Origin of the sequence: Lederbergia wuyishanensis, from assembly GCF_022900255.1 — a bacterium.
Taxonomy (GTDB): domain Bacteria; phylum Bacillota; class Bacilli; order Bacillales; family Bacillaceae_C; genus Lederbergia; species Lederbergia wuyishanensis.
Genome location: NZ_JALIRM010000001.1, coordinates 288,357 through 346,027 on the forward strand (window position 1 = coordinate 288,357; position 57,671 = coordinate 346,027).

The window sequence follows — 57,671 nt, forward strand, 5'->3', positions numbered from 1 at the left end:
AAATTATGAATTGGCCGTTCTTTTCGACGCCTTGCAAGAAAAAGATGAAGAAGTGAAAGTAAAAACGATGCGCAAATTGGAAAGAATTCGTTCTGAATTAATAAAACTTGAAGCGTTGTGAGTTATAAGATGTTCATGAAAAATTGAAACGGACTCCCATTTGTGCATTTAGTCGGGTGTTCGTTTTTTATTCGTAGAAAACACCAAAAACTTGATAATCAAAATTGTTTTCTCTAAGCTTATGGATAGGTAGAACATAATGGAGGAATCGTAATGGTCAATTGGTCTAGCGTTGATAAAGCGGCTAAGGAATGGCTAAAAGAAGCTGGTAAAAGCATTGTAGCTTCATTTGAAACTGCTTTACAAATAGATACGAAAGCGGATGCAAATGACTTAGTCACTAATATCGATAAAGAAGTTGAACAATATTTCACAAGCCAAATTCGAAAAACATTCCCATCACATAACATATTAGGGGAGGAAGGATTTGGTGATGAAGTTCAAAGTACAGATGGTGTTATTTGGATAATCGATCCGATTGATGGAACGATGAATTTTGTACATCAGCAAAGGAATTTTTTTATTTCAATCGGAATTTTCGAAAATGGGAAAGGAAAACTCGGTTATCTTTATGATGTAGTACATAATGAATTATACTATGCAATTTCAGGTGAGGGTGCGTATTGGGGTGATTTGAAACTCCCAATGCTAGAAAAAGTGGAAGTCAGTGAGGCGGTTATTGGATTAAATGCGATGTTATTAACTTCCAATGACGTGAAAAATCCGTTGATTTCTATAGTAAAGGATGTAAGAGGCACGAGATCTTACGGTTCAGCTGCTTTAGAATTTGCTTATGTTGCAACAGGACGACTTGATGCCTACATAAGCAAGACTCTATCACCTTGGGATTTTGCAGGAGGAAAAATCATCGTTGAAGAAATTGGAGGAGTTGTTACAGATTTTAAGGGCGAACCATTAAATTTATTGAAAAAAGGCTCTGTAATCGTAGCAAAGCCAGGGCTTCATGAAAAGCTTATTAATGAATATTTTCAGGAAAAATAAGTCTCCTAAAACCGCTAAAAAACCTTGTAGAGGTAGGCTTCGCGCCTTGTAAGAAACTCATTTTCAAGACCAGTCTAGAATAGTTTTATTCAAAAATGTCCTTATAAATATGGCGTATAACAAAGTCAGAAATAACTTTGTCTACGCCATAAAGTGAACTAATGATTAGTGAGACAGTTCCAGAAAGTATTAGGTTTTTTGAGTTTTTTATTTGGACAAAGAAAGCTTGTGGTCAAATTCCAGAGGTCATAGCTTCCAAATCTAAAACCCACGCAATGAAAGGGCAAGGAAATCTTTTTATTAGATCCGAAAGTAGAAGTTGCCTTGCGCTCTGTTATAATTTACCCCCATCTCTCATTTTTTTCTTAGTTCTAAATCCAAATCCCATTACAGCTACTAATACAATAAAGCATACAATCATTCCAAAATAACTATCTAACCCTACAGAGATTCCTATTCCCACTATTGAGAATGCTCCGATTGTTGCTAATAATAAAAGATTCCACTTAATTCCGTTCATATTTTTTTCCTCCTTAAAGGTATATTGTACAAAAAAAATTCCATTTCTTCTACTGTATGTGATATAATAGTTCAGTTAAATATAAACTTAAAATGTTTAGCGCAAGTTGCCGTTGACGAACTAAATTCTAGTCCTCTTCTTTCGTGAAAGTAAACAGAGATATGTCTATAAGACAAGTCTTGTTTCCTGTATCGCAAGCTTAGGCCAATAATATAGTTTTAACTTTATAATCCACGTCAATATGTTTTTATCGAAGAAGGACCTGTATCCTGTTGGCCCGAACTTCAATAAGCAGGCACTTGCGCTTTTCTTACTGCAGGAGGAAACACCTTGAAACTTAGAGAAGATATCCGTAATATTGCCATTATCGCACACGTAGACCACGGGAAAACAACATTAGTTGACCAGCTTTTAAAACAGTCAGGAACATTTAGGTCAAACGAACAAGTGGCAGAACGCGCTATGGATTCTAATGACATTGAAAGAGAGCGCGGAATTACGATCCTAGCAAAGAATACTGCCATTCAATATAAAGATACAAAAATAAATATATTGGATACTCCTGGACACGCCGACTTCGGTGGAGAGGTTGAGCGAATTTTAAAAATGGTTGACGGAGTACTTTTGGTTGTTGATGCTTATGAAGGTTGTATGCCACAAACGCGTTTTGTTTTAAAAAAGGCACTTGAACAGAATTTGACACCTATTGTCGTAGTTAATAAAATTGACCGTGATTTCGCTCGTCCAGAGGAAGTGGTTGATGAAGTACTTGAGCTCTTTATAGAATTGGATGCAAATGATGAACAATTGGAGTTCCCTGTCATTTATGCATCTGGTATTAAAGGAACTGCGAGTAGAGAGATTCAACAACAAGAAAATATGGAAGCATTATACGAAACAATTGTTGATTTTATTCCTGCTCCAGTAGATAACAAAGAAGAACCTTTACAATTCCAAGTTTCTCTACTCGATTATAACGATTATGTAGGAAGAATTGGAATTGGAAGAATTTTTAGAGGGACGATGAAAGTCGGTCAGCAAGTCGCTATTCTTAAACAAGATGGTACAACAAAGCAGTTCCGTGTAACTAAAATGTTTGGCTTTTTTGGCTTAAAAAGAGTTGAGATTAATGAAGCTTATGCTGGTGATCTTATTGCTGTTTCCGGAATGGAGAACATTGATGTTGGGGATACAATTTGTCCTATTGAACACCAAGAAGCCCTTCCTTCTTTACGAATAGATGAGCCTACTTTACAGATGACTTTTTTGGTGAATAACAGTCCATTTGCAGGAAGAGAAGGGAAGTATTTAACTTCAAGAAAAGTTGAAGAGCGTCTTCGCAGTCAACTAGAAACAGATGTAAGTCTTCGTGTAGATAATACAGATTCTCCAGATGCATGGATTGTATCAGGTAGAGGAGAGCTTCATCTTTCCATCCTCATTGAAAATATGAGGCGTGAAGGTTATGAATTGCAAGTATCTAAACCGCAAGTTATTGTAAAAGAAATAGATGGTGTTAAATGTGAACCAGTTGAAAGAGTGCAAATAGATATTCCTGAGGAACATACAGGAAGCATTATTGAATCTCTAGGAACCCGTAAAGGCGAAATGCTTGATATGATTAATAATGGTAATGGACAGGTTCGTTTAGTTTTCCATGTACCAGCTCGCGGGTTAATAGGATATACAACAGAATTTATGACTTTAACTAGAGGTTATGGAATATTGAATCATACCTTTGATAGTTATCAACCAATGCAACAAGGAAAAGTTGGAGGCAGAAGACAAGGCGTTCTCGTTTCCATGGAAACAGGAAAAGCGACTACTTATGGGATCTTGCAAGTAGAGGATCGTGGAACGATTTTTGTAGAGCCAGGAACTGAGATTTATGAAGGTATGATAGTAGGTGAACATACGAGAGAGAATGATATAACAGTAAATATTACAAAAACAAAGCATGCAACGAATGTAAGATCGGCAACGAAAGATCAAACAGCTGTTATTAAAAAACCTCGTCTGATGTCTTTAGAAGAAGCTCTTGAATATTTAAATGATGATGAATATTGTGAAGTAACTCCGGAATCAATTCGTCTTCGTAAAAAAATTCTGGATAAAAATGAACGTGAACGTGTAGCTAAGAAGAAAAAATATGCTGAAATGGAACAATAGATGAAACATTAATCTGCTTTATGTTATGCTATACTCGACCCAAAAGTTTTATGGGTCGAGTTTTTTACAGTAGAAAGAGGTATAAGATAAATGAATATATTGAATTTTGATGGATTTGTTCTTGCTCTTACACGTTCTGATTTAAGAGCTATTGATAACTTTTCGCCTACGTTAAAATTTTTTTACCAACTGACAGACAGTGCACAGACTTCTAATTGGCTACTTTGGTTAACAATTACTGGTTTGGCCATCCTCGTTTATAAGTTAGGCTTTGCTAAGAAATTGCCATTATTGAAATCGGCTATTATTTACTTATTTTTAATCGTTGGTTGCTTGTTTCTAACATTTTTAGCTATATTTCTTCCGATAGCAGAAGGACTGATGGTGGCGGCCCTCATCCTTATTATTTATAAAATAAGATTAAACCGTGAAAGAAAATCCGGAGCATTGGAAAGAAACTAATAAAAAACCCAGAATTTCACTAAGAAATCTGGGTTTTTTATATGATAAGAAAGCTTATTTGACTCAGGCTTACCGCTCCAAGCGCCCTGTTCTAAGTCAAATGACCTGAACAATGAAAGGTGATACTCTTTTAACTGTCCTTTCCTCCAAGCGGGCTCCTTAAGCTTTTCTTTATCGTTTAATTAAAAATCATCATCTTGTTTACTGTAGCTGTATAATTGGAATGCCCCACTTGCTAATCTGGCTTCCGTTTTTACCTTGATTCTATCATGACAGCTTTGACACATATATGTGTGAATGGGTCGATTTCTCAACTTTTTTGCTAAAGTGGAGTCATCTTCTAAATCTGAACGTTGGTCACATAAGATACATTGAACTTTCATTTTAACACCTCTGAAGAATCCTACTTTCATTCTTCACAGTATATCATGTAATGAATTGGTAATTCACTATTTTTTTTCATTAGATTGTTCTTGTTGTTCATTTTCCAGTTGACGATCATTTTTACCATTCATTTGATTTCTTGGCTTTTTTACAGCGTTTTCAGGATTTTTTCCCATTTCAGGAGTTGGGGCATCAGGAATAATTCTACCAACAATGTCTGATAATTCATTCATAATTCCTTGTACTGGCTTTCCAGCTGCCATGTCATTTCTAATTTCTCTCAACCTAGCGTTTATATCTGGATCCGCGACAACCAATGCCCCAGCTCCTTGAGGATCATGTTTCAAACTTTCAGCAACTGAATACTTTATTGTCCCTACTTTTGATCTATCCACGTTAGCGTCAACATCTATACCGACAATTGCGATATTACCAAGCACGACGGCTGTTGCTCCATGTACATTTGGGATTCCAGCAGCAAGATTTGCAAGATGATTAGCTCTTTCATCATCTGTATATTGATTATTTTTATTAATGCTTATATGACTATTTTTTACAGAAACACCTTGAGGCATAACTTCTGAGTCTCGATTGAATTGTGATTGTCCATTATTTTGACTACAGGCAGAGGTAATCAGAATGATGAATATAAAAAATATTGCATTACGCATTAATATCCCTCCAAAAATCACTACTTCTTGACTTATTTTGCTTTTTTCTTCTATCTTTATGCAGACTTTCATATATTTCATAAAATAGAATAATCATCTGTAAGGTTATTTCTCCTGACACCGGGCAGTGTCCGTGAACATAAGATATTAAAAAGGAGCAGGAGGCATCAATTTTGACAAAAATTTATGTAATAGACACAAATGTCTTACTACAGGATCCCAATTCCATTTTTTCCTTTGAGGAACATGATGTCATAATCCCAGCCGTTGTTCTTGAAGAGGTCGATTCTAAAAAACGGTACATGAATGAAATTGGTAGAAATGCAAGACATATTGCGAAATTGATTGACAGCTTCAGAGAAAAAGGCAAGCTCCATGAAAAAATTAAGCTTGAGAATGGGGGGACTCTTCGCATAGAACTGAATCACCGTTCCTTTCAGCAACTTCAAGAAATTTTTATTGAAAAAACGAATGACAATCGCATATTAGCGGTTGCTAAAAATATTGCACTTGAAGAAGAAACAAAGGTAGATGGCAAATCGGTGATCCTTGTTAGTAAGGATGCTCTTTTAAGGGTCAAAGCAGATGCGTTGGGCTTACATGCAGAGGACTTCTTGAACGATCGTGTCGTTGAGATAGATGATATATATACGGGTGTAGCAGAGCATTATATTAGTTTGGATAAAATTGGCCGTTTTTACGAAAAGGGAGAAATTTTATTACATGAAAATAAAGATAAGAAGTACTATCCAAATCAATTTCTAATTATAAGGGATGAACTTGGAAGTTCTGCTTCTGGAATTGGAATAATTGATGCTTCTGGTACAGTTATTAAAAAGTTGATAAATCATAATGATTCAATTTGGGGAATTAAGCCACGGAATGCCCAGCAAACAATGGCAATGGAATTACTAGTTCGAAAAGATATTCAACTTGTAACAATGACAGGAAAAGCAGGGACCGGCAAAACCTTGTTGGCTTTGGCTGCAGGATTAATGCAAACCGAAGATATGCGAATATATAAGAAATTGCTCGTTGCTCGCCCTATCGTTCCAGTAGGAAAGGATATAGGATATTTGCCTGGGGAGAAGAAAGAGAAGTTGCGGCCATGGATGCAGCCTATTTACGATAATCTAGAATTTTTATTTAATACAAAAAAACCTGGAGAAATAGATGCTATTTTGGCAGGAATGAGTTCAATTGAAGTAGAGGCGCTTACGTATATAAGGGGGCGGAGTATCCCTGAGCAATTTATAATAATCAACGAGGCACAAAACTTAACAAAGCACGAGGCGAAAACAATATTAACTAGAGTTGGAGAAGGTAGTAAAATAGTTTTTATGGGGGATCCTGAACAAATTGATCATCCATATTTAGATGAATATAATAATGGATTAACATATGTTTTAGAAAGCTTTAAAAACGAAGCATCTGCAGGACATGTAAAGCTAGTAAAAGGTGAGCGTTCAAGTCTCGCACAACTAGCAGCAGATTTACTTTAAATGAAATTAATTTTAACATAAAGGGTAAAATTGGAATTTTAAACTATAACATTCCGAAGATATAAGAATTCGTCCTTCTCAATATAGCTAGTCTAATCTTCTAAGGGGAAAGATCGCTTTTGGATTTATAAAAACTATGAACTTTACAAAAAAACTAAATGAAAAGATCCATCAGTGATGGATCTTTTTGTGTATTATTCAACTCTGAATGATTTTACACGTTTAATTGGATTTTGTCGATTTGAGCCATCTGGATATAAAATATGAACAGGACCATCTTCTTTTAATGGCTTGCCTTCCTTGGAATACTGAAGGATAAGATTGTAGCCTTCATTTAAAGGTATACTAAAATCTTCAGTTTCCGTTTCAACAACAAGGATATTAGCATCCTCTAATGGCTCTGCATTTTTTAAAAATGGTTCAAATTTAATTCCAAATGTACCTGTTAATACCTTTACCTTCTCAAATTGGCGTTCAGATTTCAAAGTTGGAGGAGATACAGCACCTTCCTTGATGACTCGGTCCCAGTGCTTAGAAACAACTGTTAACTCTTCTTCATCTTTCTCCTCGTGTTTTTCTTCCATAAAATATGTATTTAAGTCAATACGCCGATCGTCAAAAATCCAAACGCCGGCATCAAGAGTAATTGGAAATTTTACTTTTCCCTTAATGGACATTATTGTGTTCATTTTATAACCCCTTTCTCATATTCGTAAATTATAACTTGAAACTTTATAAAATAAAAGTTGTACAACTTTCGATATATGCTTAGATGTTATTCAAAAGATAAAATCTATAGTGGAAACATAAGAAATCCTATGGTGGAATCATATACAAAACGTCTCGTTGTACTTGCTTTTTATATATATTAGATGTAGAATTTACAGATAGGATTGTCTGTTTGTTTCAAGAATGGCAACAATTTAAATGACCTTGATAATAATTGGTACATGCGCTGTTCTAATGATAAGGGGGATTAATGTGGTGTCTGAAATTCAAATTGATCATAGGGAAAAAGCCTATGCACTACTTAAGGCGGACGCTGATAAAATTTTGCGTCTCATTCAAGTGCAAATGGACAATTTAACAATGCCGCAATGCCCTTTATACGAGGAAGTGCTGGACACACAAATGTTTGGTTTATCTCGTGAAATAGATTTTGCTGTTCGTCTTGGTCTAGTTGACCAAAAGGATGGAAAAGAGTTAATGGGTTCACTAGAAAGGCAACTTTCTGCTCTCCATGAAGCATCCTTAAAAAAATAAGGGTTGTACGCAGCAACTAAAATGTATAAAAACTCAAACAGTTTTATTAATTGTTTGGGTTTGTTTTATAATCTGATAATTATAAAGTATTTTTGGTTTTTGTAAAAGCACAAAAACCAAAGCAAGCATTAACCTTATAAGGAAATTTTCGAGCCTTATGAATTTGGTAGTTAGTTTTTTTCTTCTGAATGTTTATTTATGAGGATAATATCATTTTCTTATGATTTATTTTTATAAAAATAGCAGCAAAGTATGAGAAAAAAGCTATATTGAAAAACTCAATCATAGATTGGACGAGTTTTATGTTTAAAAAAATCTTAAAATCCTACGACTATTCTATTATTGCCGTATACATATTGCTATGTTTGTTTGGACTTGTAATGGTTTATAGTTCGAGTATGGTAAGAGCAGTCCAGTATTACGAATGGCCAGCTGACATATTTTATCAAAAGCAAAAGATGAATTTAATATTTGGATTTATCGTTTTTTTGGCTTTTGCTATCTTCCCTTATAAAGCATACCGTAATAAAACTTTTCTAATAATCATGACTGGAATGGCAGTGCTAGGATTATTTGCTGTATCGGTTATAGGGCACACTACGAATAACGCACAAAGTTGGATTAATGTAGGTGCTCGAAAAATACAACCATCTGAATTTGTAAAGCTTAGTGTAATCATTTATCTTTCAGCCGTATATGCAAATAAACAACGTTATATTGATAACTTCAATAAAGGTGTTTTTCCACCGATTTTCTTCCTTTTATTTGTTTGTTTTCTAATTAAGATTGAACCAGATAACGGGACAGCCTTTATTACACTCTTAATAGGCATATCCATAATTCTATGTTCTGGAATGAGTTTTAAATCCATATCTAAATTAATAGCCATTTGTATTACTATCGGGTTAATTTTTTCACCATTTATAGTAATGAAATTTGATAAAATCTTTACTGAAGGAAATAAGGGAAGGATTGTTGGATACCTAGACCCCTTTGGGACTTATCAAAATGAAGGGAATCAGTTGGTCAATTCTTATTTGGCCATTGGTTCTGGAGGAATTAAAGGTCTTGGGTTAGGACAAAGTGTACAAAAACTAGGATATTTGCCCGAACCACATACTGATTTTATTATGGCCATCATCGCTGAGGAACTAGGTGTTTTTGGTGTAGCAATTGTATTGTTAGGGATATCATTTCTTGTATTAAGAGGAATTTATATTGGAATTCGAAGTCGAGATCCATTCGGTAGTATGCTTGCGATTGGAATTGCTTCCATGATAGGTATACAATCTTTTATTAATCTTGGTGGGGTATCAGGGCTAATTCCGATAACCGGAGTAACTCTTCCATTTATTAGTTATGGAGGTTCTTCTATTCTCGTTTTATCAATTGCAATGGGAATACTTACAAATGTATCAATGTTTAAAAATTATGAAGAAAAATACGGGAACAGGAATAATCAACCTCAGGAGACCTTAAGGCCCGTTCAATCAACAATTCAACCAAAATATAATATTCGTAACTAAAGAAAAAAACTTGCTTAACTAAATAGTTTAGCAAGTTTTTTTATGTTACTTTTAATGGATTATTGCTTCAGAAGATTTTACCTTAGATCCAGAAGTGTTTTCAATTGCTTCCTCAACAGTTTTATCTTTGTTTCGGGTTAGCAGCATGAGGAAATAGCTAAGTAATCCGAATAAAAACGATATAAATAGTGCGTGTGCAAGTGCAAAATATATATTTAGACTTGTTATCACGACGATAGCTCCAGCTGCGACTTGCAATGTAACAATGACAAATGCAATTATCCAACCCCAATACATGACTTTTTGATGTTTATAGTGTTTGAGAGAAATCAACATGATATAGGCAATCCAGAGAAAAATGAGTCCGGCAGCAAGACGGTGTCCCATTTGTATCCATTGATACATATTATTAGGAAGCGTAAAACTTCCATTTATACACATTGGCCAATCTCTGCATACTAGACTGGCTTCTGTATGCCTCACAAGAGCTCCAGTATAAACAACAGCATAGCTATATATGGTTACGCCAATAATATGTTTTTTCATTCTTTTATCAATGACTAGTTTATTTGTATCGAACTTCTGATCTACCTCAAATATTAGCAGAGTCAATAAGAAAACAGCTGCGAACGATATGAGTGATATTCCAAAATGGAGTGCCAATACAAATTTTGATTGCGGCCATAGTACAGCAGCAGCTCCTATTAAAGCTTGAAGCAATAAGAAAGAAATTGAAAGAATGGCAAGGGTTTTAGTTTCTTTTTTATGTCCGATGACTTTCCATGACCATATTGCTAGGATCAAGACAAAAATTGCAGCACTCCCAGAGACTAGGCGATGGGCTAATTCAATAATAAGTTCAGATGAGATTTCTTTTGGTAACCATTCCCCGTTACATAGTGGCCAAGATCTTCCGCATCCCATTCCTGAATCTGTTTTTGTCACTAAAGCACCACCGAGTAAAACACCTAGCATTACTAATGTTGTAATGACTGAAAACCATTTTAATTTCCGGTGCAAATTTTCACCTTCTAACTTTTATATAATCATTTTTTCAATTAGTATTAGTAATTCCATTACCGATACTACATAAACATGCGCAAAAAAACAACTGACAATATTGTTACAAAGGATTTTTGCGATTTCGATTACTTGATTAACAGAAAGTTATTTGTTAAAAATGGATACATATAAACTACTTGTCAATATATTGTCATTGTTTGGACATACTCTAATTGCTTGGAACGTACAATGTTGAATTGAAATGTGATTTAATATTTAATTGGGATCGTTATTTTTATCATTGCAATTTTTACATTTTTTTTGCCAAAATATGCTACACTATAAAGGTTAGTCATAAGACTTCATACATAATTTAATTAGTGAACAAATACTGAAATTTCTATGAAAAATGGGAAAAGAAATGAAAAATGCATTATAGTTATGTATGAACCAATTATATTTAGGAAAGGAGGAAGAAGAATGAGTAACAGTCGTATTCTGACATCATTGGAAGAAACATCAAGCCCTCCGAAAATTGGCTTGAAAGATTTTACTGCACTTATTAAAATTGGAATTGTCAATTCTAATTTAATTACTACTTTTACTGGTTTGTGGCTTGCATTTTTATTTACTGGGAATCATTTTCTTCAGTCAATTGATATTGTAATATTTACATTGCTAGGCTCGTCACTCATTATTGCTGGCTCATGTGCTTTGAATAACTTCATAGATAGAGATATCGATCCTATCATGAAGCGTACAAAGAATCGTCCTACAGTAACTGGTAAAATAAGTGGTTCAAAAGTTTTGACACTTGGTTTTACATTCGTTGGTTTAGGATTGATTATGTTATTTATGACAAATATTACCACTGGCATCATAGGAATTATTGGTGTGTTCAGCTATGTTGTATTATACAGTCTTTGGTCAAAGCGGTTGTATGTTAGTAATACAGTAATTGGCAGTATATCCGGAGCAGTTCCTCCTTTAATTGGGTGGGCAGCGGTCGATCCGTCCTTACCGCCGTTGGCATGGATGCTATTTCTACTCATGTTTGTATGGCAACCACCACATTTTTATGCACTGGCTATGAGAAGAGTGGATGAATATAGAGCTGCTTCTATCCCAATGCTTCCAGTTGTTAAGGGATTTACCACAACAAAAAAGCATATCATAATCTGGGTAGCAATGTTATTGCCTATTCCTTTTTTCATGCACTCATTGGGAATACCCTTTATTATTCTAGCAACTATACTGAATGTTGGATGGCTTGCAATTGGAATTAATGGGTATAAAAATAGAGATGATAAAAAATGGGCAACTCGCATGTTCGTTTATTCGATAAACTATTTGACGATTCTGTTTACCGCAATGGTTATCTTATCGGTTTTTTAGGGGAATTCTTTCTTTAATAGAAATCCATATAATAAAGATTTGGTCCTGTGACCACAAAGACACTTAATGAAAGAGGGGTTTAAATTAACTATGAAACAATGGCTGCAAAAAGGGCGTCTATTGTCAGTTTTTGCGATATTAGCGCTTGTTCTTTCTGGTTGCGGCAAGCCTTACCTGTCTGCGCTACAACCGGCAGGTGAAGTTGCAAAACAGCAATACGACCTCATCATGTTTAGTTTAGGCATCATGACATTAGTTATTGTTGTAGTGTGTGTCATTTTCGTATTGGTTATCGTTCGCTTTCGCCGCACAAAAGAAAATGAACATAAAATACCAAAACAAGTTGAAGGAAGTCATACACTAGAAATTGTTTGGACAATTATTCCTATCGTTTTATTATTAATTCTAGCTGTTCCAACTGTTGCTGTAACATTTAGCCAAGGTGATGTATCAGCTATGGATGAGAAAGACGAGGATGGAAATCCAACTGCACTAATAGTGAATGTTCGTGCTCATTTATATTGGTGGGAATTTGAATATCCTGGTTTAGGGATTGTAACAAGCCAAGATCTAGTTATACCTACAGAAGAAAGAGTATATTTTAATTTGACTTCTGCAGATATTAAGCACTCATTTTGGATTCCTCCACTAGGCGGAAAGCTTGATACGAATCCTGATAACATTAATAAATTCTTCCTATCAGTAGACCAAGATAAAGCATCTAAAGCTGGTCAAATTTTTTACGGTAAATGTGCTGAGCTTTGTGGACCTTCCCATGCATACATGGATTTCAAAGTTAAGGCTTTACCTAAAAATGAATTTGATCAATGGGTATCTGACATGAAAGATGCTAAAGCACCTACTCCTTCTACAGAAGTAGCTAGAAAAGGTGAAGAAGTTTTCAACAATAGCTGTCTTCAATGTCACGCAATTGATCCAAGCAATGAAGCACCGGCTGCAACAAGAGTAGCTCCAAATCTTGCAAACTTTGCTGAGAGAGAAAAAATTGCTGGTATCTTAGATCATAATGAAGAAGAATTAAAAAGATGGATTAGAGAATCTGATACGATTAAACCAGGTAACAAAATGCCTGTGTTCTCTAAAGATCAGATCAGTGATGATGACTTAAATGCTCTTGCAGCATACTTAATGGAGCTTAAAGTACAAAATAAATAATAGCTCCGAAATGAAGGAGGTTTAAATGTGAGTAGTATTGCTCAAAAAAGAGGCTTCGGTGCTACAGCTTGGGACTTTATGACAACTGTAGACCATAAGAAGATTGCGATATTATATCTTGCCGCAGGTGGTTTCTTCTTCTTACTTGGTGGAATCGAAGCGATGATAATTCGTATTCAATTGTTTGTTCCAGACAGTGGCTTTGTTAGCGCTGGTTTATTTAACGAAATGCTCACTATGCATGGTGTAACAATGATTTTCCTTGCGGCTATGCCAATACTCATAGGTTTTATGAACTTGGTAATGCCATTACAAATAGGCGCTAGGGACGTTGCATTCCCATTCTTGAACTCATTAGGTTTTTGGTTGTTTTTCTTTGGAGGATTGCTTTTAAACCTTTCTTGGTTCTTAGGTGGAGCACCTGACGCTGGTTGGACATCATATGCTTCTTTATCACTTAATTCTCAAACACATGGGATTGATTTCTACGCATTAGGACTTCAAATATCTGGTTTTGGTACGTTAATGGGAGGTATTAACTTCCTTGTAACAATTATTAACATGCGTGCACCAGGTATGACATATATGCGTATGCCGATGTTCTCTTGGACAACTTTTGTTGCATCAGCATTAATCCTTTTTGCATTCCCGCCACTTACAGTTGGCCTATTCCTTCTTACATTCGATAGAATGTTTGGTGCGAATTTCTTTAATGTAGCAATGGGTGGAAATACAATTATCTGGGAACATTTCTTCTGGATTTTTGGTCACCCTGAAGTATATATTCTAATACTTCCAGCATTCGGATTATTCTCGGAGATTTTCTCAACATTCTCAAGAAAGAGACTGTTCGGATACTCTTCAATGGTATTCGCTACTGTATTAATCGGTTTTCTTGGATTCATGGTGTGGGCTCACCACATGTTTACAGTTGGTCTAGGTAATATTGCAAACGCAATTTTTGCTGTAGCTTCATTTGCAATCGGTGTTCCAACTGGAATTAAGATTTTTAACTGGTTGTTTACGATGTGGGGCGGAAATATTAAGTTTACTACTCCTATGCTTTATGCAGCTGCGTTTATCCCATCTTTTGTAATGGGTGGAGTTACAGGTATCATGGTTGCAACAGCACCCGCTGACTACCAATTCCATGATACATATTTCGTTGTTGCTCACTTCCACTATGTAATAGTTGGTGGTGTTGTGCTAGCTATTTTAGCAGCTACTCATTTCTATTGGCCAAAAGCATTCGGTACAATGTTAAATGAGACGCTTGGAAAGATTACATTTGTATTATTCGTCGTTGGTTTCCATTTAACATTCTTTATTCAACATTTCTTAGGGTTAATGGGTATGCCACGTCGTATTGCTACTTATCTTCCTGGCCAAGGCTTAGATACAGGAAACCTTATTAGTTCCGTTGGAGCAATTTTAATGGCTCTAGGAGTTATTGTTCTGTTAATCAATATTGTGATGACTTCTGTTAAAAATGTTAAAGTTGGGAATGATCCATGGGGAGATGGCAGAACATTAGAATGGGCACTTCCTTCTCCACCACCATTTTATAACTTTAAACAACTACCATTTGTACGTGGTATTGACACTTATTGGATTGAAAAGATGGAAGGTCGAGAAGGAATTACACCTGCTGAACCACTAGGAGAAATTCATATGCCGAACGGTTCTATTCTTCCAGTATTTATCTCTTTTGGTTTCTTCGTTGCAGCATTTGGTTGTATTTATAGAACCGAGCAACCATGGGGTCTTGCAGTGTTAATTATTGGTCTTGTCATTGCATTTGGATCTATGTTGCTTAGATCTTTAAAAGATGATCACGGATTCCATATTCCAAAATCGGAATTAATGGATGATAAGGATAAGGGGGTAAGGGCATAATGCATGTTGAAGAACAATTTACACCAAAAACATGGCCTGAGGCACCCGAAAAAGCAACTTTAGAAGGTAAAAATAAATTTTTGGGTTTTTGGTTCTTCCTTGGAGGAGAAACTGTTCTATTTGCTTCCTTCTTTGCAACATATTTAGCTTTGAAGGATAAAGTACCTAAACAAGGTGATCTTGTTTCAACTGATTTGTTTGAATTACCATTAGCGTTTATAATGACTATGGTCCTTCTTACAAGCTCGATTACAAGTGTATATGCGATGTACCATATGAAGAATTATCATTTCAAGAAAATGCAAGCTTGGTTATTAATTACAGTTCTATTAGGTTTAACCTTCCTTGGATTTGAGATATACGAATTTTATCACTATACTCATGGACTAGGATTTGGCTACACTCATAGTGCATTTAGCTCAGCATTTTATACACTTGTAGGATTCCATGGTGGGCACGTAGTTTTCGGACTCGGTTGGATCACTGCGCTAATGGTGCGAAATTCTAAAAGAGGATTAAGCTTATACAATGCACCTAAGTTTTATATTGCCAGCCTTTACTGGCACTTTATCGACGTTGTATGGGTATTTATTTTCACTGTCGTATATTTAATGGGGATGGTGTGATAAAAAATGGAAAACCAACAAATTAATTCTGGTAATGCCAGAGTAGATTATGAATATCGTCGAAGAAGAAATGCAGAGGAAATGCGTCATCAAGTTATTTCTTTTGCGATCTCCATATTTTTGACATTAGTAGCGTTCGGTGCTGTTTTGGCTGGATTTGATAAATGGTTTGTTATTCCATTTATTTTGTTACTTGCTGTAGTACAGGTTATTTTTCAACTTTATTACTTCATGCATATGAGCAATAAAGGACATGAGGCACCACAGCTGTTTATTTATGGGGGAGTAATTGTTGGGTTTGCAACATTATTGTGCTTCCTAACGATTGTATGGATCTAAATAAAAAGCCAGCCATTTTCGGCTGGCTTTTTATTTTTTGTTAGTAATTAATATTTTTGGGAAATTTTATATGTAAAATATCCGTATAGCTCTATCACCTAGCTAGCATTGCTATTCTTCTATAATTAGTTAACTTGAACAATCTCAAATGACGAGCATATAAGTCAAAATAGGGACTTTTTTTCTAAGAATAAGGAGTTATTACCTTGGTCAAGACCTCCCGTTATTATACATTGTTCATGAACTTGTCAATTGGCTGCGTTGAAGTGGGTGATATAAAAAAGGTATAATGGAGATGGGTTTTAATCCAATTCAACGAGGTGAAAGTGGAATGCCTTTAAGTATTTTTGGATTCCGGGCACTATGGAGTCCTTATTTTATTCTATTTATTGTGCTTTTAACTGTTGGATACTTTTATTTAACAGTTAAGCAGAGGCACAAATTTAAAGATAGTGAACCGCTCAAAAAAAGCCAAGCTATTTTATTTGTACTTTCAATGGTTCTACTCTATGCAACAAAGGGCTCTCCAATAGATTTGCTGGCTCATATAATGTTCACATTCCATATGGTACAAATGGCTTTTTTATATTTAGTTATCCCACCGATCTTCATTGCAAGTATTCCAAATTGGGTATGGGAAAAAATTATTGATTTGCCATTTATTAGAAAAGTATTTAAGTTCTTTACGAAGCCATTGATTGCCTTAGTGCTTTTTAATGGATTGTTCTCTGTTTACCATATTCCTATAATTATGGATGCTGTAAAAATGAATATTCTTTTGCATGCTGTATATACTATTATTTTGTTTATTTTTGCGATTTTCTTATGGTGGCCATTAATAAATAAATTACCAGGTCATCATCAACTTCACGGTCTTAAAAAAATTGGCTATATTATAGGTGATGGAGTTTTGTTAACACCTGCATGCGGGCTTATAATTTTCGCACCTGTAGCAATGTACGCAACTTATACTGATGGTGAAATGTGGTTAAAAGCGATGGCTCTTTGTGTGCCAGGAAGCACTTTGTCAGGATTATCAATTAGTGGTCCAGAACTTTTTACAAATATGCCTGCAAGAGAAGACCAACAACTTGGTGGCGTACTAATGAAAATTATTCAGGAAATTGTCTTGGGCTATATGTTAATTAGAATATTTTTTGAATGGTTTAAAAAGGAACAAGAGGATGCAGAGAAAATTAACGAGGCAGTTTTAGGTCAAAATGGACCTCATCCTATTGAATAAAGATACTATCTAATATTTAGATAGTAAATACATAAACTAGGGGATTGATGTAATAATATGATGGTTCCGTTATTGCCGACTATTAGTACTGCATGTATCGTGATTAGTGCAATACTTGTAGCGATTGGTTGGGGAAAAATTAGAAAACGAGATATTGATGGTCATCAAAAAGTGATGACACTTGCTGCAATTTTTGCTTTAATATTTTTTATAATTTATTCTAGTAGAACAGTTTTTGTTGGAAATACATCTTTTGGTGGGCCAGATGAATATAAAATTTTTTATACAGTATTTTTAATTTTTCATGTTACACTTGCTACCATTGGTGCGGTATTAGGAATAATTTCTTTAGTTACTGGATTTAAAGATAAACTATCAATTCATAGGAAACTTGGACCTATCACGAGCATCGTTTGGTTTTGTACAGGCTTTACCGGTGTAATTGTTTATTTATTGCTTTATGTTATTTATAAAGGCGGTACGACTACTTCTCTTATTAAAGCAATATTAGGATTTTAGAGTATAAAAAGGACGCTGTTTTTGAGCGTCCTTTTATATTTGCTTAATAACTTGATTGGTACGGGAAATTTAACATAATTAGATTTTAAAATTTAGTTTTATTAATCCCGCTTCTTTGGCAGATTTAAATACGATAAGTAGAGTTGGACCAATAATTAATCCTAATACACCAAGCAATTTTAAACCGAGGAACATGGAAATTAATGTGGCCAAAGGCGAAAGTCCCATATGTTGCCCCATCACTTTTGGTTCGACTGTTCTTCGGATGATGAGCAATATGACAGCTAATATAGCTAGTTTTGTTCCTAACGCGATATTGCCAGTGAAAAAATGATATAGTGACCATGGAGCTAAAATGACGATTGAACCAATAATAGGTATTAAATCAATGATCCAAATAACAAGTGTCATTATTATTGCAACCTTGGGTGCAATAATTATTAATCCAATAAATGCAGCTAGCATAATTATTAGGCTGACGAGAAACTGCGCCTTAAAAAATCCGAAAATAACAGAAGATAAACGCGAAGACATGAATTTAACCTTTTCGGAGGTTTTTTCAGTCATGTAATTGTAAATACTAGCCCTCAGTCTCGGGAGATCAATCATGAACATAAATAAAGCTATTAAATACACTAGGAAGCTGACTAAATAATTTGGGATATAAGACAGTAATGCACTTATATTTTCAATTTTGACATACTGTTTTAAGCTCAACATAAACGATTCTAAAAAGTTATTTACTTCATCCGTAATAGCTGTTACGATTTCATCCGGAAAATCTTGTGCAGCATTACTGAAATATTCTTCATAATGTTTCCACATAATGCTCAATTCATGAATATAACCCGGCGCATCCTCGACTAATTTGATTCCTTGTGAAATTGCTTTTGTTATGATGAAAAATATGGCAAATGCAAGTAATAGTGTAAAAATGGTAAATACGATAACAATGGATAATTGCCGCTTTAGTCTTAATTTGGATTGTACGAATTTAACAGCAGGTTCTAGCATCAATGCAGTGATTAAGGCAATGATTAAAGGAATGGAAATAGGTAATATGTAATAAAAAAACAACGCTATTAAAATAAGAAGAAAAATGGCTATAAAAATGACTTTTTTTGACAATCCGGACAATATATTACCCCTTCCCGTTACAAGTTCTTCCATTCATTATAAGTGGTAAATGGAAAAATTAACAATAATATAACAAAAAAGAGCACGAATATAAAATTCATGCTCTTATAACCTATATGACATTATTCTGCAAATACCTTTGCTTCTTCATATATTGATGACAACATTTTGTTGCATTGCTTTACAAGGTGTTCTGGGAAGAATTCATCTTCACCATATTCAATGCCATGAGGATAGTAGTACTTTCCTAAGTATGGAGTCATTAATTGAATATAGGCATCATACGATCCTACATCTCCTTCTGTTGCATAACCTTGAATGCGCAAATAGTAGATTCCCTCTTTAATTTGGAATTTATAATCGTATGTAACTCTTTCGTAATCCCATTGGCCAGCTCTAACCATTCCATTATGTTCCATTACTTGGTCCAAGCGATTTAAATCTACTGTTAATGTTTCAATACCTGTATTTTCAAATTTCATTTATTTATTCCCTCCTTAATCGATAAACGACGGTTCTAACTATTTGCTTTTAATTCCTCACGTCTAATAATAGTCGAAAATGAACGATGATGCAACGAAATGGAGTTATTGATTATTACCTTATTTTTATGTTGTTATTAAACGAAAAATATAGTAAATGCATAGATTTTTCTTGATTTGGTGAATATACAAATGGTGCGTTTCACCTAGAAAAAATAACAATTTTACAGGAGGATTTTGAAAAGATGACACAAATTCGAGATATTATGACTAAAGAAGTTCAAACCTGTTCGTTAAATGACAATGTATACGAAGTAGCTGTTAAAATGAAAGAAGACGATGTTGGTGTGATACCGATTGTAAATAATGATAAGCTTGTTGGCGTTATTACGGACCGAGATATTGTTCTTCGTTGTATTGCAGAAAAAAATCCTCCTTCTTCCAAAGTAGAAGAAATTATGAGTAGTCATCTTGTAACGGTAACCCCTGATACAACGACTCAAGAAGCAGCAGGAATCATGGCAAAAGAGCAAATTAGGCGCTTGCCAGTAGTGGAAAATGGAAAATTAGTAGGTATTGTAGCACTGGCTGATTTTGCTGTTAGAGATTTAACGGACAATCAAGCGAAAGTAGCATTATCAGAAATATCTGAGCCTGATGAAAACCAAGCGTATCATTAAGCGTTAAACCCTGAATTTTCAGGGTTTTTTTATGTAATGAATATGGTACGTGATAGATAAAATGTTATAATGATGAAAAGTGGTTATATCCTACAGCATCACCATAATAAACCAACAATGATATTACGAAAGGAGGGAGTGTACTGCGAACATTATTTCGTGCAATGGTTATTTCTGCAATCATATTTTTTATAATGATTTATTTCTATTCTGATTCTGGAACAAATGAACCTCTGAAAGATTACGCTAACCCTCCGAAAGTTGATCATTTAATTAATGATAAAAAAATGGATGATACAAATCGTCCAAAAGAAGGTTTATCTGTTTATATTGGAAAGCCGTCGACGAAATTAATAGATGATTATGGAGAACCTCAAAGAAAAGATCCATCTGTATATGGATATGAATGGTGGATCTATAAAAATTTTACTGGAACTTATATGCAGGTGGGTGTTTATAAAGACTCAGTTGTAACAGTATATGCAATAGGGAATCAGTTAAATGTATCACCTTACTTAATCGGCGAGTCAATTGAAGACATTTATCGTACTACTTATCTTGAAACTGAAATTATGATATCCGAAGATAAAGGTACTTATCGATTTGAGCTTTCAGAAGAAGATTTAAATATACGCCCTCTTGTCCAATTAGGAGATATTTTCGCACAGTTGTCTATCGATAAATATACAGGAACTCTTTCGAGCATTCGATTTTTCGATAAGAAAACATTGATTACCCAGCAGCCATATGAATTGACATATAGAGGAGATTTAATTACTCCATCGGAAATTGATGAAGAACAGTGGAGAGAAATAGAAAAAGGAAGCGAACAGCAAATTTTCGATATTACGAATGTTATTCGAAACCGTTTTGGTTTAGATGAGCTTAAATGGGATGATCAAGTAGCACAAGTTGCGTATGAACATAGCAAGGATATGTTTGAAAATGATTATTTTTCTCATGATTCTCCAACCTTTGGAACACTTTCTGACAGATTGGAAACGAATAATATTGAATATCTTTCGGCTGCCGAAAATATTGCTTCCGATTATATAGATGGTCCAGCTGCAGTTGAAGGATGGTTAAATTCTGAAGGACATCGAAAAGCACTATTAGATGGAAATTATTCCACTCTAGGTGTTGGGGTGTATGAGAAATTTTATACCCAAAATTTCATACAAATTGAGTAATGTAAAGACCTTTATTAGGTCTTTTTCTTATAGATGTAATCACCATTATCACCTATTACCCATAATCTGCATATAAGGATAAATGAAATAAAGAGGTGACATAGATGGCGAGTAAAAGTCTACATCCGTCTGTAGAACAATTTAAGTCTTTTGTAAAAGAACATCCTAAACTTTTACAGTCAGTCAGGAAGCAAGAGTATACATGGCAGGAATTATATGAAGATTGGTTTTTACTCGGAGCGGATGATCCAAAATGGTCAAAGTTTAAGGACAATAATACCGTACAGGCTGTAACTGAAAATAAAACTGAACAAAAAAATTGGGTAAATCATATTACAGGAATGATAAAAAATATGGATGCAAATCAAGTTCAGAATCATATCAATCAATTGAGCCAAGCAATTGGCGCAATTCAAGGTGTGATCAATCAATTTCAAGCTAGTAATCCGCCGCCAATCAATCCACCATCTGCCAACCACAATCCTTTTGCATTTAAAAAAGACTAATAATAATATCTAAATTTAGAAAATGTCAAAAGCCGGCTTTTTTCCGGCAAAAAGGAAGGTTGGCAACTCTTTTTATTAGTATAAAATGATTGTGACTTCGAAATACTTATCTTATTTTTATAATACTACTGTAAAACAACAATGTTTGAGAAGAGCAAAATAAATAAAGGGGTTGAAAGGTAGTGCGACAAGAAGTATTAGAATATATCCAATCAAAAAACGAGTTAAAACAATTTCTTCGGGAACAACCATATTGGTATCGAAAACTTGCAAGGGAACCAGAAACGTTAGAACAGTTTGAAATTGCCTCATTACATTATTTTAAAAGGACTATTCCTCATCAAGTAGAAAAATTCTCAAATGGATTACAAATGGCTTCGTTAATGATGGGAATGTTACAAACATTAAAAGCAAACTAAATCTTTTTCGTATGAACCTCATTCTTTAGTGAAAACTAAGAAAGAGGAGTGATGTAAGTTGAAAAAAATGATGGTTTGCTTATTTCTTTTTGTTCTGATTACTGGATGTAAACATAAACTTCCTGAGCCAGAGTCTTTCGTGGCGAAGGCATCTGACCATATTAAAAGACCACAAATCATGGATGTTCGTTATATTATTGATGGTAGCAACATTAAAATTGAATGCATCGTTTCGGGAGTATCATTTGTTAATAATGACAAACATAATCACGGGAAAATAATAGTTTACTTAGATGGAAAAAAACGTGGAGAATATTCTACCCCAGCATTTATAATAAAAAACGTAAGTTCAGGAACTCATAAGTTAAAAATAGAAGTTGTTAAACCTAATAACGAGTCATACGGTATAAATCACCAATTTATGGTTACAATCAAATAATACATGTCGCACCGATAATAAAAACATGATAAAATAACGATTGGAGGTGGGCTAATGCTTGCTACAATCGAAAGTGTCAAAATAATTGAAAAAGCAGAGTTAATCGCAGAGCTTGTAATTGCTTCAGAAATAGCTGACAAGTACAGAGTTTCTTATCATAAATTAATGAACGACAAAGCAACAAAAAAGAAAATTGTTGAGTTTACCAAGATGAAGGAATTATATGCTGATGTCCAGAGATTTGGCCGTTATCATCCTGACTATAAAGAGATTATGATTAAAACTCGAGAGCTAAAAAGGGAAATGGATCTCGATGAAAACGTAGCGAATTTTCGTAGAGCCGAAATGGAGCTACAAACATTATTGGATGAAATTAGTCTTATCATTGGAAGATCAGTATCTGAACATATTAAAGTGCCGACAGGGAACCCGTTTTTTGATTCGGGATCTTCGTGCGGCGGCGGTTGCGGGAGTGGAGGAGCCTGCGGTTGTTCTGCATAATGATGGAAGATAAAAAGGGGAAAGAATATGTTTAATGGAAGACAGGGATTGATTGTTTGGCTTTTTAGCTTAAAGAATTCAAAGGCACTAAGAAGATTTGGAAATGTTCATTATATTTCGAAAAGAATGAAATACGTAGTGCTTTATTGTGCGCAAGAAGAAGCTGAAACATTAGCTGATAAATTATCTTCGATGCCATTTGTTAAAAAAGTAGAACTCTCCTATAAGCCATTTTTAAAGACTGAGTTCGAAAATGCAAAACCGGATAAAGCAAAGGAATATGATTATCGGCTAGGGATCTAAATATTGACAAAGGCTGCCAAAAACTTATTAGGTAGCCTTTTTATCATGATGCTACATATTAGGAGTTATATCATTGAAAAATGTAATATTCTTTTTTATTACTTTAGTATGCTTAATTGGAGGCTTGCTTCTTTATCAGTGGGTTGGATATTCAACACACAAAGAAGAAGCTGTACAAAATATACAGCAAACGATTCAGATTAAACATACAAAAGACAGATTTCAAATTGAACAAACTATAACAGGTATTGAAGGTAAAAAATATACAATTAAAGTTCCAAAAGGTACAAGAGATATTTATTGTATTAATAATGATAAAAATGAATGCAATGTTTCAGCGGCAAATAAGATTGTTTTAGATGCTGGGTATGTTACGTTTTCTTACGAAATGTCAATTAGTCAAGATGCGAAAAGCCTTTTATTAGAAAATTATAGTTTTAAACTCCAAGATATTGAAATCGCCTCAACAAAAGTGCAAATAAGTGATTCTATATGGAGAAAAGGAAATTGGATCAGTTCATCTGAAAATACCAATATGAGAAAAATGGATTTAGTAGATTATTATGTAATTGAAAATAAAGGAACTGAACCTCTGCTGTATTGGCAAACTGAGCCCCTTAGTCGGATAGAAGTAAATAAGAAACTCATTATCTACGCAAATTCAAAAATTGATTATGACTTATTAAAAAACGAAGAAAAACTACCTATTCAAAACGAAGGCGAAGTTATTCACATTGTGCTGTCAAACATTCATGAAGAAGTGGAGAAAGATAATTTCCTTATATTAAGTGCAAAAAAACAACAACATGAGGTCCGTGAGAGGTTTACAAATGCATTCATTCATTCATTCTTTAAAAATTCTTCTGATTTTGCTTTGGTGACAGATCTAATTTCGTCTATCATCTTAAATAAAGCAATAGGTGATTCAAAATCTAGAAAAATGTATGAAGAATTGACGGACAAGATTACTAGCGAACAGCTAAACAGCTGGAAAGATAAAGTATTTAATTTACCCAGTCATAAAATAAGTCAAAATAAGCTTGATAAATTGTTAGAAGAAGTGACTGGTTTTAAGTCATCATTTTTTACAGAAAATGCTTCAAATGAAGAAACAGTTATCCCTTTATCATTTTTTGATAAGAGAGAATTGAATATCATGGACAAAAAGATAGAAGATGTCAAGATCATTCATGAAAAAGGGAAAATAATGATCGAGTTTGTTCCCTTGTTAAAAGAATTACAATTTGACGTGATGGAAGAGGATAATGATGTATTTAGAGCTGAAAAGGGAGCAATTAAATACAGATTTTATCCAAATAAAAGAATTTTTGAACTAAATGAGCAAAAATATGGTATGTCTCATGCTCCAGTTGTTGATATAGGTGGGCATTCTTTTATTCCAATAAATTTAGTTAATACACTTTTAAATGTAAAAATAACCGAGAGTGAAACAAAAATCGAGATTCGTTAATATATTTAATAAGTGATTTCGTTTCTTATCTACATTTGAAAACAAGCTTTTTAGGTTCCATATTTTCTTAGTAAAATAAAAAAAAACCTGCATCTCCATGCAGGGTCCTTCTATTTCCGAAAAAAACGGATAGAAGGCAAAGGGAGAGGAGAAACCGGAGGAAGAACTTAAGGGGAACGTAAGTCTTCTCCGCGGTTGGCAACAACATCATAGGATGTTGTTAAGGTCATTATCGCCTTATTGGAAATTTTTATACCCTTTTTCGGATAGCAGGAATGTTCATTTTAATTGGAATGCTAAATTGAATTGTGATAGGATGTAAAGGAAAAATCTATTACAAATTGGTGACGATATGAGAGTGATTTCAGGAACATGTAAAGGTCGACCGTTAAAAGCCGTTCGAGGCAATGAAACTAGACCGACTACTGATAAAGTTAAGGAAACGATGTTTAATGTTATTGGCCCATATTTTTCTGGAGGAAAAGGCCTTGATTTATTTGCTGGAAGTGGCGGTCTAGGAATTGAGGCGCTGAGTAGGGGACTGGATCATGTGATTTTTGTTGATAGAGATGCAAATGCAATCCAAACGATCTACCATAACTTAGCGCTTTGCAATATGGAAGAAAAATCAGAAGTTTTTAGAAATAGTGCGGAACGTGCACTTAAAGCAATCTTAAAAAGGAAATTACAATTTGACTTAATTTTTTTAGACCCGCCATATCAGAAACAAAAGTTAGAAGAATTACTGAATTTTATTGAGAGCAAGAATCTTATTGCTCCTAGTGGAATAATCATTTGTGAACATAGTACAGATGTCGAATTACCTCATAAAATAGGTCACTTGGAACAAGCAAAAAAAGGTGACTACGGAAGTATCGGATTAACATTCTTTCATCGTATTGAGAATGAGAAGGGGGTCTAATGATGGCCAATATAGCGGTATGCCCAGGTAGTTTTGACCCAGTAACATTAGGACATCTGGATATAATTCGTCGTGGTGCTAATGTGTTTGATGAAGTTTTTGTTGTTGTGCTTAACAATTCAGCAAAAAAAGCATTATTTACTGTTGAGGAAAGAATGAACTTACTTAAAGAAGTTACGAAAGATATGCCGAATGTAAAAGTCGACTCGTTTGGCGGATTGCTTATTGATTATGCGGAAAGTGTAAATGCGAAAGCGATAATACGGGGGTTGAGGGCAGTATCTGACTTTGAGTATGAAATGCAAATCACGTCAATGAATAGAGTGCTAAATGAAAAAATCGAAACATTTTTTATTATGACGAATAACCAATATTCATTTTTGAGTTCGAGTATTGTAAAAGAAGTAGCCAAATACAATGGCAATATTTCTGAACTTGTTCCAAAAGAAGTGGAATTGGCATTAGTTAAAAAATTTTCTTAGAAAAGGAAAGTGGATTCTACATATTAGCAGAATCCACTTTTTTATAAAATAAATATATATATAGTATAAGCGATAATATAGTAATAAGGGGGCCAACTAATACAAATATTTTCAATGTATTTTCCCACCATAAGTCGTGCTCTTGAAGCATTACGGGTATTGCATTATTTCCTGATACAATATGAAATTTTTCCGAAAAAGGCTTCCATAGCAAAAAGGTGATAACAGCAGCAAGGAAACCATGGAGAATTCTTGCCAAAAAAAACGGTTTAAATTTAATGTCTGTTTCGGCTAAAATGCTTGCGACTTGGGCTTGTACGCTAAAACCGCTAAAACCTAAAATAAAGCTTGTAATGATTGCTTGCTGCATTAAGGTTGCCTCGTTCACCTTACTCGCCATTTGGCTCCCCAATGTTATTTCAAAAACTCCCGCAATAATTGGTACACCTAATTCTTTCGGCAAATGGAACGCGCTTAATACAAATTCTGTCAAACTAGCAAGTACGAGAGTAATATTTAGTTGATAAAGTAATTTATTTAGGACGGAAAATAGAATAATAAACCCGCCGATCATCAACAATGTTTGAACAGAAGAGACGACAGCGTCGCCAAGTAATTTACCTATCGGCTTTTTGTTTTTCAGTCTTGTTTGATGGAGGGCAGATAATGCTTGTGAAATAATCCTCCATGGTGAACGGTATTGTTTGTACCTTACATTTTCTTTTTCTCCATAAAATCTCATGCATATTCCTACTAAAAAATTGCCTAAATAATGAGCAATCGCCAATAGAATTCCTAATCGTGGGTTTAAGAAAAAACCTACAGAAACAGCACCAAAAATAAAAAGCGGGCTAGATGAATTGGTAAAAGAAACTAATCGTTCTGCTTCGGATTTAGACAATTGTTTTTCCTGCCTAAGTCTGGCGCTTAATTTCGCTCCAGCTGGGAAACCAGTCGCCATTCCCATTGCCCAAGCAAAACCACCTACACCCGGAACTCTGAATAGTGGTCTCATAAAAGGTTCTAAGAGTACCCCCATAAATTTTACTACTCCAAACCCGATTAATAACTCCGAAATAACAAAGAAAGGAAACAAAGATGGGAAAACAATTTTCCACCACATATTTAATCCACGTAATGATGCTTCAAAGGATTCTTCGGGGAAAAGAATCATAGAGCATGCCATAATTGTAACTCCAGATGCCAGTAAAATAGTTTTAATTTTTGAAAAATTCAATGACTCTACCCCCTGTCCAACATCCACATAATCAATATACTCATATAATAGTCTTTTAGACCATAAAATGTGGTGGGGAGGAGATATGTGTGATTATGCCGAAAATTGGGCTAGCATTGGGATCTGGTGGAGCAAGAGGTTTCGCACATCTAGGAGTATTAAAAGCGTTAAAGGATCATTCCATACCCATCCATATGATTGCAGGAAGCAGCATGGGAGCCCTTGTTGGCTGTTTCTATGCATTTGGGCATGATTTAGAGCAAATTATTAAACTTTCTATTGCTTTCAAAAGAAAATATTATCTTGACTTTACTGTTCCTAAAATGGGATTTATAACGGGCAACCGAGTGAAAAGCTTAGTTGACTTATTTATGCATGGAAAAAACTTGGAAGATTTGCAAATACCTGTTTGTGTCATTGCAACCGATTTACGAACAGGAGAAAAGATAGAATTTACACATGGACATATTGCTTCTGCTGTAAGGGCAAGCATCGCCATTCCTGGAATATTTATACCTGAAAAACTAAACGGAAGACTTTTAGTGGATGGTGGAGTGGCTGATCGGGTGCCTGTTTCGTCTGTAAAAAAAATGGGGGCAAATCTAGTCATCAGTTCTGATGTTGCAGGTGTTAATACAGATATAGAGATTTCGACTGTTTATGATGTAATTATGCAAAGTATAGATATTTTACAAATGGAAATTGGAAAAGCGCGTGAAATCGAATCAGATATTATGATTCACCCACCAGTGGAGCATTTTAGTGCTCGAGCTTTTAAAAATATAGAAGAAATTATTCTTGCAGGGGAAGAAGAAACGTTAAAAAAAATTCCTGCAATCAAAAGATTAATCCAGGAATTTCAATTAAATAATTATGAAGAAAATTAAGGAGTCTATTACCCCTGCTCATACAAGATAGGTGGCTGTGCAAATTCTAGTTTGAGTAATGCTGAACGTTCTGGTTCAGGCAAAGCAAGTGCGTATATATCTGATGCTTTCAAATCAAGCAAAAGCATGTCATTTTGAAATCCGGATATTTTTGAAATGAGCGGAACTTGAAGCTCTTTTTTTATTGAATTTAAGTATTTCCTGCCTTTTTCGCTCATTCCAAGCAATCGAATATATTGTGGATTGTTATCCAATGAAAGAATCGTCTGTTTTTTAGTATTTGTTAGAATGTGTACACATGTTCTTTGTAATCTAGTCCAAGTATATCTTTTAGTTTTAATTGATTTCATGAATTCTTCAAAACTATTGGAGGAACGACTCGCTTTGATTAAGCGATTCTCTAAACCTTCGTTCACATCATAAATTTCTTCTAAATCTTCTTTTGTCATGGAGAAGATTTTATATTGAAGAAAAGTCCAGTATTGCTCCCACGAATGGAATTGTCCAAATCTAGCATGATAATTAAGTAATTCGTTATAAGTACTTATTGGAAGATACTTACGGATTTCTCGCAGATCATGATGTAAATGAATGGATTTTCGAATAGATGTTGCACTTGCGATAGAAGTACTACTTAAAGATTTATCATGGTGTTCAGCGTTTTTTCTTCTTACTGTATGAAAAGATATGCTTGAATTAATTTTAGTACCTGCTGACATATAATGAAAGCCAAGAATATTATTCGGTTTTGTCAAATCAACTAAATTTCCATACGGTTTTAATTCTTTAAATGCAGCAGATAAAGCGGAGGGATAGCTTATCCCTTGTTTGACGAATTTCCGAATATAGTGATTATATTCGTCTCTATTATGATTAATAAAATGGACAGTCTCATAAAATTGATCAATGTTCCCAGATTCACTCCCGAAACAAATGTTTTTGCAACCGACAGCATCTAATAATAAAACCGCTCCATATGCAAATATTTCGGCATTTTGAACTGCATAAGCATAAGGTAATTCAATCACAATATCTACTCCGGCTTGTAATGCCATTTTTGTACGTGTCCATTTGTTTACTAGAGCAGGTTCACCTCTTTGTAGAAAGTTTCCGCTCATTACCGCAATGGCGATATCAGACTGGGCCAATTTTTTAGCTGATTGAAATTGAAATTCGTGCCCATTATGAAATGGATTATATTCAGCAACAATCCCTACACTATTCATTTGTCAATCCTCCAATGGCTAAGATAACTAGTAGTTAATTTATTCACATCATACTGGAAAAAACATTGTTTGAAAATAGCATGCATAAGAAAAGTTCAAAGCCATTGCTATACTCGTCAAGCTAGAAATCGAGTAGAAAAAGTCTTAATATTAAATTTTTTAGACTAAAAGTTCTCGAGGGGCTCTCCTAAAAAAATTCCAAAAATTTATACCTATATAAATATAATACTTACTAAAAAAACATGAGGGCATAATAAGCCCTCACGTTATAATTTACTCCCGATGGCCATGATGGTGACCATGATGCCCATGATGACCGTGATGCCCATGATGACCATGATGGTGGCCGTGATTCCAATGATGCCCATAATGACCATGATAGCCTGAATGATATCCAGGTGTAAAACCGACATTAATAGGATAACCTGGATAACCATAGTTTGGATATCCGGGATAAACTGGATAGCCTACGGGGCTTGGCATTACAATAGGGAATTGCCTTGAATTCGTCATATCATTTCACCCCCAAACGCGATGACTATAAATTAGTTTATGCAGACAAATGGTGTAGGTATAGATACCCGCCCGAATAAAAAACTGATGAGAAATTAGATAAAAAGAATATGTAAGGTGTAAAATAGAATAGAGAAGTATTTATTTCTCGTGTACATAATTTATTGACAAACATATAAGTGAAAGCTATAATTACTTTTGTTGCCTAGAGGTGATCGTGATGAAATGGACAGTTTTACAATTACAAAAATTTCGTGATGTGGAACTTGAAATAGATCAGATGGTTGATGTCTCTACGGATCTCAAACAAAGAGATCCAGAAATTAGAAGTGCATCTCCAATACATGTTACAGGTACAGCACGGATTGATTCTCAGAAAGCTGTGTTTCATCTTCATTTGACAGGAAATTTAGTATTACCATGTTCCCGTACGCTTGTGGATGTTACATTTCCAATTAATATTCAATCAACTGAGACTTTTTTAATAAAACCAGTGGAATATTCTTCTAGTGAGGATGAGGAGGTTCATGAGCCGATTGAAGGTGTTGTGGATTTAATTCCTGTTATTGAAGAGTTAATATTATTGGAAGTTCCCATGCAAGTCATTTCCGAAGATGCAAAAAATACGGAAACACTTCAAACTGGCAAGGATTGGGAAGTTATGACAGAGGATCAATTTAAACTTGAACAGCAAAGATCTACGAAAATAGACCCTCGTCTAGCGGGTCTCGCAGCATTATTGAAAGATAAAAAAGAGTAGCAACAGATTTTGAACAAAAAGTATTGTGTAATTTTTAGTCGCGAGCAATAAATCGAGACCTTTTTAAGGAGGTGGGAAGAATGGCAGTACCAGCTAGAAGAACTTCTAAAAAAGTAAAAAGACAAAGACGCACACATTTTAAACTTCAGGTCCCAGGAATGGTTTCTTGCCCTAACTGTGGCGAAATGAAACTTGCACACCGTGTATGTAAAGAGTGTGGAACATATAAAGGCAAAGAAGTAGTAAGTAACTAAAAAATATCTTAAAAAAGCGTGAAGGGATATCATCTCGTCACGCTTTTTACTATTTCTTTTAATTTTGAATCAAAGCGTGTGCCAAAAGGAGTTATTAATATATATTTTTACTAGAGCTGGATTCTATCTATCCCAACATCTGCATATACTTAGAAAAAAATAGGGGTGATAAAATGACAGCTGCACGGCAGGATGCTTGGACTTCTGATGAGGATTTAGTGCTTGCGGAATTGGTGCTTGCCTACATAAGGGATGGCAGCACACAACTCCAAGCTTTCGAGGAAGCGGGGAGAAGATTAAAAAGAACAGCAGCGGCATGCGGTTTCCGATGGAATTCTAACATTCGAAAAAAATATAAAGAAGGAATAGAATTAGCTAAGAAACAAAGGAATGCAAGTAAAAGAGAGAAAAATACTGAGATAAAAGCATTTGAAGAACAAGATGCTAATATCGGGAACATAAGCAAGAATGATTCCATAATTCTTTCAGATGCCATCAGTTTTTTTCAAAAGCTTGAGAACGAACTTGCTACCATTGAAAAATATAAACAAGAAAATGATCAACTAAAAAATATGATGATGGCGCACAAAGCTGAAAAGGAAGCAGTTGTTAGGGAAAAGGATGAATTGACAAAAGAGTATAATCAATTAAAGGATGAATATCGTTCCCTTATAACTCTTTTGGATAAGGCTAGGAAAATGGCAGGGGAATTGTCTGAAGCTGAAAAAGTAAGTACACTTTTTTAAGTTAAGTTATTTTCTTAAAGAGTTATTCGAAGAAACAAGTATCAAGATTTCACTATCTAAAAAGGTATGTAGCTAAATCTCTTTTTTAGGTAGAATATTATTAATTTAACCAAACTTTTTTTAATAAAAAAATACAAATAATATAGGAATAATATTTATATTAAGATATTGTATTTAGAGACTTGGGAAAGATATTTTTATATTTTATTAGTTCATACAAAAGAGCCGTGTACTTCACGGCTCTTTAACTTTCGGTGATTTTATAGGTTTTCTATATGTCCATCATTTGGGTTAGGAAGTAATGGCTTTCTGGCAAAGCACATAATTCCGCCAATTAAGTACAGCAATGCTGGTAAAAATCCGAAACCAAATGAAATGACTCCTACTACTACGGCTCCAATAATAAACATAAGTCCCGCAAGCTTAGGTTTTTTATTCCCTTTAATTGCGATAACTCCAATAATACCTAGAATTACGCCTAGAATTGCTGCGATTATTAATGCCCAGCCTCCACCAGAGAGAAAACCAAGAGCCATCTCGATATCTTCCGGATTAACTGAAGGATCATTTAATGATTCATCGATAACGATTGATTTTATTTCGTCTGACCTGCTAACCCACATTAAAAACATTCCTACTAGAGCAGTCAGTGCACTTAAAATGATCCCAATAATACCTAATGTAATTTCTCCTGTCCGTTTCAAATAATAACCTCCTGAAGTAAAAATAATAACTGCCACATATTATTATACGGGATAAAAGCTCAATAGTTTCAATTTTTATCAGTTATTTTAATAGGATAAAAGTTCTATTTTAATGCTTTTGCTCAGATACTCCCGAAGGATACCAAACAAGGGGATTCTCTCCTAGATCACGTTCCATATCATATTTTACTGGCTCAAATCCCATTTTTTCAAAAAAAGTACGAGAATTCATACGAGGATTAGTTTTTAAAGGCATATTATAGCTTTTTGCGTAATCAATGAGTTTTTTTCCATAATTTTTATTTTGATATCCCGGTAATACTTCTAGTTTCCATATTTCTAAATAATCTTGTGGGGGATCAAAATATTGATCGTAGCGAGAATCTCTTCGATAAAGACTCATTCGAGCTACGAGCTTATCACCGAAATAAATTCCGTAAAATGGTGAATGTGAATCGTCTTCAATCAAATTTGCTTGCAAATCCTCAAGCATAGATAATTCCTGGGCGCCATATTCTTTAAACTTTTTAAATTCTTCCAATGTTTTGTAGTTAATTCTTAACTTTTCAACTTTGGCAGTCATTATGAACTCCCCCAAACGTATTATTTAATGAACTCTTAAATCAACCTATATTGATAGAAAAAATCCTATAATCATGATGAATTACTTTAATTAATATTATATATCAAAGATCAAAAACATTCAGTGATTGTAAACTAAGGGACCAAATTAAAAGAGGAGGGTTATTAATGAAAACAATCGAATCACCTATTACTGGGATAGTATTGAGAGTCGATTCAACTGTAGGTGAGGAAATATTAGCAGGTGAGGTCGTTATTGTCCTAGAATCCATGAAAATGGAAATTCCCATTGAAATGATGGAACGAGGAAAAATATTAGAAATAAAAGTAAATCCGGATGATTTTATTAATGAGGGGGATGTGCTTCTAATTTACGAAACGTAATAAACAAGGAGGTCATTTAATTGACTGCTCACTTTGAAAATTTACAAGAGAGACGCAGGATAATTTATAAAGGCGGCAAAGAAAAATATCACGAAAAGTTGAAACTTCAAAACAAATTATTTGTAAGAGATCGCCTTTCCCTCCTTTTTGACGGTGGAGTGTATGAGGAGGAAGGCACTTTTGCCAATTTTTTTTCTAAGGATCTCCCTGCAGATGGTGTTGTAACTGCTATTGGAAAAATAAATGAACAAACTGTTTGTGTTATGGCAAATGATTCTACAGTAAAGGCAGGTTCGTGGGGAGAGAGAACAGTAGAAAAAATCATCCGTATTCAAGAAACAGCCGAGAAATTAAAAGTTCCTCTTCTTTATTTGGTTGATTCTGCAGGTGCCAGAATTACTGATCAACTTGAAATGTTTCCGAATCGTCGTGGTGCAGGGAGGATTTTTCATAACCAAGTGAAATTATCAGGGATGATTCCTCAGGTCTGTATATTATTTGGTCCATCCGCAGCTGGTGGAGCGTATATTCCAGCCTTTTGTGATTGTGTCATTATGGTAGAACATAATGCCTCCATGTATTTAGGTTCACCTCGAATGGCTGAAAAGGTAATTGGTGAAAAGGTTACCCTTGAAGAAATGGGTGGAGCACGAATGCATTGTTCTGTAAGTGGCTGTGGTGATATATTGGTAAAAACTGAAGTGGAAGCCATTGAAACAGCTAAAACATATCTATCGTACTTCCCTGCAAATTATCAAGAAAAAACAAAAAAAGCGGAATCTAAAAATCCCAAAATTGACAAATCGCTGGAAGATATCATTCCATTAAATCAAAATATCCCATTTGATATGTATGAAGGTATTGAAACGTTAATTGATGAAGGTAGTTTTTTTGAAATAAAGAAGTTGTTTGCACCGGAACTTATTACAGGATTTGCACTACTTGATGGGAGAGTAATAGGGATCATCGCAAATCAACCAAAAATAAAAGGAGGGGTGCTTTTTATTGACTCTTCTGATAAAGGGGCAAGGTTTATTCAGCTGTGTGACGCTTTTCATATTCCTTTGCTTTTCTTAGCTGATGTACCAGGATTTATGATTGGATCAAAAGTGGAACGTGCTGGAATCATTAGGCATGGGGCTAAGTTAATAGCCGCAATGAGTTCTGCAACAGTCCCGAAAATTTCGGTAATCGTAAGGAAGGCATATGGAGCTGGACTTTATGCCATGGCTGGTCCAGCTTTTGAGCCAGATTGCTGCCTTGCATTGCCAACCGCGCAAATTGCAGTAATGGGTCCTGAAGCAGCAGTTAATGCAGTATATTCCAATAAGATTCATGAAATCGAGGACTCCGCTGAACGTAAAAATTTTATAAAAGCTAAGCAGGAGGAGTATAAGGAACATATTGATATATATAAACTCGCTTCTGATTTAATCATTGATGAAATTGTAGGCGCAAATGAATTAAGGAACACCCTTATATCGAGATTTGCTTTATATGAAACAAAGGAAACAACTGAAGTTAAACGTAAACGTCCAGTTTTACCTGTCTGATTATTTTAAATTCCCAGATTGCGATATCTTTGCTACAATAGTCCTATACACATAGATATTAGGTGATAATGTGAAAATTGGTATTATTGGCGGGGGAGCTGTAGGGCTTCTGTTTGGGGCTTATCTTAGTTATTATCATGATGTATCCATTTTTACTAAAACAAATAAACAGGCACAATTGTTAACTAAACATGGGGTAACAATATTACGTGAAAATACTAAAAATACATGTACTGTAATTGGATTTAACGAATATGAAAATATTGAATGTCAAGATTTTATTATTGTAGCCGTTAAGCAATATGATCTCGATTCCTTGATTGAGGTTTTTAATAATATTCCTATTACGACGCCCATTCTCTTTATCCAAAACGGCATGGGGCATTTACAGCTACTTGATGCCTTGCCCCATTCTTTTATATTAGTTGGTACTGTTGAGCACGGAGTAATTAGGATTGATTATGAAACGATCAATCATACCGGTATTGGAAAAACGAATATTGCAGTTTATCGTGGAAAGTCCGAATTTGAAAAATTCCCTTCAATAAATGATTCTTTTTTTCCAATACAATTCCAAACAAACTTTAAAAATATGCTTCATTCGAAACTGATTGCCAATGCTTTGATCAATCCTTTAACGGCTATTTATCAAGTCCCGAATGGTAAACTAATCGAAAATCCTTATTACTATGAAACTTTTTTAATGTTGTTTAATGAAATCTTGCCTCTATTTCCCGAAATGGATGAAAAAGCTACATTAAAAGAGGTTGCATCAATTTGCAAAAAAACAAAATATAATACATCTTCAATGTTAAAAGACATAAAGGAAGGAAGAAGGACGGAGATAGATGCAATTTTAGGATACATAATTGAACAAGGAAATAAAAATGGACAGGCTCTACCCTTCACAGAAATAATATTCAACATGGTAAGAGGGAAGGAATTAGAAGGGGGATTTAATAAATAATGTTGTTTTTTCTTACCTCATTGGCTGCAATTTTCATTATTTTACCTGTACTTTTCTACGCTTTAGTATTTTATAGCACGAAATATTGGAGTAAAAACAACCGAAAAGCTAAAAGTGTAGCTATTAATATAACGACTTTCATATTAATTTTTTCGGTACATTATTTAATATTAACAATTTGGTCTAAATCTTTGCTATGGATGATTATTCTTTTCATATTATTGACTGCAATCGTATTTACATTTGTTTACTGGAAAACGAAAGAAGAGATTCATTACAGAAAAGTATTTCAAGGCTTTTGGAGATTAAACTTTCTATTGTTTTCCGCTATTTACATATGTTTGTTAATATACGGTGCTGCTTCACGTGCAGTTGAAGCAATAATGTTTGGATGACTCGATAGTACATCTTGTCTATATTTTTGAATTAAGCCATTTGCTATCCGCTCGAGGTGCAATCTTTGAGAGGGCAAAACTCAACTGCATTTTGCTTCTTAGAACATTTGCTTGTCGGTGATTACGGGCACCTTGCTTTTTTCTTAAAACAACATAATATCTTTTATAAAAATATTTTGGTATACTTACGCATAGGAAAATGCAGAAAGGAAGTACGACGTATGGATTTTGAAAGCATCGTCATTCCAGCTACGAACGACTTTGCTTCTCTTTATATAGAACAAAAAGAACCTGTTAAAGGTTTTTTTCATTACGATATAACGGAGAACACTGTTTATGAAAAGAGATACAACGATCTCATGTCTAGAAATATTGATCGTGCTGGGATCACTAGAGTAATTGAAAATTATATGATGAAATTTCCTCAATCGGAAAAAACGAAACGTTCCTTAGAAAAGTTACGTAACGAACAGTCTGTAGTTGTGATTGGTGGCCAACAGGCAGGTTTATTAACTGGCCCGCTTTATACAATACATAAAATCATTTCAATTATCAAACTTGCAGAAGAACAAGAAAGCAAACTAAATAAACCAGTTGTACCTGTTTTTTGGATAGCTGGAGAAGATCATGATTTTCTTGAAATAAACCATGTTTATGTAGAAGCAGGAAAGTCGTTACAGAAGATTTCTTATAAAACCAATAATGATGAAAAGAAAATGACATCTGATATTCATTATAATAAAGATGACATGTTTCAATATGTCAATACAGTTTTTATGCATTTTGGTGAAAAAGAACATACAAAGAAAATATTAACTTCCCTTCAAGCCGGTATAATGCAATACAATTCTATTACTGATCTTTTTTCTTATATCGTCATGTCCCTTTTTAAAGATTACGGCCTACTCATTATAGATTCCGCTGATCCCGGATTAAGGCAAATGGAAGAGCCTTTCTTTTCGCAATTAATAGATCAAAATGTAGAAATTACTCAAGCGGTTTTATCCCAGCAGAATGAGATTGGTTCTCACGGATTTAATAAAGCGATTGAAATGGATAATAACGCGGCTAACCTATTTGTTTATGTAAATAATGAACGTATTTTGTTAGATTATCTTGCGGAACGTGATCTATTTTATTCGAAAAAAGCTCAAGTTGAATGGGAAAGAGAGAACTTACATGAATTATTAAGGCAAAATCCAGAACAGTTCAGCAACAATGTAGTTACAAGACCCTTAATGCAAGAGTGGCTTTTCCCTACACTAGCTTTCATAGCTGGACCAGGTGAAATCGCTTACTGGGGCGAATTAAAACAAGCTTTTGATTTTTTAGGACATAATATGCCACCAATTATTCCTAGGATGAATATGACTTTTCTTGAGGCTGCAGTTGAGAGGGATATATACGATTTAGAATTATCAATCGAAGTAATTCTTAAAAATGGAGTTACAAAAAATAGGGAATTATTCTTGGAAAGTGTTGCCGATGAAGAATTGGAAAGTATTCTTGAGCAGGCAAAAACGTATCTGGAAAAACAGTACAATTCTATTTTCAAAAGATTAGAAGAGAGTGACCGAGGATTATTGCCACTTGCTAAAAAAAATCTTTCAATACATTTAAAACAACTTGATTTTATGGAGAAAAAATCCAACGAATCTCTTGAAATAAGACATCAAACCATATTGGATAAATACACAAGAATCGAAAGACATTTAAGACCACAGGGTACTCCTCAAGAAAGAATGTGGAATATTTTTTACTATTTAAATGAAATGGGAGAGAGCTTTATCCACCAATTGATGGAAGAAAAATATGTATTTGATGGGACTCATAAGTTAATAAGAATATAAACAACTCAAGCTATCTTAATGATAAGAGTAAACTTCTATCATTAAGATAGTTTTTTTTATTTTCTAACTAAAAATGGTGGTAGAAAGTGGGGGGATGTGGTACAGTAAAGTTAGAAAGTGGGGGCTTGTCTTATGTTTATGGGAGAATACCAACATAACATTGACACGAAGGGTCGTTTAATCGTCCCAGCAAAATTTCGTGAACATCTCGGGGAAACCTTTGTTATAACCCGTGGTCTTGATCAGTGTTTATTTGGTTATCCTGTAGAAGAATGGCGCCTTTTAGAAGAAAAACTAAAATCTCTCCCCATGACTAAGAAAGATGCAAGAGCATTTACGAGATTTTTTTTCTCAGGGGCCACTGAATGTGAAATAGATAAACAAGGCAGAATAAACTTGCCAACACCACTTCTTGGTTATGCTAAACTAATAAAAGAATGTGTGATTTTAGGGGTATCGAACAGAATTGAGATTTGGAGCAAGGATATTTGGGAAGACTATTTTGCAAAATCGGAAGAATCTTTTGCGGAAATTGCAGAGAACATGATGGATTTTGACATATAGTCGATTGCTTAGAAAGTGGAAAGGTGACATCTAATGTTTAATCATACTACCGTGTTGTTAAATGAAACTGTCGAAGGATTGAATATTCGTCCTGATGGGATTTATGTGGATTGCACTCTCGGGGGTGGAGGGCATTCAGAATTAATCCTTTCCCAGCTATCCAATGAAGGCAGGCTAATAGCGTTTGATCAAGATGAAACAGCTATTGCACATGCCAAAGAAAAGTTGTCAAAGTATGAAGAAAACTTGATTTTTGTAAAAAGTAATTTTAAATATATAAAAGATGAAATTAACAGACTTGGGATACATAATGTTGATGGGATATTATATGATTTGGGGGTTTCATCCCCTCAACTAGACACTCCAGAAAGAGGATTTAGTTACCACCACAACGCACCACTTGATATGAGGATGGATCTTCAAGGAGAAATTTCCGCTTATAATGTAATTAACCAGTGGTCATACGAAAATTTGGTAAGAATCTTTTTCCATTATGGCGAAGAAAAATTTTCAAAACAAATAGCTAGAAAAATTGAAGCCGCAAGGGAAAAAGCACCGATAGAAACTACCGGCGAATTAGTTGAATTGATAAAAGAAGGGATTCCGGCACCTGCTAGAAGAAAAGGTGGACATCCTGCTAAAAGAATTTTCCAAGCAATTCGAATTGCTGTAAACGATGAACTGCATGCATTTGAAAGTTCACTGCACCAAGCCATCGATTTGCTTAACCCTTCAGGTCGAATAAGTGTCATTACATTTCATTCGTTGGAGGATAGAATTTGTAAAACGGTATTTAAAGAAGCAAGCGAAGGACCTCCATTACCGCCTGGAATGCCTATGATTCCTGAAGGCTATGAGCCTAAGCTGAAGTTAATCAATCGAAAACCTATTATTCCGTCAGAGAGGGAATTGGACATTAATAATCGAGCTCGTTCCGCTAAATTAAGAATAGCTGAAAAAAGATAAGAGCATCTATTAACCCATTTTGTGCAAACTGATGTAGGGGGAGACATTTTGAGTAATTTAGCCCATAAATATAACCAACAACGTGTAGAAACACAACAACAAACTCAAGTTCAAGTAAAGACTGTAAGAAGACATGCGAAAATCACTCTTGGGGAAAAATTCCTTGCTATGTTGCTAATAGCTTTCGTTGCTATTATGGCTGTTCAAATTATATCCGCTCAGGCGCAAATATATGAAGTGAATAAAAATATTGAAGATGTCAAATCTGCTATCCATGAAAAGCAAAAAATTAATGGTGATTTGGAATCACAAGTAAAAGAATTACAAAGTCCTGAGAGAGTCATGAAAATAGCTAAAAATTCTGGGTTAGACTTGAATGAAAATAACGTCAGGGTTGTTGAGAAAAAATGAAGAGTACTAAAAAGAATATGAACATAGGAGCAGCGTTTTTCTTTATTTTCTTCAGCCTGCTCTTTTTTGTCTTGATTGTAAGATTTGTCACTATTCAATACACAGGTGAAGCAGAAGGAAGGGTTCTTTCTGCCAAAGCAGCGCAATTATATTTGCGACAAGAGAAAATCCCTAGTAAAAGGGGAACAATTTACGATCACAATGGCGAGGCAATTGCGGAAGACACAGCCTCATACACTCTAGTGGCGATACTTGATGAAAAACTTACTACCGACCCGGAACACCCTCGACATGTTGTTGATCCACAAATGACCGCATCTAAACTTGCCAAGGAACTAAAAATGAGTGAATCAGAAATATTTTCCCGACTTACGAAAGAAGGAAGAAAGCAAGTAGAGTTTGGCCCAGTGGGAAAAGATTTATCGCTTTCCGTTAAGAAAAAAATTGATGAACTAAAGCTCCCAGGAATTTCTTTTATTAAGGATTCAAAACGTTTTTATCCAAATGGCATATTTGCATCTCATTTAATTGGATACGCCCAAAAGGATGAAAAAACATCTGAAATTGTTGGGAAAACAGGGCTGGAAAAGAGCTATGATAAATTATTAAAAGGCAAAAATGGGACTATTAAGTATGAAGGCGATATTTGGGATTATGTTTTGCCGAATACAAGCAAACAAGTCGTCGAGCCTGTAAACGGAAATGATATTTATTTAACACTGGATAAAAAAATACAAACCTTTCTAGAAGATGCGATGAATAAGGTTGATGAGCAATATCAGCCAAAGAGGATTATGGCGATCGTTGCTGATCCGAAAACAGGGAAGATACTTGCAATGGGTCAAAGACCAACTTATCACCCTGCAACAAGAGTGGGTATTGATAAATCATGGCATAATGAGATTATTGAAACTTCCTATGAACCAGGATCAACGATGAAAATTTTTTCATTGGCTGCAGCGATTGAAAAGAAAGTTTTTAATCCAAATGATAAGTATCCTTCAGGAAGGTATTATGTAGATAATAAAAGTAAGCCAATTAAAGACCATAATGGTGGTAGTGGTTGGGGGTCAATTACATATCTTGAAGGTGTACAGCGCTCCTCTAATGTTGCGTTTGCTTATCTTCTTGAAAAGATGGGCACTGATGCTTGGCGGGAGTATATGGATAGATTTAAATTTGGAACACCTACAGGTATAGATCTTCCCAATGAAGTTTCAGGGAATATTTTGTATGACTGGCCAATTGAGAAAGTAACGAGTGTATTTGGTCAAGGTACGACCGTAACTGCCCTCCAAATGGTACAAGCCATGACTGCAATCGCAAATGATGGAAAGATGATGAAACCTTACGTTGTAGAAAAAGTTGTTAATCCAAACGATGGTACTGTTAAAGACACAAAGCCGGAGGTAGCTGGTCAACCGATCAGTAAAGATACTGCAAAAGCAGTAAGAAGTATTTTAGAAACGGTTCTTACATCTGAACATGGGACAGGTGCAAGATATAAAATTGAAGGATATAAAGTAGCTGGTAAAACGGGTACTGCTCAAATTCCTGATCCTAAAGGTGGTTATTTAGTAGGGTATAACAATTATATATTCTCATTTCTTGGCCTCGCTCCTGCGGATGATCCAAAATTAATTATGTATGTTGCTGTGGAACAACCCAATTTAAAAGAAGATGAAAATGGCTATCTTGAGAATGGCAGTGTTCCAGTTTCAATGATTTTTAATCCTGTAATGAAAAGCAGTTTACAGTATTTAAATATTCACCCTGAAGAAATACCAGAAACTAAGAGGGCTAGTCTACCTGATTTCTTGAATATGAACACACAAGCAGCAATGGATCATATAAAGGAAAAATCATTAATTCCTATTCTTTTAGGAGATGGAGATAAGATTACCGGACAGTCTTCACCATTAGGGGCCACTCTATTGGAAGGTGAAAAAATAATCCTTAAGACGAATGGGAATCTAACCCTGCCAGATATGTCAGGATGGTCTAAGCGGGATGTTCTGAATGCAGCGCAGTTGGCTAATTTGAACGTTAACATGGTGGGAGACGGATTTGTAACTAAGCAAAATATTAAGCCTAATTCACCTATTCGAGAAGGAGATCATCTAGTAGTTAATTTTGAAACTCCTAAACAAACAATTGAACGGGAAAAAGCCGAAAAAAATAAAGCCGATGAAGAAGATAAACCTCTAGATTGAAAGAAAGAAAAGCAGTTGCTTGGACTATTAGTCAAGCGACTGCTTTTTTTACTTTATATTAAACTCTCTGCTGTAGTTGTATGTTGATTTCCGTTCAAGGTAACTGCTTTCCTCTGAAGGTACTGTAGCCTAACTAACGCTTCTTTTCTAAATTCGTTCTACTAAATCTGGACAAGGCATAAGCTTAAACGAGCCGGAAAGTGAGGAGGTACTTTTTTTGAAACGTGTTTCGACTGTTACAGTTAGAAAAAGACTGTCATTTATTCTAGCTGCTGGTTTGTTTATCTTTTTTATCATTGACGTTAGATTAGGGTATGTTCAGTTTGGAATGAGTAGTGTTTTGACTGAACGTGCAAGAGATTCTTGGAGTCGTAATATTCCATTTGAACCGGAACGTGGAAAAATAATCGATCGACATGGAATTCCAATTGCGACTAATCAAAGCGCCCCAACTGTATTTGTTATTCCTAGGCAGATAGAAGATCCTGTAGATGCAGCAGAAAAATTAGCAGCAGCTCTTAATATGTCTAAAGAGAAATTATATAAACAAATGGTGAAAAACTCTTCAATTGAAAGAATTCGAGAAGGTAGAAAAATTTCTTTTGAAAAAGCTTTGGAGATTCGTGAGCTAAATATAAAAGGTGTTTATATTGCTGAAGATTCAAAACGACACTATCCTTTTGGAAGCTATCTTTCTCATGTACTAGGATTTACAGGTATTGATAATCAAGGATTAATGGGATTGGAACTTTATTACGATAAAGAATTAAGTGGAGAAAAAGGATCGGTACAATTTTTCTCTGATGCAAAAGGGAGAAGGATGCCCGAAATGTCAGATGAATATGATCCTCCAATTGATGGACTAGATCTCAAATTGACGATTGATACAAAAATCCAATCAATTGTTGAACGTGAACTTGATAATGCTGAGGCATTATATAATCCAGATGGTATTGTTACAATTGCAATGGATCCAAAAACTGGTGAAATATTGGCAATGTCAAGCAGACCTACTTTTAATCCAGCGGATTTTAGAGAAGTTCCTCAAGAAGTATATAATCGTAATTTACCTATTTGGAGCACATACGAGCCAGGTTCCACTTTTAAAATCATAACTCTTGCAGCTGCACTTGAAGAAGGAAAAGTGGATCTTGAGCATGATCATTTTCATGATCCAGGTTTTTCAAAGGTTGGTGGAGCAACTTTAAAATGCTGGAAAAGGGGAGGGCATGGTAGTCAAACATTCCTTGAAGTGGTAGAAAATTCATGCAACCCCGGTTTTGTAGAGCTTGGAGATAGACTAGGTAAAGAGAAGCTTTTCCAATATATTCGAGATTTTGGTTTTGGACAGAAAACGGGAATTGACCTAGCTGGAGAAGGTACGGGAATTCTTTTTAAAATGAATCAAGTAGGTCCAGTTGAACAAGCGACAACTGCATTTGGTCAAGGAGTTTCGGTTACACCAATTCAGCAGGTCGCTGCAGTAGCTGCTGCAGTAAATGGTGGCATCTTATATCAGCCTTATATTGCTAAGGAATTAGTCGATCCAATTACGGGCGAAGTTGTAATGAGAAAGACTCCTGTAGCTAAGCGCAGGGTGGTCTCAGAATCCACTTCAAAAGAAGTCCGTCATGCTCTTGAAAGTGTTGTCGCTCAAGGGACCGGTGGAAATGCTTTTATTGATTCTTATCGTGTTGGAGGAAAAACAGGTACTGCACAGAAGGCAAAGGATGGGCGATATTTGGAAAATAATCATATCGTATCTTTTATTGGATTTGCTCCTGCAGATGACCCGCAAATCGTTGTATATACAGCTGTTGACAATCCAAAAGGCATCGTTCAATTTGGAGGAACTGTAGCTGCACCGATTGTAGGTAAAATAATGGAGGATTCATTAAGAGCTTTAGGAGTGAAGCCAAGAAAAGATCAAATTGAGAAAGAGAAAAAATGGAATGATCCAATCATGATTAATGTTCCTGACCTAAAGGGAATGACAATTAAAGAAATCCAACAACAAATGTATAACTTAAAGCTTAATGTTAATGGTGAAGGATCAGAAGTAGTTCAACAAGTACCTGAACCTGGAGTTAAGGTGGAAGAGGGTTCGGTCGTAAGAATATACATGAAATAAAATATCTTAGGCGGCATGAGACTCTCATGGCCGCCTATTGTATGAAAATATAAAGGATTAACAAAATAGTGAGGTAAAAATGATACAGTGAATCTGTCCGATGGCTTGTTCTTTGCTATTTGGAAAAGAAAACCATCATTCCTGCGGGCGATGCGACATGATGTCTTTAACGCAGACTTGGTCTATTTGAACACACATAATATTAAAAAGTTTAAAACGATGATAGCTTCATTTAAAATAATTTTGTAGAATAGTAAAGAATGCTTTAATTGAAGTAAACGTGTTTACTCATAGGAGAACCATGTTGAAAGGACTGAATGAGAATGAAACTACATACACTTTTAAAATCAATTCCTTTGATTAACCTACCCGACAATAATCCCGAAATCACTAGTATTGTGAATAATCATAGACAAGTAAAGCCGGGAAGTTTGTTTATTTGTATTACTGGCCATGTGTTTGACGGTCATGCTTTTGCGAAGGAAGCAGTTGATAAGGGGGCCGTTGCAATACTATCAGAAAGAATTCTCGACTTAGATATACCAGTTATCGTTGTAAAGGATACAACAAGAGCAATGGCCATATTGGCAGATTCTTTTTATGGAAACCCAACACAAAAGTTACATTTAATTGGAATTACTGGTACAAACGGTAAAACTACTACCAGCCATTTAATTGAAACTATATTCCGCGAATATAAAAAGGTTACTGGATTAATTGGAACTATCTATATGAAAATAGGTGATCGGACGATTGAAACAAAAAACACTACTCCCGATAGCCTTGTCCTTCAATCCGTTTTTCATGATATGGTGAATGAGAAAGTTGATACTGCAATAATGGAAGTCTCTTCTCATGCTTTAGTACAAGGCAGGGTTAACGGCTGTGATTATGATGTTGCAATTTTTACGAATTTAACACAAGATCACCTTGATTACCATCATACAATGGAGGAATATAGACTCGCAAAGAGCCTACTATTTTCAAAGCTTGGCAATTCCTATAATAAAAATAAGAAATTTGCTATTTTAAATGCGGACGATGAAGCAACTAAGAAATTTGTCGTTGAAACTTCTGCTCATATTGTAACTTATGGTATTGATTCTCCGTCGGATTTTATGGCGAGTGATATTATTCTTGAAAATAGCGGCACGAGATTTACACTTCACACACCCGAAGGGAAAAAGGATATTTCACTGAGGCTGATGGGTAAATTTAATATATACAATGCTCTTGCTTCTATTGCTGCAGCATACGTATCAGATATTCCACTGGAACTTATCATTCAAGCTATTGAAAAAGCAACTGGAGTACCAGGAAGATTTGAATCAGTGAATGGCGGTCAAGATTTTTCAGTTATCGTAGATTATGCACATACACCGGATAGTTTGGAGAACGTACTAAAGACAATTCAACAATTTGCTAAAAAAAGGATTTTTTCTATTGTTGGATGTGGTGGTGATAGAGACCCGTCTAAGCGTCCATTGATGGCTGGAATTGCTTGTAAATATTCTACAGACCCAATTTTTACTTCAGATAATCCAAGGAGTGAAGACCCTATGTCTATATTAGAAGATATGGAAAAAGGAGCCCTTGGAAAATATCAAATCATTCCAGACCGAAAGTTAGCAATTAATACCGCTATTCAATCTGCAAGTGATGGAGATGTTGTTTTAATCGCTGGTAAAGGGCATGAAACATACCAAATTATAGGTGATGAAGTATTTGATTTTGATGATCGGCTTGTAGCCTTAATGGCAATAAAGGAGCGATGATTCCATGCTCACGTATAGTGATGTAGTGAAGCTTTATCCTCATACACGAGGAATTAAAGTCGATACATTGGTATACAGAACTGTGACTTTAGATAGCTCTATTCAGCAAGCTAAGGGCTTGTTTATTGGTTCACAAAGAGATAAAGATCTTCTAACAGCGATTGGGAATGGGGCTATATCAGTTATTTGGCCAAAAGATATACCACTCCCAGCCTATACACCTAATGATTTTCCTGTTATATATGTGGATGATTCAATAGAAGCAATGGTAAAGCTTGTCCGCAATTACACAGAAAAAATGACTATGAAAAAACGTGGAGACGCAACAATCATGATATTTACTAAAGATGAGTTACAACAAAGTAGTATGTATAAAGAAATTTATGGATTATTGAACAACGTGAAAGAAAGTAAGGAAATGGGGAATGAGGATCAATGATGGAAAAAGTAATTTTATTTGCGCTTATTATGGCTTTTTTGATTACGGTTTTACTGTCTCCTCTCTTTATCCCGTTTCTTAGAAGGCTAAAATTTGGTCAGAGTATACGTATTGAAGGTCCCAAATCACATCAAAAAAAGAGCGGGACACCAACAATGGGAGGAATATTAATTGTCTTGTCTGTCATCATTACTTCTTTAGTGATGACATGGAAATATTCTCAGCCAAGTTTGGAAATGTATTTGCTTTTATTTGTTTTATTTGGTTATGGTTTACTTGGATTTTTAGATGATTTTATAAAAATTGCTTTAAAACGAAATCTCGGGTTAACTTCAAAACAAAAATTATTAGGACAAATCGTTATTGCAATTGTTTTTTATATTGTCCTGAAAATAAATGATTTCTCTACAGCTATTTCAATTCCTTTTACTGATTTTCAGTTGGAATTAGGATGGATTTATCCGTTATTTATTGTTTTCTGGCTGGTTGGATTTTCTAATGCAGTAAATTTGACTGATGGACTTGATGGATTGCTATCAGGTACTGCTGCCATTGCGTTTGGAGCATTTGCAATTTTGGCATGGAGCAGTTCACAGTACGATATTTCTGTATTCGCTGTGTCGGTCGTAGGAGCTGTTCTAGGCTTCCTCGTCTTTAATGCACACCCGGCCAAAGTATTTATGGGAGATACCGGTTCCTTAGCTTTAGGAGGAGCAATCGCTGCAATTGCAATTTTACTTAAAATGGAGTTAATACTAATAATAATTGGCGGTGTTTTTGTTATTGAAACATTGTCGGTAATTTTACAAGTTGCTTCCTTTAAAACTACAGGGAAACGAATATTTAAAATGAGTCCATTGCATCACCATTATGAACTGTCAGGCTGGTCCGAATGGCGAGTTGTTGTTACTTTTTGGGCAGTGGGTCTCCTCTGTTCAATCTTAGGAATATATATTGAGGTGTGGATGTAGCATGTTAAACATAAATGATTATCATTATAAAAAAATTCTCGTATTAGGACTTGCGAAAAGTGGAGTTGTAGCTGCATCACTTCTTCATCAACTAGGGGCTTTTGTGACTGTTAATGACTATAAACCATTTGAGGAGAATCCTGATGCTCAGGGTCTTTTAGAGCAAGGAATAAAAGTAGTTTGCGGTAGTCATCCTGTTGAACTGCTTGATGAGGGTTTTGAATTGATTGTTAAGAACCCAGGTATTCCGTATTCTAATCCGCTTGTTCAAGGAGCTGTGGAGCTCGGGATTCCAATATTGACTGAAGTTGAATTAGCATATCAAATATCTGAAGCCGACATTATTGGTATTACAGGTACAAATGGTAAAACAACTACAACAACGTTAATTTATGAAATGTTAGATAAAGCAAGTCGCAATCCTTTAATTGCTGGAAATATTGGTACAGTGGCTTCTGAAGTTGCACAAAAAGCAACTCCAGATAATACAATGGTCGTTGAATTATCTTCTTTCCAATTGATGGGGATTAATACATTTAGGCCGCATATTGCGATTGTCACTAACCTTTATGAGGCTCATCTCGATTATCATAATAGTTGGGATGAATACGCAAATGCAAAAATGAATATTACTAAAAATCAACTTGAAAGTGATTATGTAATTGTAAATGCCGATCAACCTGAATTGATGGATTTGATTAGCTTTACAAAGGCGAGAATCATTCCTTTTTCTACAAAGCAATTTATTGAAGAAGGTGCCTCAATTAGAAATGGCATGCTTACCTTTATGGGAGAAGTAGTAATAAGTTTGGATGAAATTGTTTTGCCTGGTGCTCATAATTTAGAAAATATTTTATCAGCAACAGCTGCAGTAAAATTAATGGGAGTCGATAACGAATCAATTCGAAAAGTACTCACTACTTTTACTGGTGTAAAACATAGGACTCAATTTGTTGAAGAAATCGATGGAAGAAGATTTTACAATGATTCGAAAGCGACGAATATACTGGCGGCATCTAGCGCATTAAAAGCTTTTGACGAGCCAGTCATACTTCTAGCAGGTGGACTTGACCGGGGGAATTCGTTTGATGAATTAATCCCTTCCTTAAAAGGGGTAAAAGCTCTCGTTTTATTTGGCGAAACAGCAAAAAAATTAGAGCAAGCAGGAATAGAGGCAGGAATAGAAACAATCCTTCATGTCAACAATGTGGAGGATGCAGTACCTGCCGCATATGAAATATCAAATGTAGGAGATGTTATTTTACTTTCCCCTGCATGTGCAAGCTGGGACCAATATAGAACATTTGAAGTTCGCGGTGATATTTTTATCGAGGCAGTGCATAAACTTAAAAAGAGCAGTTAATTTTGAGAGCATGCAACTTGGACAATACTTCTAGGAATGCTCAAATTATGCTCAAAAATTGAGTATGCAGAGGTGTTCAAGTTGCCCGTAAAAAAAACAGCTCCTGATTTTATATTGATTTTCGCTACACTACTATTATTAGCTATAGGACTTATCATGGTTTATAGTGCAAGTGCCATATGGGCTAATTATAAATTTGCCGATTCCTTTTTCTTTGCGAAAAGACAGCTTCTCTTTGCCGGCTTAGGTTTTGCAGCCATGTTTATGGTGATGAATATTGATTATTGGATTATCAAAAAATGGGCCAAGCCATTGCTAATCGTTTGCTTTATTTTATTGATTGCAGTACTTATCCCGGGCATTGGAATGGAACGGAATGGGTCTAGAAGCTGGATTGGAGTAGGGGCATTTTCAATTCAGCCTTCCGAATTTATCAAACTGGCGATTATTGCTTTTCTAGCTAAATTTCTTTCTGAACAACAGCGTTATATTACAACTGTTAAGAAAGGATTATTCCCTTCATTAGGTTTAGTTTTTTTAGCGTTTGGCATGATTATGCTTCAGCCAGACTTAGGAACAGGAACTGTAATGGTTGGGACATGCGTTATTATGATATTTATTGCTGGAGCGCGAATTGCCCATTTTGTAGTTCTTGGTTTTCTAGGACTCGTGGGATTTGTTGCCCTTGTTATTTCTGCTCCATACCGAATTGCAAGAATCACTTCGTTCTTGGATCCTTGGCAAGATCCGCAAAATACAGGCTTTCAAATCATTCAATCTTTATACGCGATTGGTCCAGGTGGATTATTCGGGCTAGGACTTGGGGAAAGCAGACAGAAGTTTTTCTATTTGCCGGAACCTCAAACAGATTTTATTTTCGCAATATTAGCCGAGGAACTTGGGTTTATTGGCGGAAGTCTTGTCTTATTCCTATTTGCACTCCTTCTTTGGAGGGGAATTAAAATTGCACTCGGTGCACCTGACCTTTTTGGGAGTTTTTTAGCTGTCGGTATCATATCAATGATAGCCATACAAGTAATGATTAATATCGGTGTTGTAACAGGTCTTATGCCTGTTACAGGAATCACTTTGCCGTTTCTTAGCTATGGAGGATCATCGCTTACATTGATGCTGATGGCGGTTGGAATTCTATTAAATATAAGTCGATATTCAAAAATATAAAATTTGCCTACTGACAAACGTTAGTCTTTCGTTGCTCACCTTGAAAGGCTAACGTTTGTTTTGAATAGAGGACACTAATAAGTAATAAGAAGTTAATGCTATTGGCTTTTTTTAATGCAGATGAAGTAAGCACGAGACTTCGGCGGGAAAAACGTGAAAAGCGAGACTCCACAAATGCAATTATCTTATGATTTTCAGCACCTAGGAGAGCTACCCCCTTGAGGAAAATATCAACACCTACCGTTTAGATTGATTTTTTTATTAATGTCATTCCAACTTATTTAACATTATTTCTTAACATTGAAAGAGCCTTATTGACAAGGTTCTTTTTTCATTTAATTGTCTCCTCATCCTATCGACTAATAAACTTTGTGTCTTTGCGGCAATCAAGATCGATTCGAATTTCAAACTTAGCATCTTTATCCCAGTCTAAGGCACAAAAAAGGAATGTCGAATAAAAAGCCACATCCTCTAAGTTTATATGTCGATTATAAAAGCTCATATGCTTTTTTTATTACAATTACGTTAAGAACGCTTTTTTCTTGTGAAAAATATAGTAAGATAATAAATATGTGATTTTATATAAATATGTAACTTGCGATAGAGGTGGAAAAATGAAGATCGTTGTGAGCGGCGGTGGAACAGGAGGACACATTTATCCTGCGCTTGCCTTAATAAAAACGATTCAAAAACAAGATCCTAGTGTGGAATTTTTATACATAGGTACAGAAAAAGGACTTGAAGCAAAAATAATTGAAAGAGAAAATATTGCTTTTAAAGCAATCAATATAACCGGATTTAAGAGATCAATATCATTTGAAAATGCAAAAACGGTTTTCCGATTTATTAAAGGTGTCTATGATAGTAAGAAAATTATTAAACAGTTTAAACCCGACGTTGTTATAGGTACGGGTGGATATGTTTGTGGTCCCGTAGTTTATGCGGCTGCAAAAAGGAAAATTCCAACAGTAATACACGAACAAAATAGTGTAGCTGGCTTGACCAATCGATTTTTAAGCCGATACGTAGATAGAGTGGCCATTTGTTTTGAAGAAGTAAGGCCATTTTTTCCTCCAGAAAAAGTAATAATGACTGGTAATCCACGCGCTTCAGAAGTGTTGGAATCAAAAACGACAGGAATCTTACAATCGTTCGGGTTAAAGGAAAATGTGAAAACGGCCCTTATTGTAGGAGGTAGTAGAGGAGCCAGGCCTATAAACGAAGCTGTTATTAAATCTCTTTCTCAATTGTCTAATAAATCATATCAAATAATATATGTTACAGGTGAAGTACATTATAAGGAAGTTTCAAAAGAAGCTGAATTTTTAGGAATAAACCATAATGTAGCGATTGTACCTTTTATTCATAATATGGAAGAAGTTCTTTCTTCTATAGATGTGGTCGTTGGACGAGCTGGTGCAACATCTCTTGCTGAATTAACATCACTTGGAATTCCTTCGATATTAATTCCGAGCCCTTATGTTACAGATAACCATCAAGTGAAAAATGCATCAGCCCTTGTTAACAAAGGCGCAGCCGTCATGCTAGAAGAAAGCGAGTTGTCCAGTCAAAGACTTATTGCCGCACTTGATTCGATATTACTTGACGATGCTAGAAGAATTGCAATGGGGGAAGCAGCCAAAAAACTTGGCATCCGGGATGCTGCAGACAAGTTATTTGCCTTGTTGCTTGAGCTTGTAAACAAAGCCCCAATAAATAAATAAAAGTTGTAAAAGGGGTAGTGTGTATGCAAAAAGGGAAAGTTCTATCCCTAGAAGACAGGATTCCCAAAATTAAAGAACATCGTAAGAGAAGAGCAAATAGGCGTCTAATCTTTTTACTTACGTTATTCTTTCTCCTTATCGTTTGTGTTGTATATATTCAATCTCCTCTTAGTCAAATCAATAAAATTGAAGTTTACGGAAATAATTTAGTCTCGAAGAATGAAATAACGAAGGTTTCATCTTTGAAAAAAGGTGATAATATTTGGAAAGTAAATAAGGGACAAGCAAGTAAAAAAATAATGGAACTCCCTGAAGTGAAGAAAGCGGGTGTGCGTTTGGAATTTCCTAATAATATCGTGATCGATATAAAGGAATATTCTCCAATTGCTTTAATTGTTTCAGATAAAGAGTTCCTCCCTGTATTAGAAAATGGAACAATTCTTAAAAATAGCACCATGCTTGCAGACGCTCCTTTATTAATTAATTTCAAAAAAGGTCCATTTTTAGATGAGTTAGCGGCACAGTTAAAGGATATACCATCTGAAATATTAAATGCCGTATCAGAGATTCATTATGAACCGAAAGAAACAGACAAGTATCATATTTATATTTTTATGAATGACGGCTTTGAAATAAGCGCAACAATTACTACCTTATCTACAAAAATGATCCACTATCCTTCAATTGTCAGCCAATTAGATCCAAAGGTAAAAGGTGTCATTAATTTGGAAGTTGGTTCTTTTTTCAAAGCATACGATCTTGAAGAGGAGGTTAAAAGTGAAGAGGAGGAAGAAAGGTAAGTATGTTGTTTTTTCGTTAGTCTCCTTGAGTCTAGGATTCATAATTGCCTTCTCGTATAGTCAATCAAGTAAAAAAGATGCCAATTCGCTAAATATATCAGACAGACAATTTGTAATGGCTAATAACTTACGAAAACAAATACTCCTTGTACAAGATAAAAATAGAGAGTTGCAAAAAGATTTATACGATAAACAAGAAACAGTCCGGAAATATGAAAAGGAATTATCAGAGGAAGCAGAAATGTATTCGAGCTTGGCTGAGGAAACTGAAAAATATCGTTTGTTTCTTGGGAAAGTCAAAGTTAAGGGGCCAGGAATTGAAATTAGTCTTGAGGATGGAGAATATAGACAAAGTGAAGATGCAAATAATTATATTGTTCATGAACATCATGTGTTTAAAGTGGTAAATGAATTGTATATTGCCGGTGCTACTGCAATTTCAATAAATGGTCAGAGACTAAATCATAATTCCTATATTGTATGTAACGGCCCTGTAATTACTGTAGATGGTAATCCTTATCCAGCGCCATTTATAATATCTGCTTTAGGCGACACAGATACACTTGTTTCTGCACTAAATATTTCTGGTGGTGTTCGTGATCAAATTGTAAATGATAATATTGTCTTTTCAATTGAAAAGAAAAAACAAATTATTTTGGATCCTGTACTAGGAGAATCTTCATAATGGCTAATAATGCAAAAATCTATATTACCATCATTACTTTGATTATTGGTTTTATGATTGCGGTACAGTTTCAGACGGTACATGAACCTACTAAAAGAGATACGAGAGACATGTGGGAGCTTCGAGAAACATTATCCAATGAAATGAAGCTACAATCTAAATTACTAGAAGAAATTCGACTGAATGATAAGAGAATAAACGATTATGCATCAGAAATTGAGGGGAGTAAGGAGCAGGCTTTAAAACAAACATTGGAACAATTGAAAAAAGAATCAGGTCTTACTGAAGTAGAGGGACCAGGAATAATATTGACAATTGATTCAATTGATAAAGCATTGCTTTTAGGTCAAAGGGTTAATTCGGTTTCGCCAATAAATTTAAAAAGACTCATTAATGAATTGAATATGTATGGAGCAAAGGATATTTCTATTGATGGTGAAAGACTGATTAATACAACGATCATAAGAGATATTAATGGAGAAACAAAAGTCGGGACCCATTCACTCAAAACTCTTCCCTTTTATATTCATATCATTACAGATAATATGGAAGTAGCTGAAAAAATGTATAATAGAATGCAAGTTTCTTCAACGAAAGATGATTTTTTTATTGATAATTTAAAAGTCGAAATCTCAAAACCTAACAAAACGATTGTTGTTCCCGCCTATGTCGATCCGATAAAAATTCATGGAATGTCTCCTGTAGAAGAAAAAGGGGATGGCTAATATGTGGCTTCCCATTGTTGGTTTACTAATAGGAATTCTATTAGGTTTAATGACAGATGTAAAAATTCCAGAAGAATATGCAAACTATTTATCGATTGCCGTACTAGCTGCATTTGATACATTATTTGGTGGGATTAGAGCTTATTTGCAAAATGTATACGATAATCGAGTATTTGTATCAGGTTTTTTCTTTAATATAATTCTAGCAGCAAGTTTAGCTTTTCTAGGTGTTCATCTTGGTGTAGACTTATATTTAGCGGCTGTATTTGCATTTGGTGTAAGGTTATTTCAAAATATCGCTGTTATTAGAAGAATTTTAATAAATAAATGGGCAAATACTAGAGAAAATCCTAAATAAATATTATTATTAAACAGGAAAATACAATTAGATGACGAATAAATCTTAATAAGTAAATTCAAGGATGATCTGAATGGAAATTATTTTCAATGAGATAAGGAAGAGCAAGGTAGAAGGGGGTGCCAAAGAATGAATAACAACGAAGTATATGTCAGCTTAGATATAGGTACGTCCACTGTTAAAGTTATTATTGGTGAAATGTCCAATAATTCGCTGAATATCATTGGAGTTGGAACTGCCAAAGCGGAAGGGATTAGAAAAGGGTCTATAGTCGATATAGATGAAACTGTTCATTCTATTAAAAAGGCAGTTGAGCAAGCTGAAAGAATGATTGGAATGCAAATAAGACAATGTATAGTCGGAATTGCAGGAAATCATATAGGACTTCAACCGTGTCATGGCGTGGTAGCTGTTTCAAGTGAGAATAGGGAAATAAGTAACGAAGATGTTGCTAGAGTTATAGATGCCGCGGAAGTTATATCCATTCCACCTGATAGGGAAATTATCAATATTATCCCACTCCAATTTATTGTAGATGGTCTCGAAGAAATTACTGATCCAAGAGGTATGATTGGAGTTAGACTAGAAATGGAAGGAATTCTTATTACTGGTTCCAAAACCATCTTACATAATACACTTCGCTGTGTTGAACGTGCCGGTCTTGAAATAGTCGACATCGTTCTTCAACCACTAGCTTCTGCTTCTTGTGCCCTATCAAAAGATGAGCAAAACTTAGGTACTGCTTTAATTGATATGGGTGGTGGTTCTACTACTCTAACTGTATTCGAGCAAGGACATATTTTAGATACTGTTGTGATTCCAGTAGGTGGGGAACATATTACGAAAGATTTATCGATTGGTCTTAGAACTGCAACAGAGGATGCTGAAAAAATTAAAATTAAATATGGACATGCTTTTTATGACCAAGCCTCTGAGGATGAGGTTTTCAGCGTACCTATAATCGGAAGTGATCAACATCAACAGTTTAATCAGGTCGAATTATCTGATATTATTGAAGCTAGAATGGAAGAAATATTTGAACTCATTCAAAAAGAATTAAGGAAAATGGGAGTTTCCGATTTACCGGGTGGTTTTGTATTAACTGGTGGAGTTTCTAACATGCCTGGAGTAATGGAATTAGCACAAGTTATATTCCAAAATAGGGTACGAGTTGCGATTCCTGATTATATCGGGGTTAGGGAGCCACAATTTACAACAGCTATTGGTCTAATAAAACATGCTTATAAGAATGCTAGATTACAAGGAAGAAATGTAAATGCTGTTCCTTATCAGTATTCTGATGAAGCGAATGAAAAGCGCCTTGTTAAGGCAGCATCTCAAAATCAAAGAAAAGAAAAACATCCGGATGAAAAAATTAGCACAAAAGTAAAAAAGTTTTTTGAAAACTTTTTTGAGTAGGACATCCCGGTAATTAAACAAAATAGGAGGACTTGCCATGTTGGATTTTGATACAAATTTAGATTCATTAGCAACCATTAAAGTTATAGGCGTTGGTGGTGGCGGTAATAACGCAGTAAATAGAATGATTGAACATGATGTTCAAGGTGTTGAATTTATCGCCGTTAACACAGATGCGCAAGCTCTTAATTTATCGAAAGCAGAAATTAAGATGCAAATCGGCGCTAAATTAACAAGAGGTCTTGGTGCTGGAGCAAACCCTGAGGTTGGAAAGAAGGCTGCTGAAGAAAGCAAAGAGCAAATTGAGGAAGCTTTAAGAGGCGCTGATATGGTATTTGTAACAGCAGGGATGGGAGGAGGAACTGGTACAGGAGCTGCTCCTGTCATTGCTCAAATTGCTAAAGACTTAGGTGCATTAACAGTAGGGATTGTAACAAGACCATTTACATTCGAAGGAAGAAAACGTGCAAATCAAGCAAGTGGTGGAATTGATGCGATGAAGGAAGCAGTCGATACCCTCATCGTCATTCCGAACGATCGATTGCTTGAAATTGTTGATAAAAGTACTCCTATGCTAGAAGCATTCCGTGAGGCTGATAATGTACTAAGACAAGGTGTGCAAGGTATTTCTGAATTGATTGCAGTCCCTGGGCTAATTAATCTTGATTTTGCTGATGTTAAAACTATTATGACAAATAAAGGTTCTGCATTAATGGGTATTGGAGTTGCTACTGGTGAAAATCGTGCAGCAGAAGCAGCCAAAAAGGCAATATCATCACCATTACTTGAAACATCCATTGACGGTGCTCAAGGTGTGTTAATGAATATCTCGGGTGGTACAAATATTAGTTTGTACGAAGTTCAAGAAGCTGCAGATATTGTAGCATCGGCTTCCGACCAAGATGTTAACATGATTTTTGGTTCAGTCATAAACGAAAACTTAAAAGATGAAATAATTGTAACTGTAATTGCAACTGGTTTTAATGAAGCAACACCACAACCAGTTCAACAAAGACCTAGTTACGGCCAAGCCAAACAGAACTCGAATGTGCAAAGTTTTTCTCGTGAACCAAGAAGAGAAGAGGTTCAAGAACCTGTTCGTTCAAACCAGTCAGTTGAAGATACATTAGACATCCCGACTTTCTTACGTAATAGAAATAGAAGAAGATAATATGGAAATTACTTTAATACAAACCTGTAAGCGAATAGAATTTGCTTACAGGTTATTTTTTTTGTAAATTCCCGTGCTTTTCTTAGACAATCTTCGAATGAAATTGTGAAAACTTCTATTTTTTCATTACAGAAACTGACACATTCTAAAAGGCAACTAATTTATACTTTCTATGAGAGCTCTTATCCTATATTAATACTTCAAAACTTGTACAATTTCGTTCCCGTCTCTTACTTTTTCGATTTTGTCTGACTGTACGCCATTTATTTTTCTCTATCAAACTATAGAAAATTTACTTTCTGGGGGAGGTATGATTGGTTGTTTATTTAGATATTATCTGGTTCCTAAATTTGCTTATCGATAGCCTTTTACTATGGATAACTTCTATTATTTTAAAAAGGTCCACACATCCAATAAGAATCATTTTTG

General features: G+C 35.0%; 63 protein-coding genes (2 of these 63 cut by a window edge). 51 read left to right on the plus strand and 12 right to left on the minus strand.

Annotation, left to right across the window (positions count from 1 at the left end):
* Together MT489_RS01510 and MT489_RS01515 are read left to right on the plus strand one after the other, a co-directional pair.
* On the plus strand, window positions 1-121 hold the 3' portion of the coding sequence (locus MT489_RS01510; protein ID WP_244679741.1) for a hypothetical protein. Its footprint begins 74 nt before the window's first position; 121 of the gene's 195 nt are visible here — the last part of the coding sequence; its start codon lies off the left edge, out of view; its stop codon occupies window positions 119-121.
* 152 nt (window positions 122-273) lie between these two features.
* A complete protein-coding gene (locus tag MT489_RS01515; protein WP_244679742.1) occupies window positions 274-1,062 on the plus strand; it encodes an inositol monophosphatase family protein in 789 nt (262 codons plus the stop codon).
* A gap of 334 nt (window positions 1,063-1,396) precedes the next feature.
* Here the strand turns inward: MT489_RS01515 and MT489_RS01520 are convergent, their stop codons facing one another.
* Entirely contained in the window at window positions 1,397-1,582 is a 186-nt protein-coding gene (locus MT489_RS01520; RefSeq protein ID WP_244679743.1) for a YlaF family protein, read from the minus strand.
* A 330-nt stretch (window positions 1,583-1,912) separates the two neighbouring features.
* Between MT489_RS01520 and typA the strand changes: the two genes are divergently transcribed.
* Together typA and MT489_RS01530 are read left to right on the plus strand one after the other, a co-directional pair.
* Window positions 1,913-3,751: a translational GTPase TypA gene (typA, locus tag MT489_RS01525; protein WP_244679744.1), complete on the plus strand. Its 1,839-nt coding sequence runs from the start codon at window positions 1,913-1,915 to the stop codon at window positions 3,749-3,751.
* A 90-nt stretch (window positions 3,752-3,841) separates the two neighbouring features.
* Window positions 3,842-4,213, plus strand: a complete 372-nt coding sequence (locus MT489_RS01530; protein ID WP_244679745.1) for a YlaH-like family protein — start codon at window positions 3,842-3,844, stop codon at window positions 4,211-4,213.
* A gap of 182 nt (window positions 4,214-4,395) precedes the next feature.
* Here the strand turns inward: MT489_RS01530 and MT489_RS01535 are convergent, their stop codons facing one another.
* Together MT489_RS01535 and MT489_RS01540 are read right to left on the minus strand one after the other, a co-directional pair.
* Window positions 4,396-4,596 carry a YlaI family protein gene (locus MT489_RS01535; protein ID WP_244679746.1) on the minus strand — a complete coding sequence of 67 codons (201 nt, stop codon included), beginning with the start codon at window positions 4,594-4,596 and terminating at the stop codon, window positions 4,396-4,398.
* A 66-nt stretch (window positions 4,597-4,662) separates the two neighbouring features.
* The gene (locus tag MT489_RS01540; protein WP_244679747.1) at window positions 4,663-5,268 is read right to left on the minus strand and encodes a YhcN/YlaJ family sporulation lipoprotein; all 606 of its coding nucleotides are present in this window, start codon (window positions 5,266-5,268) and stop codon (window positions 4,663-4,665) included.
* Between the two features lie 173 nt (window positions 5,269-5,441).
* Between MT489_RS01540 and MT489_RS01545 the strand changes: the two genes are divergently transcribed.
* Entirely contained in the window at window positions 5,442-6,770 is a 1,329-nt protein-coding gene (locus MT489_RS01545) for a PhoH family protein (RefSeq protein WP_280518462.1), read from the plus strand.
* A gap of 194 nt (window positions 6,771-6,964) precedes the next feature.
* Here MT489_RS01545 and MT489_RS01550 read toward each other — a convergent pair whose 3' ends face one another.
* Window positions 6,965-7,459 carry a peptidyl-prolyl cis-trans isomerase gene (locus MT489_RS01550; protein ID WP_244679748.1) on the minus strand — a complete coding sequence of 165 codons (495 nt, stop codon included), beginning with the start codon at window positions 7,457-7,459 and terminating at the stop codon, window positions 6,965-6,967.
* 292 nt (window positions 7,460-7,751) lie between these two features.
* Between MT489_RS01550 and MT489_RS01555 the strand changes: the two genes are divergently transcribed.
* Both MT489_RS01555 and MT489_RS01560 read left to right on the plus strand, forming a co-directional pair.
* The gene (locus MT489_RS01555; protein WP_244679749.1) at window positions 7,752-8,033 is read left to right on the plus strand and encodes an Fpa/YlaN family protein; all 282 of its coding nucleotides are present in this window, start codon (window positions 7,752-7,754) and stop codon (window positions 8,031-8,033) included.
* A 302-nt stretch (window positions 8,034-8,335) separates the two neighbouring features.
* The gene (locus MT489_RS01560) at window positions 8,336-9,559 is read left to right on the plus strand and encodes an FtsW/RodA/SpoVE family cell cycle protein (protein WP_244679750.1); all 1,224 of its coding nucleotides are present in this window, start codon (window positions 8,336-8,338) and stop codon (window positions 9,557-9,559) included.
* Between the two features lie 51 nt (window positions 9,560-9,610).
* Here the strand turns inward: MT489_RS01560 and MT489_RS01565 are convergent, their stop codons facing one another.
* Complete coding sequence (locus MT489_RS01565) at window positions 9,611-10,579, minus strand: COX15/CtaA family protein (RefSeq protein WP_244679751.1); 969 nt, start codon at window positions 10,577-10,579, stop codon at window positions 9,611-9,613.
* 462 nt (window positions 10,580-11,041) lie between these two features.
* On the opposite strand from MT489_RS01565, the gene cyoE reads away from it, so the two are divergent.
* The 7 genes from cyoE (at window position 11,042) to MT489_RS01600 (ending at window position 17,755) form a co-directional block, all read left to right on the plus strand.
* The gene (gene cyoE, locus MT489_RS01570; protein WP_244679752.1) at window positions 11,042-11,956 is read left to right on the plus strand and encodes a heme o synthase; all 915 of its coding nucleotides are present in this window, start codon (window positions 11,042-11,044) and stop codon (window positions 11,954-11,956) included.
* 90 nt (window positions 11,957-12,046) lie between these two features.
* Window positions 12,047-13,132: a cytochrome c oxidase subunit II gene (coxB, locus tag MT489_RS01575; protein ID WP_244679753.1), complete on the plus strand. Its 1,086-nt coding sequence runs from the start codon at window positions 12,047-12,049 to the stop codon at window positions 13,130-13,132.
* 27 nt (window positions 13,133-13,159) lie between these two features.
* On the plus strand, window positions 13,160-15,028 hold the full coding sequence (locus tag MT489_RS01580; protein ID WP_244679754.1) for a cytochrome c oxidase subunit I: 1,869 nt from the start codon (window positions 13,160-13,162) through the stop codon (window positions 15,026-15,028).
* A complete protein-coding gene (locus MT489_RS01585) occupies window positions 15,028-15,654 on the plus strand; it encodes a cytochrome (ubi)quinol oxidase subunit III (RefSeq protein ID WP_244679755.1) in 627 nt (208 codons plus the stop codon). Before MT489_RS01580 ends, MT489_RS01585 begins: the two co-directional genes overlap by 1 nt.
* Window positions 15,655-15,660: 6 nt before the next feature.
* Window positions 15,661-15,993, plus strand: a complete 333-nt coding sequence (ctaF, locus tag MT489_RS01590; protein ID WP_244679756.1) for a cytochrome c oxidase subunit IVB — start codon at window positions 15,661-15,663, stop codon at window positions 15,991-15,993.
* Window positions 15,994-16,324: 331 nt separating this feature from the next.
* A complete protein-coding gene (ctaG, locus tag MT489_RS01595; protein WP_244679757.1) occupies window positions 16,325-17,236 on the plus strand; it encodes a cytochrome c oxidase assembly factor CtaG in 912 nt (303 codons plus the stop codon).
* 57 nt (window positions 17,237-17,293) lie between these two features.
* Window positions 17,294-17,755 (plus strand): DUF420 domain-containing protein, encoded by a 462-nt coding sequence (locus MT489_RS01600; RefSeq protein ID WP_244679758.1) that lies wholly within the window; start codon window positions 17,294-17,296, stop codon window positions 17,753-17,755.
* 78 nt (window positions 17,756-17,833) lie between these two features.
* Here MT489_RS01600 and ytvI read toward each other — a convergent pair whose 3' ends face one another.
* Complete coding sequence (gene ytvI / locus MT489_RS01605; protein WP_244679759.1) at window positions 17,834-18,892, minus strand: sporulation integral membrane protein YtvI; 1,059 nt, start codon at window positions 18,890-18,892, stop codon at window positions 17,834-17,836.
* Between the two features lie 122 nt (window positions 18,893-19,014).
* Complete coding sequence (locus MT489_RS01610) at window positions 19,015-19,374, minus strand: YugN family protein (RefSeq protein WP_244679760.1); 360 nt, start codon at window positions 19,372-19,374, stop codon at window positions 19,015-19,017.
* Window positions 19,375-19,619: 245 nt separating this feature from the next.
* On the opposite strand from MT489_RS01610, the gene MT489_RS01615 reads away from it, so the two are divergent.
* From MT489_RS01615 to coaD, 10 genes are all read left to right on the plus strand, one after another.
* The gene (locus tag MT489_RS01615) at window positions 19,620-20,054 is read left to right on the plus strand and encodes a CBS domain-containing protein (RefSeq protein WP_244679761.1); all 435 of its coding nucleotides are present in this window, start codon (window positions 19,620-19,622) and stop codon (window positions 20,052-20,054) included.
* 194 nt (window positions 20,055-20,248) lie between these two features.
* The gene (locus tag MT489_RS01620) at window positions 20,249-21,244 is read left to right on the plus strand and encodes a CAP domain-containing protein (RefSeq protein ID WP_244679762.1); all 996 of its coding nucleotides are present in this window, start codon (window positions 20,249-20,251) and stop codon (window positions 21,242-21,244) included.
* A gap of 104 nt (window positions 21,245-21,348) precedes the next feature.
* Window positions 21,349-21,750: a YlbD family protein gene (locus MT489_RS01625; RefSeq protein WP_244679763.1), complete on the plus strand. Its 402-nt coding sequence runs from the start codon at window positions 21,349-21,351 to the stop codon at window positions 21,748-21,750.
* A gap of 182 nt (window positions 21,751-21,932) precedes the next feature.
* The gene (locus MT489_RS01630; protein WP_244679764.1) at window positions 21,933-22,169 is read left to right on the plus strand and encodes a YlbE-like family protein; all 237 of its coding nucleotides are present in this window, start codon (window positions 21,933-21,935) and stop codon (window positions 22,167-22,169) included.
* Window positions 22,170-22,227: 58 nt separating this feature from the next.
* On the plus strand, window positions 22,228-22,608 hold the full coding sequence (locus MT489_RS01635; protein ID WP_244679765.1) for a hypothetical protein: 381 nt from the start codon (window positions 22,228-22,230) through the stop codon (window positions 22,606-22,608).
* Window positions 22,609-22,662: 54 nt separating this feature from the next.
* Entirely contained in the window at window positions 22,663-23,109 is a 447-nt protein-coding gene (locus tag MT489_RS01640; RefSeq protein ID WP_244679766.1) for a YlbF/YmcA family competence regulator, read from the plus strand.
* Window positions 23,110-23,136: 27 nt separating this feature from the next.
* Window positions 23,137-23,412, plus strand: a complete 276-nt coding sequence (locus MT489_RS01645; protein ID WP_244679767.1) for a YlbG family protein — start codon at window positions 23,137-23,139, stop codon at window positions 23,410-23,412.
* A gap of 73 nt (window positions 23,413-23,485) precedes the next feature.
* Complete coding sequence (locus MT489_RS01650) at window positions 23,486-24,883, plus strand: stalk domain-containing protein (protein ID WP_244679768.1); 1,398 nt, start codon at window positions 23,486-23,488, stop codon at window positions 24,881-24,883.
* 352 nt (window positions 24,884-25,235) lie between these two features.
* On the plus strand, window positions 25,236-25,805 hold the full coding sequence (rsmD, locus tag MT489_RS01655) for a 16S rRNA (guanine(966)-N(2))-methyltransferase RsmD (RefSeq protein ID WP_244679769.1): 570 nt from the start codon (window positions 25,236-25,238) through the stop codon (window positions 25,803-25,805).
* A 2-nt stretch (window positions 25,806-25,807) separates the two neighbouring features.
* Window positions 25,808-26,287, plus strand: coding sequence for a pantetheine-phosphate adenylyltransferase (coaD, locus tag MT489_RS01660; protein ID WP_244679770.1), 480 nt, complete (start codon window positions 25,808-25,810; stop codon window positions 26,285-26,287).
* A 16-nt stretch (window positions 26,288-26,303) separates the two neighbouring features.
* On the opposite strand, the gene ylbJ is transcribed toward coaD, so the two are convergent.
* Window positions 26,304-27,524, minus strand: coding sequence for a sporulation integral membrane protein YlbJ (gene ylbJ / locus MT489_RS01665; RefSeq protein WP_244679771.1), 1,221 nt, complete (start codon window positions 27,522-27,524; stop codon window positions 26,304-26,306).
* Between the two features lie 95 nt (window positions 27,525-27,619).
* Here ylbJ and MT489_RS01670 point away from each other — a divergent pair, with 95 nt between their 5' ends.
* Complete coding sequence (locus MT489_RS01670; RefSeq protein ID WP_280518507.1) at window positions 27,620-28,411, plus strand: patatin-like phospholipase family protein; 792 nt, start codon at window positions 27,620-27,622, stop codon at window positions 28,409-28,411.
* 8 nt (window positions 28,412-28,419) lie between these two features.
* Here the strand turns inward: MT489_RS01670 and MT489_RS01675 are convergent, their stop codons facing one another.
* Together MT489_RS01675 and MT489_RS01680 are read right to left on the minus strand one after the other, a co-directional pair.
* Window positions 28,420-29,637: a nucleotidyltransferase gene (locus MT489_RS01675; RefSeq protein ID WP_244679773.1), complete on the minus strand. Its 1,218-nt coding sequence runs from the start codon at window positions 29,635-29,637 to the stop codon at window positions 28,420-28,422.
* 273 nt (window positions 29,638-29,910) lie between these two features.
* Window positions 29,911-30,150 (minus strand): hypothetical protein, encoded by a 240-nt coding sequence (locus tag MT489_RS01680; protein ID WP_244679774.1) that lies wholly within the window; start codon window positions 30,148-30,150, stop codon window positions 29,911-29,913.
* Between the two features lie 220 nt (window positions 30,151-30,370).
* Here MT489_RS01680 and MT489_RS01685 point away from each other — a divergent pair, with 220 nt between their 5' ends.
* The 3 genes from MT489_RS01685 (at window position 30,371) to MT489_RS22075 (ending at window position 31,910) form a co-directional block, all read left to right on the plus strand.
* Complete coding sequence (locus MT489_RS01685) at window positions 30,371-30,910, plus strand: YceD family protein (RefSeq protein WP_244679775.1); 540 nt, start codon at window positions 30,371-30,373, stop codon at window positions 30,908-30,910.
* 80 nt (window positions 30,911-30,990) lie between these two features.
* A complete protein-coding gene (rpmF, locus tag MT489_RS01690) occupies window positions 30,991-31,164 on the plus strand; it encodes a 50S ribosomal protein L32 (protein WP_244679776.1) in 174 nt (57 codons plus the stop codon).
* 173 nt (window positions 31,165-31,337) lie between these two features.
* On the plus strand, window positions 31,338-31,910 hold the full coding sequence (locus MT489_RS22075; protein ID WP_280518463.1) for an RsfA family transcriptional regulator: 573 nt from the start codon (window positions 31,338-31,340) through the stop codon (window positions 31,908-31,910).
* A 260-nt stretch (window positions 31,911-32,170) separates the two neighbouring features.
* On the opposite strand, the gene MT489_RS01700 is transcribed toward MT489_RS22075, so the two are convergent.
* Together MT489_RS01700 and MT489_RS01705 are read right to left on the minus strand one after the other, a co-directional pair.
* Complete coding sequence (locus MT489_RS01700; protein WP_244679777.1) at window positions 32,171-32,614, minus strand: DUF4064 domain-containing protein; 444 nt, start codon at window positions 32,612-32,614, stop codon at window positions 32,171-32,173.
* Window positions 32,615-32,723: 109 nt separating this feature from the next.
* Entirely contained in the window at window positions 32,724-33,197 is a 474-nt protein-coding gene (locus tag MT489_RS01705; RefSeq protein WP_244679778.1) for an N-acetyltransferase, read from the minus strand.
* Between the two features lie 167 nt (window positions 33,198-33,364).
* Here MT489_RS01705 and MT489_RS01710 point away from each other — a divergent pair, with 167 nt between their 5' ends.
* The 23 genes from MT489_RS01710 to spoIIGA all read left to right on the plus strand — a co-directional run.
* A complete protein-coding gene (locus MT489_RS01710) occupies window positions 33,365-33,580 on the plus strand; it encodes an acyl-CoA carboxylase biotin carboxyl carrier protein subunit (protein ID WP_244679779.1) in 216 nt (71 codons plus the stop codon).
* A 20-nt stretch (window positions 33,581-33,600) separates the two neighbouring features.
* Entirely contained in the window at window positions 33,601-35,133 is a 1,533-nt protein-coding gene (locus MT489_RS01715) for an acyl-CoA carboxylase subunit beta (protein ID WP_244679780.1), read from the plus strand.
* A gap of 70 nt (window positions 35,134-35,203) precedes the next feature.
* Complete coding sequence (locus MT489_RS01720) at window positions 35,204-36,100, plus strand: 2-dehydropantoate 2-reductase (protein ID WP_244679781.1); 897 nt, start codon at window positions 35,204-35,206, stop codon at window positions 36,098-36,100.
* Window positions 36,100-36,495 (plus strand): DUF3397 domain-containing protein, encoded by a 396-nt coding sequence (locus MT489_RS01725; RefSeq protein WP_244679782.1) that lies wholly within the window; start codon window positions 36,100-36,102, stop codon window positions 36,493-36,495. Before MT489_RS01720 ends, MT489_RS01725 begins: the two co-directional genes overlap by 1 nt.
* 221 nt (window positions 36,496-36,716) lie before the next feature.
* A complete protein-coding gene (bshC, locus tag MT489_RS01730) occupies window positions 36,717-38,345 on the plus strand; it encodes a bacillithiol biosynthesis cysteine-adding enzyme BshC (RefSeq protein WP_244679783.1) in 1,629 nt (542 codons plus the stop codon).
* Between the two features lie 132 nt (window positions 38,346-38,477).
* Window positions 38,478-38,909, plus strand: a complete 432-nt coding sequence (gene mraZ / locus MT489_RS01735) for a division/cell wall cluster transcriptional repressor MraZ (protein ID WP_244679784.1) — start codon at window positions 38,478-38,480, stop codon at window positions 38,907-38,909.
* 33 nt (window positions 38,910-38,942) lie between these two features.
* Window positions 38,943-39,875, plus strand: coding sequence for a 16S rRNA (cytosine(1402)-N(4))-methyltransferase RsmH (gene rsmH, locus MT489_RS01740; protein ID WP_244679785.1), 933 nt, complete (start codon window positions 38,943-38,945; stop codon window positions 39,873-39,875).
* A 48-nt stretch (window positions 39,876-39,923) separates the two neighbouring features.
* Window positions 39,924-40,286 carry a cell division protein FtsL gene (gene ftsL / locus MT489_RS01745; protein ID WP_244679786.1) on the plus strand — a complete coding sequence of 121 codons (363 nt, stop codon included), beginning with the start codon at window positions 39,924-39,926 and terminating at the stop codon, window positions 40,284-40,286.
* Entirely contained in the window at window positions 40,283-42,499 is a 2,217-nt protein-coding gene (locus MT489_RS01750; RefSeq protein ID WP_244679787.1) for a penicillin-binding protein, read from the plus strand. Before ftsL ends, MT489_RS01750 begins: the two co-directional genes overlap by 4 nt.
* A gap of 217 nt (window positions 42,500-42,716) precedes the next feature.
* Window positions 42,717-44,630: a stage V sporulation protein D gene (locus MT489_RS01755; protein ID WP_244679788.1), complete on the plus strand. Its 1,914-nt coding sequence runs from the start codon at window positions 42,717-42,719 to the stop codon at window positions 44,628-44,630.
* 323 nt (window positions 44,631-44,953) lie between these two features.
* The gene (locus tag MT489_RS01760) at window positions 44,954-46,405 is read left to right on the plus strand and encodes a UDP-N-acetylmuramoyl-L-alanyl-D-glutamate--2,6-diaminopimelate ligase (protein WP_244679789.1); all 1,452 of its coding nucleotides are present in this window, start codon (window positions 44,954-44,956) and stop codon (window positions 46,403-46,405) included.
* A gap of 4 nt (window positions 46,406-46,409) precedes the next feature.
* Window positions 46,410-46,844 carry a hypothetical protein gene (locus MT489_RS01765; RefSeq protein ID WP_244679790.1) on the plus strand — a complete coding sequence of 145 codons (435 nt, stop codon included), beginning with the start codon at window positions 46,410-46,412 and terminating at the stop codon, window positions 46,842-46,844.
* Complete coding sequence (gene mraY / locus MT489_RS01770; RefSeq protein ID WP_244679791.1) at window positions 46,841-47,815, plus strand: phospho-N-acetylmuramoyl-pentapeptide-transferase; 975 nt, start codon at window positions 46,841-46,843, stop codon at window positions 47,813-47,815. Before MT489_RS01765 ends, mraY begins: the two co-directional genes overlap by 4 nt.
* 1 nt (window position 47,816) lies before the next feature.
* Window positions 47,817-49,178 carry a UDP-N-acetylmuramoyl-L-alanine--D-glutamate ligase gene (gene murD, locus MT489_RS01775; protein ID WP_244679792.1) on the plus strand — a complete coding sequence of 454 codons (1,362 nt, stop codon included), beginning with the start codon at window positions 47,817-47,819 and terminating at the stop codon, window positions 49,176-49,178.
* A gap of 81 nt (window positions 49,179-49,259) precedes the next feature.
* Window positions 49,260-50,360 carry a stage V sporulation protein E gene (gene spoVE, locus MT489_RS01780; RefSeq protein WP_244679793.1) on the plus strand — a complete coding sequence of 367 codons (1,101 nt, stop codon included), beginning with the start codon at window positions 49,260-49,262 and terminating at the stop codon, window positions 50,358-50,360.
* Between the two features lie 614 nt (window positions 50,361-50,974).
* Window positions 50,975-52,084: an undecaprenyldiphospho-muramoylpentapeptide beta-N-acetylglucosaminyltransferase gene (gene murG, locus MT489_RS01785; RefSeq protein ID WP_244679794.1), complete on the plus strand. Its 1,110-nt coding sequence runs from the start codon at window positions 50,975-50,977 to the stop codon at window positions 52,082-52,084.
* Window positions 52,085-52,107: 23 nt separating this feature from the next.
* Entirely contained in the window at window positions 52,108-52,884 is a 777-nt protein-coding gene (locus tag MT489_RS01790; RefSeq protein WP_244679795.1) for a cell division protein FtsQ/DivIB, read from the plus strand.
* A complete protein-coding gene (locus MT489_RS01795; RefSeq protein WP_244679796.1) occupies window positions 52,862-53,569 on the plus strand; it encodes a DUF881 domain-containing protein in 708 nt (235 codons plus the stop codon). Before MT489_RS01790 ends, MT489_RS01795 begins: the two co-directional genes overlap by 23 nt.
* The gene (locus MT489_RS01800; RefSeq protein ID WP_244679797.1) at window positions 53,569-54,294 is read left to right on the plus strand and encodes a DUF881 domain-containing protein; all 726 of its coding nucleotides are present in this window, start codon (window positions 53,569-53,571) and stop codon (window positions 54,292-54,294) included. The genes MT489_RS01795 and MT489_RS01800 overlap by 1 nt, the downstream gene beginning before the upstream one ends.
* Before the next feature lies 1 nt (window position 54,295).
* Window positions 54,296-54,652 (plus strand): small basic family protein, encoded by a 357-nt coding sequence (locus MT489_RS01805; RefSeq protein ID WP_244680603.1) that lies wholly within the window; start codon window positions 54,296-54,298, stop codon window positions 54,650-54,652.
* Between the two features lie 129 nt (window positions 54,653-54,781).
* Complete coding sequence (gene ftsA / locus MT489_RS01810) at window positions 54,782-56,071, plus strand: cell division protein FtsA (RefSeq protein ID WP_244679798.1); 1,290 nt, start codon at window positions 54,782-54,784, stop codon at window positions 56,069-56,071.
* Between the two features lie 37 nt (window positions 56,072-56,108).
* On the plus strand, window positions 56,109-57,242 hold the full coding sequence (gene ftsZ, locus MT489_RS01815; RefSeq protein WP_244679799.1) for a cell division protein FtsZ: 1,134 nt from the start codon (window positions 56,109-56,111) through the stop codon (window positions 57,240-57,242).
* Window positions 57,243-57,556: 314 nt separating this feature from the next.
* Window positions 57,557-57,671, plus strand: the start of a protein-coding gene (gene spoIIGA / locus MT489_RS01820; RefSeq protein ID WP_244679800.1) for a sigma-E processing peptidase SpoIIGA. 812 nt of this gene lie beyond the right edge of the window; only the first 115 of its 927 coding nucleotides appear in the window; it begins with the start codon at window positions 57,557-57,559; its stop codon lies off the right edge, out of view.

What these genes read in the sequence shown, in the direction of transcription:
- MT489_RS01515 (WP_244679742.1), top strand. Translation starts at nt 274, where the DNA reads ATGGTCAATTGGTCTAGCGTTGATAAAGCGGCTAAGGAATGGCTAAAA.
- MT489_RS01520 (WP_244679743.1), bottom strand. Translation starts at nt 1,582, where the DNA reads ATGAACGGAATTAAGTGGAATCTTTTATTATTAGCAACAATCGGAGCA.
- MT489_RS01530 (WP_244679745.1), top strand. Translation starts at nt 3,842, where the DNA reads ATGAATATATTGAATTTTGATGGATTTGTTCTTGCTCTTACACGTTCT.
- MT489_RS01535 (WP_244679746.1), bottom strand. Translation starts at nt 4,596, where the DNA reads ATGAAAGTTCAATGTATCTTATGTGACCAACGTTCAGATTTAGAAGAT.
- MT489_RS01540 (WP_244679747.1), bottom strand. Translation starts at nt 5,268, where the DNA reads ATGCGTAATGCAATATTTTTTATATTCATCATTCTGATTACCTCTGCC.
- MT489_RS01550 (WP_244679748.1), bottom strand. Translation starts at nt 7,459, where the DNA reads ATGAACACAATAATGTCCATTAAGGGAAAAGTAAAATTTCCAATTACT.
- MT489_RS01560 (WP_244679750.1), top strand. Translation starts at nt 8,336, where the DNA reads ATGTTTAAAAAAATCTTAAAATCCTACGACTATTCTATTATTGCCGTA.
- cyoE (WP_244679752.1), top strand. Translation starts at nt 11,042, where the DNA reads ATGAGTAACAGTCGTATTCTGACATCATTGGAAGAAACATCAAGCCCT.
- coxB (WP_244679753.1), top strand. Translation starts at nt 12,047, where the DNA reads ATGAAACAATGGCTGCAAAAAGGGCGTCTATTGTCAGTTTTTGCGATA.
- MT489_RS01585 (WP_244679755.1), top strand. Translation starts at nt 15,028, where the DNA reads ATGCATGTTGAAGAACAATTTACACCAAAAACATGGCCTGAGGCACCC.
- ctaF (WP_244679756.1), top strand. Translation starts at nt 15,661, where the DNA reads ATGGAAAACCAACAAATTAATTCTGGTAATGCCAGAGTAGATTATGAA.
- ctaG (WP_244679757.1), top strand. Translation starts at nt 16,325, where the DNA reads ATGCCTTTAAGTATTTTTGGATTCCGGGCACTATGGAGTCCTTATTTT.
- MT489_RS01600 (WP_244679758.1), top strand. Translation starts at nt 17,294, where the DNA reads ATGATGGTTCCGTTATTGCCGACTATTAGTACTGCATGTATCGTGATT.
- MT489_RS01610 (WP_244679760.1), bottom strand. Translation starts at nt 19,374, where the DNA reads ATGAAATTTGAAAATACAGGTATTGAAACATTAACAGTAGATTTAAAT.
- MT489_RS01615 (WP_244679761.1), top strand. Translation starts at nt 19,620, where the DNA reads ATGACACAAATTCGAGATATTATGACTAAAGAAGTTCAAACCTGTTCG.
- MT489_RS01620 (WP_244679762.1), top strand. Translation starts at nt 20,249, where the DNA reads ATGATTTATTTCTATTCTGATTCTGGAACAAATGAACCTCTGAAAGAT.
- MT489_RS01625 (WP_244679763.1), top strand. Translation starts at nt 21,349, where the DNA reads ATGGCGAGTAAAAGTCTACATCCGTCTGTAGAACAATTTAAGTCTTTT.
- MT489_RS01640 (WP_244679766.1), top strand. Translation starts at nt 22,663, where the DNA reads ATGCTTGCTACAATCGAAAGTGTCAAAATAATTGAAAAAGCAGAGTTA.
- MT489_RS01645 (WP_244679767.1), top strand. Translation starts at nt 23,137, where the DNA reads ATGTTTAATGGAAGACAGGGATTGATTGTTTGGCTTTTTAGCTTAAAG.
- rsmD (WP_244679769.1), top strand. Translation starts at nt 25,236, where the DNA reads ATGAGAGTGATTTCAGGAACATGTAAAGGTCGACCGTTAAAAGCCGTT.
- coaD (WP_244679770.1), top strand. Translation starts at nt 25,808, where the DNA reads ATGGCCAATATAGCGGTATGCCCAGGTAGTTTTGACCCAGTAACATTA.
- MT489_RS01670 (WP_280518507.1), top strand. Translation starts at nt 27,620, where the DNA reads ATGCCGAAAATTGGGCTAGCATTGGGATCTGGTGGAGCAAGAGGTTTC.
- MT489_RS01675 (WP_244679773.1), bottom strand. Translation starts at nt 29,637, where the DNA reads ATGAATAGTGTAGGGATTGTTGCTGAATATAATCCATTTCATAATGGG.
- MT489_RS01680 (WP_244679774.1), bottom strand. Translation starts at nt 30,150, where the DNA reads ATGACGAATTCAAGGCAATTCCCTATTGTAATGCCAAGCCCCGTAGGC.
- MT489_RS01685 (WP_244679775.1), top strand. Translation starts at nt 30,371, where the DNA reads ATGAAATGGACAGTTTTACAATTACAAAAATTTCGTGATGTGGAACTT.
- rpmF (WP_244679776.1), top strand. Translation starts at nt 30,991, where the DNA reads ATGGCAGTACCAGCTAGAAGAACTTCTAAAAAAGTAAAAAGACAAAGA.
- MT489_RS22075 (WP_280518463.1), top strand. Translation starts at nt 31,338, where the DNA reads ATGACAGCTGCACGGCAGGATGCTTGGACTTCTGATGAGGATTTAGTG.
- MT489_RS01705 (WP_244679778.1), bottom strand. Translation starts at nt 33,197, where the DNA reads ATGACTGCCAAAGTTGAAAAGTTAAGAATTAACTACAAAACATTGGAA.
- MT489_RS01710 (WP_244679779.1), top strand. Translation starts at nt 33,365, where the DNA reads ATGAAAACAATCGAATCACCTATTACTGGGATAGTATTGAGAGTCGAT.
- MT489_RS01725 (WP_244679782.1), top strand. Translation starts at nt 36,100, where the DNA reads ATGTTGTTTTTTCTTACCTCATTGGCTGCAATTTTCATTATTTTACCT.
- bshC (WP_244679783.1), top strand. Translation starts at nt 36,717, where the DNA reads ATGGATTTTGAAAGCATCGTCATTCCAGCTACGAACGACTTTGCTTCT.
- mraZ (WP_244679784.1), top strand. Translation starts at nt 38,478, where the DNA reads ATGTTTATGGGAGAATACCAACATAACATTGACACGAAGGGTCGTTTA.
- rsmH (WP_244679785.1), top strand. Translation starts at nt 38,943, where the DNA reads ATGTTTAATCATACTACCGTGTTGTTAAATGAAACTGTCGAAGGATTG.
- MT489_RS01750 (WP_244679787.1), top strand. Translation starts at nt 40,283, where the DNA reads ATGAAGAGTACTAAAAAGAATATGAACATAGGAGCAGCGTTTTTCTTT.
- MT489_RS01760 (WP_244679789.1), top strand. Translation starts at nt 44,954, where the DNA reads ATGAAACTACATACACTTTTAAAATCAATTCCTTTGATTAACCTACCC.
- MT489_RS01765 (WP_244679790.1), top strand. Translation starts at nt 46,410, where the DNA reads ATGCTCACGTATAGTGATGTAGTGAAGCTTTATCCTCATACACGAGGA.
- mraY (WP_244679791.1), top strand. Translation starts at nt 46,841, where the DNA reads ATGATGGAAAAAGTAATTTTATTTGCGCTTATTATGGCTTTTTTGATT.
- murD (WP_244679792.1), top strand. Translation starts at nt 47,817, where the DNA reads ATGTTAAACATAAATGATTATCATTATAAAAAAATTCTCGTATTAGGA.
- murG (WP_244679794.1), top strand. Translation starts at nt 50,975, where the DNA reads ATGAAGATCGTTGTGAGCGGCGGTGGAACAGGAGGACACATTTATCCT.
- MT489_RS01790 (WP_244679795.1), top strand. Translation starts at nt 52,108, where the DNA reads ATGCAAAAAGGGAAAGTTCTATCCCTAGAAGACAGGATTCCCAAAATT.
- MT489_RS01800 (WP_244679797.1), top strand. Translation starts at nt 53,569, where the DNA reads ATGGCTAATAATGCAAAAATCTATATTACCATCATTACTTTGATTATT.
- MT489_RS01805 (WP_244680603.1), top strand. Translation starts at nt 54,296, where the DNA reads ATGTGGCTTCCCATTGTTGGTTTACTAATAGGAATTCTATTAGGTTTA.
- ftsA (WP_244679798.1), top strand. Translation starts at nt 54,782, where the DNA reads ATGAATAACAACGAAGTATATGTCAGCTTAGATATAGGTACGTCCACT.
- ftsZ (WP_244679799.1), top strand. Translation starts at nt 56,109, where the DNA reads ATGTTGGATTTTGATACAAATTTAGATTCATTAGCAACCATTAAAGTT.